This is a genomic window from Acinetobacter brisouioides (genome assembly GCF_004331075.1).
Classification (GTDB): domain Bacteria; phylum Pseudomonadota; class Gammaproteobacteria; order Pseudomonadales; family Moraxellaceae; genus Acinetobacter.
Genome location: NZ_SJNX01000008.1, coordinates 115,343 through 173,013, shown reverse-complemented (window position 1 = coordinate 173,013; position 57,671 = coordinate 115,343). Strand labels below are relative to the sequence as shown.

The 57,671-nt window shown below is 38.9% G+C and carries 52 protein-coding genes, 1 tRNA gene and 1 other RNA gene (2 of these 54 running past the window's edge); 29 read left to right on the top strand and 25 right to left on the bottom strand.

What is annotated here, in order from left to right:
• Positions 1–940, bottom strand: partial view of a coniferyl aldehyde dehydrogenase gene (locus tag E0H77_RS11950; protein ID WP_131378271.1) — the 5' portion only. Its footprint begins 464 nt before the window's first position; 940 of the gene's 1,404 nt are visible here — the first part of the coding sequence; it begins with the start codon at positions 938–940; its stop codon lies beyond the left edge, outside the window.
• Positions 941–1,384: 444 nt separating this feature from the next.
• Between E0H77_RS11950 and lldP the strand changes: the two genes are divergently transcribed.
• Genes lldP through dld form a run of 4 tightly spaced genes read left to right on the top strand, consistent with a single transcriptional unit; the run spans position 1,385 to position 6,704 of the window.
• Entirely contained in the window at positions 1,385–3,052 is a 1,668-nt protein-coding gene (gene lldP, locus E0H77_RS11945) for an L-lactate permease (protein ID WP_131378269.1), read from the top strand.
• Between the two features lie 34 nt (positions 3,053–3,086).
• Complete coding sequence (lldR, locus tag E0H77_RS11940; RefSeq protein WP_131378266.1) at positions 3,087–3,842, top strand: transcriptional regulator LldR; 756 nt, start codon at positions 3,087–3,089, stop codon at positions 3,840–3,842.
• Positions 3,839–4,990 carry an FMN-dependent L-lactate dehydrogenase LldD gene (lldD, locus tag E0H77_RS11935; protein WP_131378260.1) on the top strand — a complete coding sequence of 384 codons (1,152 nt, stop codon included), beginning with the start codon at positions 3,839–3,841 and terminating at the stop codon, positions 4,988–4,990. Before lldR ends, lldD begins: the two co-directional genes overlap by 4 nt.
• A gap of 16 nt (positions 4,991–5,006) precedes the next feature.
• Entirely contained in the window at positions 5,007–6,704 is a 1,698-nt protein-coding gene (gene dld / locus E0H77_RS11930) for a D-lactate dehydrogenase (RefSeq protein WP_131378258.1), read from the top strand.
• 40 nt (positions 6,705–6,744) lie between these two features.
• Here the strand turns inward: dld and E0H77_RS11925 are convergent, their stop codons facing one another.
• Positions 6,745–7,578, bottom strand: a complete 834-nt coding sequence (locus tag E0H77_RS11925) for a YbgF trimerization domain-containing protein (protein WP_131378256.1) — start codon at positions 7,576–7,578, stop codon at positions 6,745–6,747.
• 279 nt (positions 7,579–7,857) lie between these two features.
• Here E0H77_RS11925 and ffs point away from each other — a divergent pair.
• Positions 7,858–7,954, top strand: an RNA gene (gene ffs, locus E0H77_RS11920) — signal recognition particle sRNA small type.
• Positions 7,955–7,963: 9 nt separating this feature from the next.
• On the opposite strand, the gene E0H77_RS11915 is transcribed toward ffs, so the two are convergent.
• The 4 genes from E0H77_RS11915 to E0H77_RS11900 all read right to left on the bottom strand — a co-directional run bounded on the left by E0H77_RS11915 (position 7,964) and on the right by E0H77_RS11900 (position 10,809).
• Entirely contained in the window at positions 7,964–8,449 is a 486-nt protein-coding gene (locus E0H77_RS11915; protein WP_131378255.1) for a regulatory protein RecX, read from the bottom strand.
• Between the two features lie 56 nt (positions 8,450–8,505).
• Entirely contained in the window at positions 8,506–9,549 is a 1,044-nt protein-coding gene (recA, locus tag E0H77_RS11910) for a recombinase RecA (protein ID WP_131378253.1), read from the bottom strand.
• Between the two features lie 143 nt (positions 9,550–9,692).
• A complete protein-coding gene (locus E0H77_RS11905) occupies positions 9,693–10,136 on the bottom strand; it encodes an RNA-binding S4 domain-containing protein (RefSeq protein ID WP_131378251.1) in 444 nt (147 codons plus the stop codon).
• Positions 10,120–10,809 (bottom strand): HAD-IA family hydrolase, encoded by a 690-nt coding sequence (locus tag E0H77_RS11900; RefSeq protein ID WP_131378249.1) that lies wholly within the window; start codon positions 10,807–10,809, stop codon positions 10,120–10,122. The genes E0H77_RS11905 and E0H77_RS11900 overlap by 17 nt, the downstream gene beginning before the upstream one ends.
• A gap of 373 nt (positions 10,810–11,182) precedes the next feature.
• On the opposite strand from E0H77_RS11900, the gene E0H77_RS11895 reads away from it, so the two are divergent.
• The 12 genes from E0H77_RS11895 to E0H77_RS11840 all read left to right on the top strand — a co-directional run bounded on the left by E0H77_RS11895 (position 11,183) and on the right by E0H77_RS11840 (position 23,311).
• The gene (locus E0H77_RS11895; RefSeq protein ID WP_131378247.1) at positions 11,183–11,818 is read left to right on the top strand and encodes a hypothetical protein; all 636 of its coding nucleotides are present in this window, start codon (positions 11,183–11,185) and stop codon (positions 11,816–11,818) included.
• 162 nt (positions 11,819–11,980) lie between these two features.
• Positions 11,981–12,421 carry a hypothetical protein gene (locus tag E0H77_RS11890; RefSeq protein WP_131378245.1) on the top strand — a complete coding sequence of 147 codons (441 nt, stop codon included), beginning with the start codon at positions 11,981–11,983 and terminating at the stop codon, positions 12,419–12,421.
• An 802-nt stretch (positions 12,422–13,223) separates the two neighbouring features.
• Positions 13,224–13,300: transfer RNA gene (locus tag E0H77_RS11885), tRNA-Met, on the top strand.
• A 178-nt stretch (positions 13,301–13,478) separates the two neighbouring features.
• Entirely contained in the window at positions 13,479–13,700 is a 222-nt protein-coding gene (locus tag E0H77_RS13940; protein ID WP_413773079.1) for a transposase, read from the top strand.
• Positions 13,701–14,627: 927 nt separating this feature from the next.
• Positions 14,628–14,822, top strand: coding sequence for a hypothetical protein (locus E0H77_RS11875; protein WP_116726061.1), 195 nt, complete (start codon positions 14,628–14,630; stop codon positions 14,820–14,822).
• A gap of 249 nt (positions 14,823–15,071) precedes the next feature.
• A complete protein-coding gene (locus E0H77_RS11870) occupies positions 15,072–15,773 on the top strand; it encodes a GntR family transcriptional regulator (protein WP_131378243.1) in 702 nt (233 codons plus the stop codon).
• Positions 15,766–16,650, top strand: a complete 885-nt coding sequence (gene prpB / locus E0H77_RS11865) for a methylisocitrate lyase (RefSeq protein ID WP_131378241.1) — start codon at positions 15,766–15,768, stop codon at positions 16,648–16,650. The genes E0H77_RS11870 and prpB overlap by 8 nt, the downstream gene beginning before the upstream one ends.
• Before the next feature lie 66 nt (positions 16,651–16,716).
• The gene (gene prpC, locus E0H77_RS11860; protein ID WP_131378239.1) at positions 16,717–17,877 is read left to right on the top strand and encodes a bifunctional 2-methylcitrate synthase/citrate synthase; all 1,161 of its coding nucleotides are present in this window, start codon (positions 16,717–16,719) and stop codon (positions 17,875–17,877) included.
• Positions 17,874–20,474 (top strand): Fe/S-dependent 2-methylisocitrate dehydratase AcnD, encoded by a 2,601-nt coding sequence (gene acnD / locus E0H77_RS11855; protein ID WP_131378237.1) that lies wholly within the window; start codon positions 17,874–17,876, stop codon positions 20,472–20,474. Before prpC ends, acnD begins: the two co-directional genes overlap by 4 nt.
• Before the next feature lie 223 nt (positions 20,475–20,697).
• A complete protein-coding gene (locus E0H77_RS11850; protein WP_131378235.1) occupies positions 20,698–22,014 on the top strand; it encodes a DUF3696 domain-containing protein in 1,317 nt (438 codons plus the stop codon).
• Positions 22,007–22,762, top strand: a complete 756-nt coding sequence (locus tag E0H77_RS11845) for a hypothetical protein (protein ID WP_131378233.1) — start codon at positions 22,007–22,009, stop codon at positions 22,760–22,762. Before E0H77_RS11850 ends, E0H77_RS11845 begins: the two co-directional genes overlap by 8 nt.
• A 405-nt stretch (positions 22,763–23,167) precedes the next feature.
• Positions 23,168–23,311 (top strand): zinc ribbon-containing protein, encoded by a 144-nt coding sequence (locus E0H77_RS11840; protein WP_131378231.1) that lies wholly within the window; start codon positions 23,168–23,170, stop codon positions 23,309–23,311.
• Positions 23,312–23,457: 146 nt separating this feature from the next.
• Here E0H77_RS11840 and E0H77_RS11835 read toward each other — a convergent pair whose 3' ends face one another.
• Positions 23,458–24,837 carry an L-serine ammonia-lyase gene (locus E0H77_RS11835; RefSeq protein WP_131378229.1) on the bottom strand — a complete coding sequence of 460 codons (1,380 nt, stop codon included), beginning with the start codon at positions 24,835–24,837 and terminating at the stop codon, positions 23,458–23,460.
• A gap of 1,146 nt (positions 24,838–25,983) precedes the next feature.
• On the opposite strand from E0H77_RS11835, the gene E0H77_RS11830 reads away from it, so the two are divergent.
• From E0H77_RS11830 to prpF, 6 genes are all read left to right on the top strand, one after another.
• A complete protein-coding gene (locus E0H77_RS11830) occupies positions 25,984–26,847 on the top strand; it encodes a transporter (RefSeq protein ID WP_131378227.1) in 864 nt (287 codons plus the stop codon).
• A 213-nt stretch (positions 26,848–27,060) separates the two neighbouring features.
• Positions 27,061–27,309, top strand: coding sequence for a DUF6868 family protein (locus tag E0H77_RS11825; RefSeq protein WP_131378225.1), 249 nt, complete (start codon positions 27,061–27,063; stop codon positions 27,307–27,309).
• Between the two features lie 103 nt (positions 27,310–27,412).
• Positions 27,413–28,117, top strand: a complete 705-nt coding sequence (locus E0H77_RS11820; protein WP_131378223.1) for a DUF1003 domain-containing protein — start codon at positions 27,413–27,415, stop codon at positions 28,115–28,117.
• Positions 28,118–28,202: 85 nt separating this feature from the next.
• The gene (locus E0H77_RS11815) at positions 28,203–28,868 is read left to right on the top strand and encodes a pseudouridine synthase (protein ID WP_131378221.1); all 666 of its coding nucleotides are present in this window, start codon (positions 28,203–28,205) and stop codon (positions 28,866–28,868) included.
• A 127-nt stretch (positions 28,869–28,995) separates the two neighbouring features.
• The gene (locus tag E0H77_RS11810; protein ID WP_131314216.1) at positions 28,996–29,370 is read left to right on the top strand and encodes a ribonuclease E inhibitor RraB; all 375 of its coding nucleotides are present in this window, start codon (positions 28,996–28,998) and stop codon (positions 29,368–29,370) included.
• Positions 29,371–29,585: 215 nt separating this feature from the next.
• Entirely contained in the window at positions 29,586–30,770 is a 1,185-nt protein-coding gene (prpF, locus tag E0H77_RS11805; protein WP_131378219.1) for a 2-methylaconitate cis-trans isomerase PrpF, read from the top strand.
• An 80-nt stretch (positions 30,771–30,850) separates the two neighbouring features.
• Here the strand turns inward: prpF and E0H77_RS11800 are convergent, their stop codons facing one another.
• The 5 genes from E0H77_RS11800 to E0H77_RS11780 all read right to left on the bottom strand — a co-directional run bounded on the left by E0H77_RS11800 (position 30,851) and on the right by E0H77_RS11780 (position 36,153).
• Positions 30,851–32,890: an esterase/lipase family protein gene (locus E0H77_RS11800; RefSeq protein WP_171478346.1), complete on the bottom strand. Its 2,040-nt coding sequence runs from the start codon at positions 32,888–32,890 to the stop codon at positions 30,851–30,853.
• 136 nt (positions 32,891–33,026) lie between these two features.
• Entirely contained in the window at positions 33,027–33,905 is an 879-nt protein-coding gene (ubiA, locus tag E0H77_RS11795) for a 4-hydroxybenzoate octaprenyltransferase (protein WP_131378215.1), read from the bottom strand.
• A 9-nt stretch (positions 33,906–33,914) separates the two neighbouring features.
• Positions 33,915–34,394, bottom strand: a complete 480-nt coding sequence (locus E0H77_RS11790; protein WP_004901557.1) for a chorismate--pyruvate lyase family protein — start codon at positions 34,392–34,394, stop codon at positions 33,915–33,917.
• A gap of 514 nt (positions 34,395–34,908) precedes the next feature.
• Entirely contained in the window at positions 34,909–35,628 is a 720-nt protein-coding gene (locus E0H77_RS11785) for a UDP-2,3-diacylglucosamine diphosphatase (protein ID WP_131378213.1), read from the bottom strand.
• Between the two features lie 15 nt (positions 35,629–35,643).
• Positions 35,644–36,153, bottom strand: a complete 510-nt coding sequence (locus E0H77_RS11780) for a peptidylprolyl isomerase (protein ID WP_131378211.1) — start codon at positions 36,151–36,153, stop codon at positions 35,644–35,646.
• A gap of 167 nt (positions 36,154–36,320) precedes the next feature.
• Between E0H77_RS11780 and E0H77_RS11775 the strand changes: the two genes are divergently transcribed.
• Both E0H77_RS11775 and E0H77_RS11770 read left to right on the top strand, forming a co-directional pair.
• Positions 36,321–38,048 (top strand): glutamine--tRNA ligase/YqeY domain fusion protein, encoded by a 1,728-nt coding sequence (locus E0H77_RS11775; RefSeq protein WP_131378209.1) that lies wholly within the window; start codon positions 36,321–36,323, stop codon positions 38,046–38,048.
• 533 nt (positions 38,049–38,581) lie between these two features.
• Positions 38,582–39,052, top strand: a complete 471-nt coding sequence (locus tag E0H77_RS11770; RefSeq protein ID WP_004752070.1) for an Lrp/AsnC family transcriptional regulator — start codon at positions 38,582–38,584, stop codon at positions 39,050–39,052.
• 29 nt (positions 39,053–39,081) lie between these two features.
• On the opposite strand, the gene E0H77_RS11765 is transcribed toward E0H77_RS11770, so the two are convergent.
• A complete protein-coding gene (locus tag E0H77_RS11765; RefSeq protein ID WP_131378207.1) occupies positions 39,082–40,008 on the bottom strand; it encodes a ketopantoate reductase family protein in 927 nt (308 codons plus the stop codon).
• Positions 40,009–40,175: 167 nt separating this feature from the next.
• Positions 40,176–41,591: an aspartate ammonia-lyase gene (locus E0H77_RS11760; RefSeq protein WP_131378205.1), complete on the bottom strand. Its 1,416-nt coding sequence runs from the start codon at positions 41,589–41,591 to the stop codon at positions 40,176–40,178.
• Positions 41,592–41,773: 182 nt separating this feature from the next.
• On the opposite strand from E0H77_RS11760, the gene E0H77_RS11755 reads away from it, so the two are divergent.
• On the top strand, positions 41,774–42,664 hold the full coding sequence (locus E0H77_RS11755) for a LysR substrate-binding domain-containing protein (RefSeq protein WP_004901569.1): 891 nt from the start codon (positions 41,774–41,776) through the stop codon (positions 42,662–42,664).
• 76 nt (positions 42,665–42,740) lie between these two features.
• On the opposite strand, the gene dapC is transcribed toward E0H77_RS11755, so the two are convergent.
• From dapC to E0H77_RS11730, 5 genes are all read right to left on the bottom strand, one after another.
• Positions 42,741–43,910 (bottom strand): succinyldiaminopimelate transaminase, encoded by a 1,170-nt coding sequence (gene dapC, locus E0H77_RS11750; protein WP_131378203.1) that lies wholly within the window; start codon positions 43,908–43,910, stop codon positions 42,741–42,743.
• 17 nt (positions 43,911–43,927) lie between these two features.
• Entirely contained in the window at positions 43,928–46,594 is a 2,667-nt protein-coding gene (gene glnD / locus E0H77_RS11745; RefSeq protein WP_131378201.1) for a [protein-PII] uridylyltransferase, read from the bottom strand.
• 29 nt (positions 46,595–46,623) lie between these two features.
• Positions 46,624–47,832, bottom strand: a complete 1,209-nt coding sequence (gene purT / locus E0H77_RS11740; RefSeq protein ID WP_131378199.1) for a formate-dependent phosphoribosylglycinamide formyltransferase — start codon at positions 47,830–47,832, stop codon at positions 46,624–46,626.
• Between the two features lie 118 nt (positions 47,833–47,950).
• A complete protein-coding gene (gene ygaH / locus E0H77_RS11735; RefSeq protein ID WP_131378197.1) occupies positions 47,951–48,298 on the bottom strand; it encodes an L-valine transporter subunit YgaH in 348 nt (115 codons plus the stop codon).
• Positions 48,295–49,017, bottom strand: coding sequence for an AzlC family ABC transporter permease (locus E0H77_RS11730; RefSeq protein WP_045793940.1), 723 nt, complete (start codon positions 49,015–49,017; stop codon positions 48,295–48,297). The genes ygaH and E0H77_RS11730 overlap by 4 nt, the downstream gene beginning before the upstream one ends.
• Positions 49,018–49,127: 110 nt before the next feature.
• Between E0H77_RS11730 and E0H77_RS11725 the strand changes: the two genes are divergently transcribed.
• Positions 49,128–49,589, top strand: coding sequence for a hypothetical protein (locus tag E0H77_RS11725; RefSeq protein ID WP_131378195.1), 462 nt, complete (start codon positions 49,128–49,130; stop codon positions 49,587–49,589).
• A gap of 42 nt (positions 49,590–49,631) precedes the next feature.
• Here E0H77_RS11725 and E0H77_RS11720 read toward each other — a convergent pair whose 3' ends face one another.
• From E0H77_RS11720 to brnQ, 3 genes are all read right to left on the bottom strand, one after another.
• The gene (locus E0H77_RS11720) at positions 49,632–49,871 is read right to left on the bottom strand and encodes a hypothetical protein (protein WP_228127512.1); all 240 of its coding nucleotides are present in this window, start codon (positions 49,869–49,871) and stop codon (positions 49,632–49,634) included.
• Between the two features lie 190 nt (positions 49,872–50,061).
• Positions 50,062–50,271 carry a hypothetical protein gene (locus tag E0H77_RS11715; protein WP_416240516.1) on the bottom strand — a complete coding sequence of 70 codons (210 nt, stop codon included), beginning with the start codon at positions 50,269–50,271 and terminating at the stop codon, positions 50,062–50,064.
• A gap of 281 nt (positions 50,272–50,552) precedes the next feature.
• Entirely contained in the window at positions 50,553–51,854 is a 1,302-nt protein-coding gene (gene brnQ, locus E0H77_RS11710; protein ID WP_131378191.1) for a branched-chain amino acid transport system II carrier protein, read from the bottom strand.
• Between the two features lie 361 nt (positions 51,855–52,215).
• Here brnQ and map point away from each other — a divergent pair, with 361 nt between their 5' ends.
• Positions 52,216–53,010: a type I methionyl aminopeptidase gene (gene map / locus E0H77_RS11705; RefSeq protein WP_131378190.1), complete on the top strand. Its 795-nt coding sequence runs from the start codon at positions 52,216–52,218 to the stop codon at positions 53,008–53,010.
• Between the two features lie 15 nt (positions 53,011–53,025).
• The gene (locus tag E0H77_RS11700) at positions 53,026–53,916 is read left to right on the top strand and encodes an alpha/beta hydrolase (protein ID WP_131378188.1); all 891 of its coding nucleotides are present in this window, start codon (positions 53,026–53,028) and stop codon (positions 53,914–53,916) included.
• Positions 53,917–54,143: 227 nt separating this feature from the next.
• Here the strand turns inward: E0H77_RS11700 and gcvH are convergent, their stop codons facing one another.
• From gcvH to E0H77_RS11680, 3 genes are all read right to left on the bottom strand, one after another.
• Positions 54,144–54,518 (bottom strand): glycine cleavage system protein GcvH, encoded by a 375-nt coding sequence (gene gcvH / locus E0H77_RS11695; RefSeq protein ID WP_131378186.1) that lies wholly within the window; start codon positions 54,516–54,518, stop codon positions 54,144–54,146.
• A gap of 74 nt (positions 54,519–54,592) precedes the next feature.
• Complete coding sequence (locus tag E0H77_RS11690; protein WP_131378184.1) at positions 54,593–56,425, bottom strand: ABC transporter ATP-binding protein; 1,833 nt, start codon at positions 56,423–56,425, stop codon at positions 54,593–54,595.
• Between the two features lie 1,060 nt (positions 56,426–57,485).
• A protein-coding gene (locus tag E0H77_RS11680; RefSeq protein ID WP_131378182.1) for a DUF2058 domain-containing protein crosses the window boundary here: on the bottom strand, positions 57,486–57,671 show its final stretch. Its footprint extends 351 nt past the window's final position; only the last 186 of its 537 coding nucleotides appear in the window; its start codon lies beyond the right edge, outside the window — the gene reads right to left on this strand; its stop codon occupies positions 57,486–57,488.

The window sequence follows — 57,671 nt, the reverse complement described above, 5'->3', positions numbered from 1 at the left end:
AAATCACTCGTGCGCCTTTGGCTTGAGCATCATCTAAATACAACTTTAAGCGTTGTTTCTGGCGTTGATTGATAATTTGAGTGCAATCAGGATTATTGGATAACTCGGGGTAAAATTGACGAATGGTTTTGATATAAGTGTCAATAAATGGCTGTAATAAATCTTGCGGCACAAAAACATAGTCAGGTGCAACACAAGTTTGCCCAGCATTAATCGTTTTGCCAAAAACAATACGACGGACAGACTCCTCTAACGGTGCATCTTTGCCAATCACACTTGGAGATTTTCCACCAAGCTCAAGCGTTATAGGTGTTAAATGCTCTGATGCAGCACGCATCACTTGCCGACCAATTGATGTTGCCCCTGTAAAAAGTAAATGATCAAAGGGCAGTGCAGAGAACTGCTGTGCGACGTTATGATCGCCTGTTACGACGCTAACTAAATCTTCAGGAAAAACCTGTGCAATTATTTTTTGGAAAAGCGCAGAAAAATGCGGGGTAAATTCACTCATTTTCAGCATGACCCGATTGCCTGCGGCCAACGCTTGGCATAATGGACCAACGGCTAAAAATAATGGGTAATTCCACGGTACAATAATACCGACGATACCGAGTGGTTGATACATCACATAGGCTTGAGCAGGTTGAAAAAGAATGCTGACCTGACGGTGACTGGGTTTCATCCATTTTTTTAAGTGTTTGAGTGTATGTTGAATACCCATCACACTCGGTAAGATTTCAACTAAACGGGTTTCATCTGCACTACGATGCCCAAAATCTGTTGAAATGGCATCAGTAATATGTTGCTGATGTTCAATTAACACACTTTTTAATTGTTTAAGCCACGTACGGCGCTGTTGCAAACTTGGATATTGGGTGGTTAAAAAAGCCTGTTTTTGTTGTTGTAGCAGGTGATTTAAATACTCGGCAGAATCAGTCATTAGTTTCTGTATTGTTCCTTCAACGTTCAGACTTCATGTTAACTGAAAATTCTGAACTGCAAAATTTAAGTTGTGCATTTCACGGTCAATGATTTTTTTGTAGCAAAAAATGCAAGTCTTTGGTTTGTAAACATGATCTTAGACTAAAGTCGCAAAGCATTTGCGGTTTCATCACAACCTGTTCCGTTCATTTTATATGTTTCTGATATATCAGTGTTATTTAAACGATACAAGGCTGTATTGTTGTAGAGAATACAGGAAAATTAAAACAATATTGGTCAGACCATTATTAAAATATTCAGACCAATATTGATCTTTAAGTTGGCATTATTTACTATTTGGGGACAAATAGGTGTTTTTTGATTTAAATTGGTCGTACCAATTTGTAAAAAACATTCTGGAATTCACAAATAAGTATCGCCGAAGCATTTCAAGGAGAAGAGAATGCTACAACAATGGCAACAAATTTATGACCCTATTGGTAATATCTGGCTATCTAGTTTGGTCGCTCTGATCCCAATTATTTTCTTCTTTCTTGCACTCGCTGTATTTCGCCTAAAAGGTAGCGTTGCAGGAACGATTACTGTTGTCTTGGCATTATTGGTATCGCTGTTTGCCTACCATATGCCAACCAGTATGGCTTTTGCATCAATTGTTTATGGATTCTTTTATGGGCTTTGGCCAATTTCATGGATCATTATTGGTGCGGTATTCCTTTATAAAGTCTCTGTAAAAACAGGGCAGTTCGATGTGATTCGTTCTAGCATTCTGTCCATTACGGAAGACCAGCGCCTTCAAATGCTGTTGGTCGGCTTTGCTTTTGGTACCTTCCTTGAAGGTGCTGCAGGCTTTGGTGCACCAGTTGCAATTACTGCTGCGTTGCTTGTGGGTTTAGGCTTTAAACCGCTGTATGCGGCAGGCTTATGCTTGATTGTGAACACTGCACCAGTTGCGTTTGGTGCAATGGGTATTCCAATTATTGTGGCGGGTCAGGTTTCAGGTGTAGAAACGCATGAAATTAGCCAAATGGTTGGTCGTCAATTACCGTTTGTTGTGCCAATCGTATTGATCTGGATTATGGTAATCATGGATGGCTGGCGCGGTGTGAAGGAAACTTGGCCTGCAATTTTGGTCGGTGGTGGTGCATTTTCGTTGGCACAATACCTAACTTCAAACTTTGTTGGCCCTGAACTTCCAGATATTACTGCGGCAATTGCATCTTTGATCAGTTTAACTGTTTTACTTAAGTTCTGGAAACCAAAACATATTTTCCGTTTCTCAAATGAAGATGGTACGATTATTGATGCAGCAGTTCTAGAACAACAAAAGCAAAAACATACAGCGGGTCAAATCTTTAAGGCATGGTCTCCGTTTATGATTTTGACTGCAATGGTCACTATATGGAGTATCAAGCCGTTCAAGAGCTTGTTTGCCAAAGATGGTGCATTGCATGACTGGATCATCGCAATCAAAGTTCCATACTTGCATCAATTGGTACAAAAAATGCCGCCTGTGGTTGGAAAACCAGCAGATTACGATGCAATTTTTAAATTTGACTGGTTCTCTGCAACAGGCACAGCGATTATTTTTGCTGCAATTATTTCGATTATTGTATTGAAAATGCGTCCTTCAGCAGCTGTAGCAACCTTTGCTGAAACTGTAAAAGAGCTAAAAACACCAATTTACTCAATTGGTATGGTGTTGGCATTCGCATTTATTGCGAACTATTCGGGTATGTCGGCAACATTGGCGTTGGCATTGGCGCATACAGGTCATGCATTTACCTTCTTCTCGCCATTTTTGGGTTGGATGGGTGTGTTCCTTACTGGTTCAGATACCTCTGCTAACGCGTTGTTTAGTGCTTTGCAAGCCACTACAGCACATCAAATTGGTGTACCAGATGTGTTACTTGTTGCGGCCAATACTTCTGGTGGTGTGACAGGTAAAATGATTTCACCACAGTCGATTGCAATTGCGTGTGCTGCCGTTGGTCTGGTTGGTAAAGAGTCAGATTTATTCCGCTTCACAGTGAAGCACAGTATCGCATTTACTGTGATGATTGGTATTATCATTACCCTTCAAGCCTATGTTTTTCCATGGATGATTCCATGATTCCATGATTGCAGATTGACCGAAGGAAAATGAGATGAAAATAGCCGATCGTGTAGTAGAAAGTTTGTATGATTTGATTGAACAACAAAGCATGCAGGTGGGCGATCGGCTGCCTTCAGAGCGTCAACTGTGTGAACAATTGAGTGTTTCACGTTCATCGTTACGTGAAGCACTGCAAAAGCTCTCAAGTTTGGGGGTGGTTTTCAGTCGAGTCGGTGCAGGAACGTATCTAGCCAAACGCCCGCAAAGCGATTGGTCTGACCAATTTATTCTCCAACCATTAAGTGACTTGATTGATCAAGACCCTTTGTATCGTTTTGATGTTCAGGAAGCTCGCCTGATTTTAGAAGGTGGCACAGCATGGTACGCCGCTCAGCGTTCAACCGAAGAAGACCGTGCCAAGATTCATTATTTTTATGACCAAGTTTTGTATTTTCAGTCGATTGGTGATGCCGATAAAGCTTCAGCATCAGATGCCAATTTTCATTTGGCGATTGCAGAAGCCTCTCACAATATTGTACTGACTCAAATGATGCGCAGTCTATTTGATCTGCTGCAATACAATGTGGTGTTAGGTCGACGCAAAATTTATACCGACGTGCATCAGTTTGAGCAACTTCATTTGCAACATTTTCAGGTAATGGATGCGATTGATCGACAAGATCCAGAATTGGCGCGTTCATCGGTGTGTGACCATATCGAATTTATTATTCAACAGGTGCGCGTGATTGATGAAGCAGAAGCTCGTCTTAAACGTTCATCTCGCTTAAAAAGGATCGATTTAAAATGATCATTTCTTCTTCTAGTGACTATCGTGAAGCCGCACGACGTCGTTTGCCTCCATTTTTGTTTCACTATATCGATGGCGGCGCTTATGCAGAATACACTTTAAAGCGAAACGTAGAAGATTTATCGAAAATTGCGCTGCGTCAGCGTGTGTTAAATGATATGTCGCAGTTGAGTCTTGAAACCAAGATTTTTGATGAAACGCTGTCCATGCCTGTGGCACTGTCTCCTGTAGGTTTGACAGGGATGTATGCGCGTCGTGGTGAGGTGCAAGCTGCCGTTGCCGCAGACAAAAAAGGCATTCCATTTACCTTGTCTACCGTATCGGTATGCCCAATTGAAGAAGTGACGCCTGCCATTCAGCGCCCAATGTGGTTTCAGTTGTATGTGCTACGTGACCGTGGTTTTATGAAAAATGCTTTGGAACGTGCTAAGGCAGCAGGCTGTTCAACCTTGGTGTTTACTGTCGATATGCCTGTTCCAGGCGCGCGTTACCGTGATGCCCACTCAGGCCTGAGTGGTCCAAATGCTGCGATGCGCCGTTATTTACAGTCTTTTGCACATCCGCATTGGGCGTGGAATGTTGGTTTGCTGGGTCGCCCACATGACTTGGGTAATATTTCAAAATACTTAGGCAAGCCAACAGGTTTGGAAGATTATATTGGCTGGTTGGGTGCTAACTTTGACCCATCTATTTCATGGAAAGATCTGGAATGGATTCGTGATTTTTGGGATGGTCCAATGGTCATCAAGGGGATTTTAGACCCTGAAGATGCTAAAGATGCTGTACGTTTTGGTGCAGATGGCATTGTAGTGTCCAATCACGGTGGTCGTCAGCTCGATGGTGTGTTATCAACCACGCGTGCTTTGCCTGCAATTGCTGATGCGGTTAAAGGTGATCTGAAAATCTTAGTCGATTCAGGTATTCGTAATGGTCTAGATGTAGTGCGTATGCTGGCAATGGGCGCTGACCTATGTATGCTTGGACGTGCTTTTGTCTATGCGCTGGGCGCAGAAGGCGGGCAGGGCGTATCTAACTTACTGGAACTGATTGATAAGGAAATGCGAGTTGCCATGACGTTGACAGGTGCGAAAAGCATTCAGGATATTAACTCAGACTGTCTTGTTAATTTAGATCGTCTAGCCAAATAAAAGTAAGAGAGTTCCCATGTCACAGGCAAAGCATAACAATACAATTCAGCAGTTAAAAAACATTGTTGGTGAACAGCATGTGTTGACAGATGATCAGCATACCCGCATGTACCGTCAGGGACGCCGCTTTGGTGAAGGTAAGGTCTTGGCAGTGGTTGTGCCTGGGAACTTGCTAGAGCAGTGGCAAGTCCTGCAAGCTGCTGTGGATGCTGATTGTATTGTGATTATGCAAGCGGCCAACACAGGACTGACAGGTGGGTCAACGCCGTATGGTGCAGATTATGACCGTCCAGTGGTCTTGATTAGTACTCGACGTTTGGCAGGTGTTCAGGTGATCAATCAGGGTAAACAGGTGATTTGTTTACCAGGTGCAACACTTGATGCCTTGGAACGCGAGTTAGTGCAGTATAACCGTGAGCCGCATTCGGTGATTGGCTCATCATGTATTGGCGCTTCGGTTCTAGGCGGTGTGTGTAATAACTCAGGTGGAGCATTGGTGCGCCGTGGACCTGCTTATACCGAGTTGGCATTGTATGCACGGGTGAATGATCAGGGCAAACTGGAACTGGTTAATCACTTGGGGGTTAATCTTGGGCAAACTCCTGAAGAAATCTTGACACGCTTACAGCAAAACAATTATCAAGCGGCTGATGTTGAAAACTCGGAGCATCGCTGTGCTTCCGATCAGCATTATGTGCATGATGTGTGTCAGGTCGATGAAGAAACTCCAGCACGTTTCAATGCCGATCCAAGTCGTCTGTTTGAAGCTTCAGGTTCGGCAGGGAAAGTCTGTGTGTTTGCAGTGCGTTTAGACACCTTTGAAAAAATCAAAAGTCAGGTATTTTATATCGGTTCCAATTCAATCCATGACCTGACTGAAATTCGCCGTTATTTGTTACAAGATTTGCCGCGTATTCCAATTGCAGGTGAATATATTCACCGCGTTGCCTACGATATCGGGGCGAAATACGGTAAAGATACCTTTGTCTTTATTGAAAAATTTGGCACTGCTAAAGTGCCTCAAGCCTTTGCAATGAAAGACAAGGTTGATGGCTTTTTGGAAAAATTTGGTGTACGTGGTTTGACCGATAAAGCCTTGCAAATGATGACGCATTTTTTACCGAATCATTTACCAAAACGTATGAATCAATTTCGTGATTTGTATGAACATCATTTGATTTTACGCATTGAAGATCAGGATGTCGCTCTAGTTCAGCAATTTCTAGCTGATTACTTTAATCAAAATACTTCAGGCAACTATTTCTTGTGTGATGCCGATGAAGGTCGTAAGGCATTTTTACACCGCTTTGCGGTAGCGGGTGCAGCGATTCGCTATCGTGATACTCATCGTAGTGAAGTTGAAGATATTGTAGCGTTAGATATCGCCTTGCGCCGTAATGACCGTGAGTGGTTAGAAACCCTACCAGCTGAAATGGATCAGAAAATTATTCACAAGCTGTATTATGGGCATTTTTTGTGTCATGTGTTCCATCAGGACTATATTGTGAAAAAAGGCGTTGATCCTTTAGATATGGAACATCAGATGTGGAAATTGCTCGATCATCGTGGAGCAGAGTATCCTGCGGAGCACAATGTCGGGCATTTGTATGTGGCCAAACCTGCACTCAAGCAGCATTACCAGAAACTTGATCCAACCAATAGTTTTAATGTCGGGATCGGGCATACCTCTAAGTTGAAATATTGGAAATCTTAAAATTAAGCTATAAAAAACCGAGTCAAGACTCGGTTTTTTATTATGGTTTTTTGAGATAACCTGCTTCGGCGGATTTTGGATATTGTTTAAGTAGCTGCTGGCGATATAGATTGGCAGAAACACTATTATGATCGACGTTCTTGGCAATACTATAAAGCTGATACAACGCTCGCGATGCTTTGGCAGATTGTGGATATTGCTTATACACAACTTCGTAATTTTTCTTGGCTTCTGTGTAATTTGCAGGTTCAATCGCTAAATAAAATTCGGCAAGCCAAAAGTGTGCATTGCCAATATAGATGCTATTGGGATACTTTTTGATAAAATCCTGCATAGGCTTGATCGCCTGTTTAGCACCACCTTGTTTGTAAGCATCGAGTGCTAAGGTATAGGCATCCTTCTCATTTAACGGCTTTTTTGCCGGGGGTGCTCCTGTAGAGGTGCTGGTTGCGGTAGAAGGTGAGGGAGTAGTACTGGTTACTGTTTCCGAGTTACTTGAAGCAGCTTCGCTACTTGCTGTATCGGATGCTGCCGAGCCATCATCGCCATCAACTTTTTGTTGAAGCAATTGTAAGCGCTGATCTAGGTCATTGTAATGATTGTCTAAATCTTTGCGTTGCTGATCAATAGCGTGCTGCTGTTCTTCAATAATGCCACGTAAACTACGCACTTGATTTTCAAGTTGATCAACGCGTTGCATTAGTTCCCAGTTGACATTGGTTGGAATGTTGCTACTAGGCGAATTGGTTGTTGTATTGTTGCTTGGTCCACTGCTATTGTTTTGGCTCAGTGATACATTTTCAATGGGCGCAGCCAACACAGCATATGTTGTTGTGCATGCCAGCAATCCAAGCGCTAACTTTTTAAGCTTCATAATGAAGAACCTGAAGAAATCGAAATGAGAATGACAAGCCGAAGAGGTTTGTACAAGATTCTAGCGTTTATTTATCAACTTTACATTGTTGAAAGCAAGCAAGCTTTACAATATTTCAGCATTTCTTCTGTGAATTTTCAAAGAAATTTTCTTGTAAATGTCAGAAATTGATCAAAATGTTTCTTTAATAATCAAACGCATCGCTTTTTATGGAAATCTCTTATTTTCATATTGCATGTTAAACAAAAATCTCTATACTTGTCCTTGCAATGGTAGCCCTGCTGGTAGCCTCGCAATTGTACTCTGTGAACCCCGCCAGGACCGGAAGGTAGCAACGGTAGCAGATCTATGATGTGCCGAAGTTTTGCTAGCAGGGTTGCCACCATTATTCCTCTTGCGATTCCCTGCGCACTGCTTTTAAAATTACATCCATATCAAAACCCCGATACTGCAAAAAACGAATTTGTTTTGCCTGTAACTTTGGCTCTCTTGTTACTTCTATTCCATATTTTTTGACTTTTAACTGATAGGCTTGCTCTAGCCAGTCAACTTCCTGTACCTGTTCTTGGATATAATCCTGATCCACCTGTTTTTGTTGTAAGGTTTGATAAATTCGCCGTGGGCCTTTGCCTTTACGTATTTGGCTTACCAGAACAAGTTCAGCAACACGTTGATCACTCTGATATTGGTACTGGCTAAATTCTTCAAGTAACTTTTCTACTTCTTCAGGGTCTAAAGCATAGCGATTTAATTTTTCGCGTAGCTCAGCTTTCGAGTATTCACGTTTACAAAGTAAGGCATAAGCATAACTACGCAGACGTGCGCCTGTTAGTGTCTTTTTTATTTGCTGATTGGTATCGAAGTTTGGCATGAGGTATTCCCATAAAAATCAAAAACGCCCCGTAGGGCGTTTTGTTATCGGGTAGATTAGCTTTCTATCAGTTCTGCTGGTTCTTCATTGCCCTGACTTGCAGGTGCATTAGTAGTTGTAAGCAACTGTTCGCGAATTATACGTTCAACTTCTTGAGCAATTGCGGTATTTTCTTCTAAATAACGAATCACGTTATTTTTACCCTGACCAATTTTATTGCCCTGATAAGAATACCAAGCGCCTGCTTTTTGAATGATTTCTTGTTGCACGGCAAGGTCAATGAGTTCGCCAAGCTGGTTCACGCCTTTACCATATAAAATCTGGAACAATGCTTCTTTAAATGGAGGCGCCATTTTGTTTTTCACGACTTTGACTTTGGTTTCAGAACCAATAATCTCATCGCCTTCTTTGACCTGACCAATACGGCGAATGTCTAAACGTACAGAGGCGTAGAATTTCAGCGCATTACCACCTGTTGTGGTTTCTGGGCTGCCAAACATGACTCCAATCTTCATACGAATCTGGTTAATGAAAATTACCATGCAGTTTGAGCGTTTGGCGTTACCCGTAATTTTACGTAGGGCTTGGCTCATTAAACGCGCTTGTAAACCCATGTGAGAGTCACCCATTTCGCCTTCAATTTCAGCGCGTGGTGTAAGTGCAGCGACGGAGTCGACAACAATCAGGTCGATTGCGCCCGAACGAACCAACATATCTGCAATTTCAAGGGCCTGTTCACCGTTGTCAGGTTGAGAAACCAGAAGATTGTCAATATCTACCCCAAGTTTACGGGCATATTGAGGGTCAAGTGCATGCTCGGCATCAATAAAGGCACAAGTGCCACCTACACGTTGACATTGTGCAATCGCTTGCAAGGTCATGGTGGTTTTACCAGAAGATTCTGGTCCGTAAATCTCGACAATACGCCCTTTAGGTAAACCGCCGATGCCCAGTGCAATATCTAAAGTCAGTGAACCTGTTGAAATTGCTTCTACCGCTTGTACAGTGTTGTCACCAAGGCGCATCACAGTATTTTTACCGAACTGTTTTTCAATTTGGCTTAAAGCTGCATTGAGCGCTTTACTTTTATTCTCATCCATCTTACAACCTCAAAACGATGTAAATGTCACTATATACTTAAAGTGGATGTCTTTCATCAATCTCGTTTCCACAGGGTGCATAGTGACAGAATTAATCTGTATTTTCTATGTTAAATTACGATGATGCGACATAATATGTCGTGCTAGACACCATCCTGATATGACCAATATTCATCATAATGTTGATCATTTTCTTGTTTAAATTTACCAATTTGCCGCCGATCTTTTTTATTGGGACGATGATCTGGTCTTGCTAAGTTATTCATTTTTCGCTGGGTTGCAATCAGTTCTCGGCGAGCAACACTAACCACTGTTTCTTCATAAAGTTGTTGTGCAATCGGTGCAGAACCGCGTGTTCCCAAAAGTGCAAAAACGACAACAGTTTTTTTATCAAAGCCTTGTTGAATGGTCAATTCCATACCGACTCTGATTTCTTTGGAAACTTTGACCCGTTCGCCTTGATGATGGACTTTACCACCTTCGATGGCAGCTTTGGCTAAAGAACGGGTTTTAAAAAAACGTGTGACCCAAAGCCACTTGTCAACACGCATGCTATCAGCAGGAGCAGTTTCATGCTGTTTTGTCATGGATATCCTTGTATACATTTAATGAAAACAAATCCAGTAAATCGGGCAAGTGTTGAATGACTGGATAACCTAGTGTAGCACTCTCGCGCGCTGGCTCAAGGCTGGAGGGTTGGGCAATGCTGTACAGCTGCTGAATTCCAAAGCGTTTAGCGCTATCGAGTACGTGGACGGTATCATCAATAAATACGGTGTGCTCTGGCGTGAAAGGGTAGCGGTGTTGTAGAGTTGACCAAAATGCAGGATGTTCTTTGGGGAAACCGATACTTTCACTACTGATAATGTGTTGAAAATAGTCACTTAATCCAGTCATTTGCATTTTAAGGGCAAGGCTAGAACAATCGGCATTGGTCACAATCCAGCATTTTTGCTGATGCTGTTTTAAGGCGTTAAGTAGTTCATGACAACCAGATCGTGGTTGAATTTTATGGCGAAACTGATGTTGTAATTGCATGACATCACTGCCGACGACTTCAGACCAGAATTTGGATGAATACCAGTTAAGCGTATGCTGATGCTGCTCGTAAAATTCATATAGCCGTGTTTTACTTTCTATCAACGAACATTGGTGCTGTGTCGCGTAATGCTGTGGTAAATGCTCATTCCAGATAAACTGATCAAAAGCTAAATCCAGTAAAGTCCCGTCCATATCGAACATGAAGACTGTTTCAGTCATTGAGTGATCCTCAAAATCTTTCAAAATTCAGTAACTCTCCATAAAAATACCTTTAGTTTATTGAATAATAAGAGAATTATCTTTAATTTTAACACTCAAAATCCAACTAAGAATTTCGTATTCCAAAGGTTACGTGTGTATATTTAAGCAAATATATTCATGAATTGAAATTATATATCACTTCATTATGACAAAATTAATATGGCGATACTACAGAGTGGAGTGGTTGGGCTGGTTCGGAAGTTATCACGGAGGGTTGGGGATTTGGTGGGTAACGGAACTCAGGGTGGATGCTAAGTTAATACCATCCACATATTTATTTCAATTGTTAAAATGAAGTTGTAATAATTGTGAAAAAATAGGATATAAATTTATGTCATCAATAAGAAACTATTTGAGAAAAATAGATATTTCAACATTAGAAGGTATGGCTCAAAAAGAAACCTTGGATACACTTGTTCAGTTGGGGAATGCAAAAGCGGATCTTTTTCGATCTAATATTGAAGCTAAGTTACAGTACGCTCAAGATAAGAGTGATTCATTTCCTATTCAGAAGGTTCTTTATAATTTTAATTCTGTACGTTTCTTTTCAGCGAATGAATCTGCTGAGATGCGCAGTACTATCAATTCTGAAGTAAAAATGTTTCTTTCAGGTGTTCGTGAAGCTGCTCTATCGACTATAAGTTCTCTAGTCTATTTTGAGCTAGACATGTTACTTAATCGACCAGATGATACTTATGAGATTGAAGCTCGTTATGTTGCATTTGAGGGGCGGTCAGCGATTCGAATAGATATGGTAGCGTGGTATAAAAATATTATTATTCATAATCTCAAAGATAAACCAGAGAAAATTTTAACAGTTGTTGCTCTAGTATTTGCTATTGATACTAAAAAAATGAATCTTTCAGCTTTTCTAGACATGTATCAAGCACAACTATCTCAAGGTGGTGCTAGTCAAGAAGTTATTGCAAACGAAATTGCATTTGCAAAGGATGTATCTGCCCTCTAAGGCCTGATCAGTAGCGCATGCATGAAAATAATCTTGGTATATCTTAAGCTAACATCAATGATGTTGGCTTTTTAAATTTAACATCTTGAAATTTTTTAAAAATATCTGTATGTAATATAGACAACATATATTTTTAAAAAATTTTATTGAATAGGAAATAATATGAATCTTAATGATATAAAAGCATTGCTTGAGCAATCTGAATGGTATCAACCAAATGATGATGATTCATCTATCTATTTAGCTAAAGATGATATTTTTTTAAAGTTTAAAGTAGAAAAAGAAGAAGATGGTGATTTTAATGTTGGAAATCTTCCTCCAAATATACAATCTTTTTATAGAATTCTTGATCAAGATATTAAAATTTCAGAAGTTTCTTTAAATAAAGTGCATTTTTATTATCAAAAACAGGTAATTAGAGCTTTTGATATATACAAATTCGGGTCTTCACATAATAATGAAAAAATATTTTTCGCAAAGCCTACCAATCAATCTACTCATGTAAGCATTATAGATGACATATTCTATAAAGTTATAATTAAGAAGCTAAATACAGAATTTTCATTAGGAAAAATAATCTTTGCGAATGGAAATTTTGAATAGATCAGTATTGAATAAAAAGCGACCAACAGGTCGCTTTTTTATCTTCCCTGTAAGGCTAACGTTTCCTTCATCATTCCTTGGCAATTGGCAAAATTATAGGATGTTATTGCTGGTGAATGTCCGATGTGGGATGGGCTTCAGTTAAAGTCATATGGTGTTTCACTGGCACACCTACTGTCAGATATGCAATTCCATGATGACCATAATGGTCTCTTGAACGAGTTTGGATGGTTTAAAACGATTAGTTTAAATGGTGATCTTGCTTTGGCATTATCCAGAAATTACAAGATGGTTTGAGTGGATTAAGAGGTAAAACCAATTTAGCGTAGATAGTTATCACGTCAATACAGTCGCATAAGGTATCTTGAGGTCGATTTGATCTGCGAATAAACTTTAACGATATCAGAAATCAAATTCTAAAATGTTAAGTTGAATAAGCTTTTTTCACCATGGTTAACACACTCATTATTTTTTCTCATAGCATGAAATAAAATGAGCTTATAATAAACAGGCCTCATCAGCTAAAAATCTGAATTTTAAAAATTAAAAAAGAGCATTTATATTTGTAATTCTCATTTTTATTAGGCTTTTTTATTAAATTTTATGTGTTCATTATTTTTCTTTTCTTGAAAAAATTGAAATATATTTGAATAAGGATAAGAGAAATAAAATGAACTGATGAAAACTGTTATTAATCTGATTGAACGGTATAAAAATTTATGTCTTTTTAGACACATAAAAGTGCCTTGTTTTTTAAAGTTTGCTTTATTTAAATAAACAGCGTATAAATCCTACTCCTTGTTGCGGGGTGGAGCAGTCTGGTAGCTCGTCGGGCTCATAACCCGAAGGTCGTTGGTTCAAATCCAACCCCCGCATCCAATTTTTATGCTCTGTGAAATCAAAACTTTTCTGATATGAGAAAAGAAATTAGCTTCAATTAAATCGATAAAGCTGATTATTATCAAAACCTAGAATTATATTTTAAGCCTAGCCTAGAGATTCAATCAAAACTGTTAGTTAAATCGCATGAGCTCATTTTTAATGAGTTGATATCATTTTGAAAAAATTAAGTGAATGGCATATTGCCAAAGCAATCAATGGCCATGAAATTTTCGTGAAAGTTATTCCATTGAAACGTATACAAAATTCTATGGAAGGTCGCCAGAAATGGGTTGAAGTTGGTAAAATGATTCAACTTCAGTGTGGCCAGGAAATTGAGTTAAATTTAGATTGTAAAAGTTTTTATGTATCGCATAATCAATTGTATAGATTGTCTTGATAAAAAATATATTGTAAATACTTTTTAACCTTCTTATTGACTGAGTGAAATCAGAAAAATATTCATGTTTTAGTAAATTGATTTTCTTTGTTTTATAAAGATATTTATCATTTTTATTATTTATTTTTGATAAATAAGAGTTTTTGAGTGAGTAATATATTTCAAGGTGTGTTAAGATAGTAACATAGTTTAATAAAACGATTTTTTTCGTTTTATTACTTCAGATTTTGTTGAAAATGTTTTTTCACATTATAGTGAAATTTAAAACATAGGTTTCAAAACATTATTTGAAGATCAATATGTAGAGTTTACAGCCTCATTTCAATAGTTTATAGAAATGAGGTTTTTTATGCTTAAAAATTTAAATTATATATATGCTTCTTTGATTAGATGGTTTTCTTGCTCTTTATAGAGGAAATATAAAGAGGATGTAAATCATTATGAGAGAAGTCTAATTATCTAAGATACAATCCAAACATATTTGTGGGATTGATTGTTCTGATTGTTAGGCACTTTCTTTCCTTTAGTTCATTCTTATTCTATTAGTTCCTACATTACTTTGAATTATAGCTTTTATGGGTATTATTTTACTGGCTAGGTCTATAGATACTTTAAGCATCTTACATACAGATGAACCTATATTTCTGCAAAAATATTTTATGGCTTGGATTTGTATACATGCTTAAGGTGGGGAGAGTTGATTTTACTTTGTATTATATTTTTATATTAACTTATTGTTTTTTAAATTAAATCGTTAAAAATTTGTTTTTCTCAAATGTTTAAAACACCCTAAATGAGGTATTAAGTTGATTTAGGGAGTAAAATGTGATGAAAATATGAATTTTTTTACGCTAAATAACTAAATTTAATTTCAAAAAATGAATGATTTGTATACTATTATTTGAAGTTGCTTCCTAGGTTTTTAACATGAATAAGATACTAATTGAATTGATTCGGCCCATCAAACATGAAAAGCAAGGCTATGAACCAAAACTTTATAATGAAGGAACACTGTTAAAAGTGGTTCATGAGGCACACGACGCTTATCTGGTTCGAGCCGATGATGAATTTTCATTTTCTGTACGTAAAGCTGATGAAAATGTGACTTGGGTAAAAATTTAAAACAGCTCTGTATTGAATATTCCCGACCCTTTATCTTTAAGAAGTGAGATAAAGGGTTTTTTTGTGATGGCTGTTTCATCTATTTTTGAAAAATTGTCGACAATCTTGATTTTTAGATTGAATAAAATAAGAAAAAATTGGGTTTTATAGCACATTAGTCGTAGATAAAATTTATATTGTTGACAATAGTTTGATTTTTGCTAATAAATAGGCATTATTCAGTGATCTTCGATAAGAATTGTCAACACTATGCAGAATTTGCTTGAAAAGAATACAGCAAAAGTACACCAAACGCTGACAGATCAGATTTTTTATAAAATCCAGTCTGCGATTATCTGCGGTGATCTGCCCGCAGGGAGTAAGATTTCTGAACCTGAACTGGCGCGCATTTATGGTATTAGTCGTGGACCACTGCGTGAAGCTATACACCGCCTGGAAGGGCAAAAGCTGGTAGAGCGTACGGCGCATGTCGGGGCGCGTGTCGTGTCATTGTCTCATCAGCAACTTTATGAACTGTATCAAATTCGGGAAAGTCTTGAAGGTTTAGCTTGTCGTTTGGCAGCACAGCATATCGACAAAAAACAAATCTTGATTTTACGGGACATTTTAAAGCGCCACGCCGAAGATGACGCTTTTAAAGCAGGCAAGGGCTATTTTTTGCAAGAAGGTGAAGATGATTTTCACTATTGTATTATCAAAACCAGTTGCAATAAAACCTTAGAAAAAATGCTCTGCGATGAGTTATATCACCTGATTCGAATGTACCGCATTCAGTTTTCTAAAACCCCTAATCGTCCGCATCAGGCATTTAATGAACATATTCGCATTTTAGATGCGATAGCCGATGGCGATGCCGAACTTGCCGAATTACTGATGCGACGACATATCGCTGCATCTTATAAAAATATTGAATCCAACTGGATACAAGCACAAGGAGAACCACATGTCTAATTTATCTGCGGGTCAGCGTTTCCGTGATGCCGTTGCGGCTGAAAAACCGTTACAGGTTGTCGGGGCGATTAACGCTAATCACGCTTTACTGGCAAAACGAGCAGGCTATAAAGCCATCTATTTATCAGGAGGTGGGGTTGCCGCAGGCTCATTAGGTTTGCCCGATTTAGGTATTAGTAACCTCGATGATGTTTTAACTGATGTTCGTCGTATTACTGACGTGTGCGACTTGCCGTTATTGGTTGATGCTGATACAGGTTTTGGCGCATCTGCATTTAATATTGCACGTACCACCAAGTCTTTAATTAAGTTTGGTGCAGCAGCCATGCATATTGAAGATCAGGTTGGGGCAAAACGCTGTGGACATCGTCCAAACAAAGCCATTGTTTCACAACAAGAAATGGTAGATCGCATTAAAGCTGCAGTCGATGCCCGTGGTGATGACAAATTTGTGATTATGGCGCGTACTGATGCGTTGGCAGTGGAAGGTTTGCAAGCAGCCATTGACCGTGCAGGGGCGTATATTGAAGCGGGTGCAGACATGCTGTTTCCTGAAGCCATTACTGAATTGTCAATGTACAAACAGTTTGCCGATGCCGTACATGTGCCGATCTTAGCCAACATTACTGAATTCGGTTCTACACCGCTATTTACCACTGAAGAACTGGCTTCTGCCGATGTCAGCATTGCTTTGTATCCACTGTCAGCATTTCGTGCCATGAATAAAGCTGCGGAAAATGTCTACCAGACTTTGCGTAAAGAAGGCACACAAAAAAATGTGGTCGATACCATGCAGACGCGTCAAGAATTGTATGAGCGTATTAACTATCATCAGTTTGAACAGTATTTAGATGCTTCTTTCGAGAAAAATAAATAAGCATTTTACTGCTGAACTGGTTCAATAATTTTTACAACAATACGAAAGCGACAAAAGGAAACTGTCATGAATACACAAGTTGAAAAAACAGAATTCAAACCAAAAAAATCAGTAGCGCTCAGCGGTCAAGTCGCTGGGAGCACTGCGCTATGTACCGTTGGACGCAGTGGTAATGACCTGCATTATCGTGGGTACGACATTCTTGATTTGGCAGTACATTGTCAGTTTGAAGAAGTGGCGTATTTGCTGGTACATGGCAAATTACCCAATACAGCAGAGCTGAGTGCCTATAAAGCCAAGCTTAAATCACTGCGTGGTTTGCCAGCAAGCTTAAAGACAGCATTGGAGCAACTGCCACCGTCTGCTCACCCAATGGATGTAATGCGTACAGGTGTTTCGGTTCTGGGTTGTTTAACGCCAGAACATGATGACCATAACTACGCAGGTGCGCGTGATATTGCTGACAAACTTATGGCAAGTTTAGGTTCAATGTTGCTGTACTGGTACCATTTTAGTCATAACGGAAAACGCATAGAAGTTGAAACTGACGATGACTCGATTGGTGCACACTTCCTGCATTTGTTGCATGGTGAAAAACCGTGTGAGCAATGGATTCAAGCGATGCATACATCTTTGATTTTGTACGCTGAGCATGAATTTAACGCGTCAACATTTACCTCACGCGTGATTTCGGGTACAGGTTCTGACATGTATTCGAGCATTGCTGGGGCAATTGGTGCATTGCGTGGGCCAAAACACGGTGGCGCGAACGAAGTTGCATTTGTGATTCAGCAGCGTTACAACACTGCCGATGAAGCTGAAGCCGATATTCGTAAGCGCGTCGAAAACAAAGAAGTGGTGATTGGTTTTGGGCATCCAGTCTATACCATTGCTGACCCACGTAATGACGTGATCAAGAAAATCGCTTCTGAACTTGCCGATGTACAGCAGAACAAAAAAATGTATTTGATCGCTGAACGTCTAGAAGTCGTGATGAAAGAAGTTAAAAACATGTTCCCGAACCTAGACTGGTTTAGTGCGGTCAGCTATCACCTTATGGGTGTGCCAACAGCAATGTTTACCCCATTGTTTGTAATTGCACGTACAGCAGGCTGGTCGGCACATGTGATTGAACAACGCCAAGATGGCAAGATTATTCGACCAAGCGCACATTATACAGGTCCAGAGAACCTTAAATTTGTGCCACTTGCGGAGCGTGATGCATGAACACCCAGTACCGTAAAAAGTTGCCAAATAGCAACTTAGATTATTTTGATGTGGTACAGGCAGTTGAAGACCTGCAAGCAGGTGCTTGGGCAAAACTGCCGTATATTAGCCGTGTACATGCTGAAAATATTGTGCGCTGTGCTGAACCTGAAAAAATCAAAGATTATTTGCTCCAAATTATACAAGGTAAGCAGGAACTAGACTTTCCGTGGTTTCCTGCGCGCGTGGTCTGTCACGACATTTTAGGGCAAACTGCACTGGTTGACCTTGCTGGGCTGCGTGATGCAATTGCGGATAAAGGCGGTGATCCTGCCAAAGTCAATCCAGTTGTACCAACCCAGTTGATTGTCGATCACTCTTTGGCAGTGGAATATGGTGGTTTCGACCCCGATGCTTTTGCTAAAAACCGTGCAGTAGAAGATCGCCGTAACGAAGACCGTTTTCACTTTATTGAGTGGACAAAAACTGCCTTTAAAAATGTCGATGTGATTCCTGCGGGCAACGGCATTATGCACCAGATCAACCTGGAAAAAATGTCGCCTGTGATCCAAGTACGTGATGGTGTGGCATTTCCAGATACTTGTGTCGGCACAGATTCACATACCCCACATACTGATGCTTTGGGTGTAATTTCAGTCGGTGTGGGTGGTTTAGAAGCTGAAAATGTCATGCTTGGTCGCGCTTCTTGGATGCGCTTGCCTGACATTATTGGGGTAGAGTTTGTTGGTCAGCGTCAAGCGGGCATTACTGCAACCGATATCGTTTTGGCACTCACTGAGTTTTTGCGTAAAGAGCGTGTGGTTGGTGCATATCTGGAATTCTTTGGTGAAGGTGCAGACAGCATGTCGGTCGGTGATCGTGCCACCATTTCCAATATGACTCCTGAATATGGCGCAACTGCGGCAATGTTCTATATCGACCAAAACACGATTGATTATTTACGTTTAACAGGGCGTGAAGAGGCACAAGTCGAGTTGGTCGAAACCTATGCCAAACAGGTTGGCTTATGGTCAAGCAGCCTAAAACAAGCCGAATATCCACGGGTTTTACGTTTTGACTTGTCTAAAGTGACCCGTAATATTGCGGGGCCATCTAACCCGCATGCGCGTGTATCGACTGCTGAACTCAAAGAAAAAGGTATTGCAGGTGTGGTTGAGCATCGTACCGATGGTTTAATGCCAGATGGTGCAATTATCATTGCCGCGATTACCTCATGTACCAATACCTCGAATCCTCGAAATACAGTTGCCGCAGGTTTATTGGCGCGTAAAGCCAATGAATTGGGCTTAACTCGTAAACCGTGGGTGAAATCTTCTTTTGCTCCTGGTTCAAAAGCGGCTGCACTGTACTTGGAAGAAGCAGGCGTGTTGCATGACCTTGAGAAGTTGGGTTTCGGGATCGTGGCGTATGCGTGTACCACATGTAACGGGATGTCGGGTGCATTAGATCCTGTCATTCAGCGAGAAATTATTGACCGTGATTTGTACGCTACAGCAGTGCTTTCAGGTAACCGTAATTTCGATGGTCGTATTCATCCTTATGCAAAACAGGCGTTCTTGGCATCGCCACCGTTGGTTGTTGCATATGCGATTGCAGGAACGATTCGTTTTGATATTGAAAAAGATGCTTTAGGTACAGACAAAGACGGCAACCCGATTTACCTGAAAGACATTTGGCCAAGCGATGCTGAAATTGATGCTTTGGTTAAAGAAGCTGTGAAACCTGAACAGTTCCGTAAAGTCTATATTCCAATGTTTAACTTGGGTGAAATTGAACAGGCAAAAAGTCCATTGTATGACTGGCGTGCGCAAAGTACCTATATTCGCCGTCCACCGTATTGGGAAGGTGCTTTGGCTGCACCGCGCACTTTGACTCATATGCGTCCGTTGGCAATTTTGCCTGATAACATCACGACCGATCATTTATCTCCGTCTAATGCGATTGTGAAAAAATCGGCAGCAGGCGAGTACTTGGCAAAAATGGGTGTGCCAGAGGAAGATTTCAACTCTTATGCAACCCACCGTGGAGATCACCTCACTGCACAGCGCGCGACTTTAGCCAACCCGAAACTGTTTAATGAAATGGTGCTCAATGAAGATGGCTCGGTGAAACAAGGTTCTCTTGCCCGTGTTGAGCCTGATGGTAAAGTCATGCGCATGTGGGAAGCGATTGAAACTTATATGAATCGCAAACAGCCACTCATTATTATTGCGGGTGAGGATTATGGTCAGGGCTCAAGCCGTGACTGGGCAGCTAAAGGGGTGCGTCTGGCAGGTGTGGAAGCAATTGTTGCCGAAGGTTTTGAGCGTATTCACCGTACTAACTTGATTGGTATGGGTGTGTTGCCATTGCAGTTTAAGGCAGGCACAACTCGCAAGACTTTAGCGCTTGATGGTACTGAAATGTATAGCGTGATTGGTAATATTGCGCCGCGTGCGACTGTAACTTTGGTGATTGAGCGTATTAATGGTGAAATCGTTGAAGTGCCTGTGACGTGTCGTCTGGATACTGAAGAAGAAGTGCATGTGTATGAAGCGGGCGGTGTATTGCAGCGTTTTGCACAGGACTTTTTGGAAGGTGAAGGTCAGGCGGCGTGATTGCCCAGTTTTAGTTAAAGTTTATTGATATTGTTTAAAAAAATCCCTATCAAAAGATAGGGATTTTTTAATTGTAATAGATGCAGATGATAAACCTATATATTGGTTGGGTTAGGTGTTCAGGTATTATTTAAGATTTTTGTAAGGAAATTTATGGTAAGATATTGAAATTAATGAGGATGTGATCTAGTATTTGAGAGGGTTTTTTTAAGAATTAGTTTTAATGATTACAAGCTTATCTTTAGAGAATTTTAAATCTTTTAAAAAATTAGAAAATTTAAAAATTAAGCCACTAACAATTTTATTGGGGAGAAATAGTTGTGGTAAATCTTCAATTATTCAAAGTTTATTATTGTTGAAGCAAACACTCGATGAAGAAAATAATTCTGATTTAAATGTGGAGGGAAAGTACTTAAAATTTTCTAGCTTAAAGGACATTAGTTATGGTGTTCCAAAAATAAATGAAGCTAAGATTTCCTATGGGTTGGAATTTCAAAGAGATAAAAATAAATATAATATAAAAATTGAGTTTAAAAATAAAAAGTATGAAGAATCGTATATTCCAAAGTTGATTAAATTTATTTATGAAAGTGATGGTAAAGAAGTAAATTTTAATAATATTAATAATGAATTTTTATCAAAAAACATGAAATCAGTTTTGTCTGATATTAAAAAAAATAAAAAATTTAAAAATGTAATATCTACGGGGAAAGTTGAGACTGTTTTTAAAAACTTCATTCCAGTTAATATCAGATTAAAAGATCATACAGGTTTTGTTTTTCCTATATATTTTGTTTTTGATAACATGTATGTAGATGATTTTTCAAGAAACATTAGAAAGATTAAATATCTCAGTCCAATTAGAGCAAATCCTGAGCGTATCTATATCCATTATTCTAATAATGCTACAGATATAAGTGAAAGTGGGGCTAATATTGCTCATGTATTGTGGTCTAAAAAAAATGAAATTGTTAAATTTAATAATAAAGATTATAAACTGTTGGATGCTTTACATAAGAGTATTGAAATTTTAGGGTTGGGTCAGGAAATTTCATCTGAAAAAATCAGTGATATGATTTATCAAATTGATTTAAAAATTAGAAATTCCAATTCAGCTGTATCATTGGCAGATGTTGGTTTTGGCTACTCACAAGTATTGCCAGTAATTTTATTGGGATTGTTAAATAATGATGATAATCTATTGCTTATAGAGCAACCTGAAATACATTTGCATCCATCAAGTGCATCTAAATTAGCAGATTTGTTTTTGGCTTTTATCCAAGATAAGAAAAAATTTATTATTGAAACGCATAGCCAAGAATTGGTAAATAAGCTTCGCTTAAGGGTAATTCAAGATCCATCATTAAAAGAACTTATCAATATTGTTTTTATAGATCAAGATGAAAATGGCACTCAAATTAAGCAATTTGAGATAGATGAAACAGGTATGTTTCCAGAATGGCCTAAAGGGTTTCTGGATGAATCTGAAAATATTGCTAGAGAAATATTAAAAGCAAGAGTGAAATCAAGAAATGCCTGATATCACATTATGTCCACATTATTTAGTTGACTACCCTTATCAAAATGCTTCTGAAATTGAAGATAAAATAATAAATAGTTTAATTGGGATATTTGATATTATTAACAGTAATGAAAATATGAACTTAGTTCTCTCAGAAGAGATTTATAAAATTTATCAAAACACTTATCCTTGGAACTTATATGAAGATGAGAAATGGTCTGGTGTCTTAAATTTATGGTGTAGTGCAATATTGCCTGAATTGGGCAGAGTTAAAACTCTGAAGCATCCAAATTCTAAGAAAGAAATTTCAGAGAAACCTTGCAAAATTTTATCAGATTCAATTCAAATGATTTTTGAAGATTTCTTGGAGGTTTTTGGTAAGTATAGAATTGCTAAAATGAAACATGAGGAAGCAATATTTTCTCATGAAAATTGCGGTTATCCTGCTGATTATAAGGGTTATCTAATCTTAGATGAAAAATTACTTAATGTGGAAATACTGTTAAATCCTTGGTTAAGAGTTTATCCTAATAATATTAAATTACCTACTTCGGGTGAATATCAATTTATACCACCTAATACATGGAGTAATTCATTAACTCCTATCCGGCATCATAAAGCGCCTTATGGGTTTATTGATCATAATGGGCATATTTGGAAAATGGACCTATTGCATAAAGATCATTGGGATGTTCAGCTAAGTTCTGAAAGTTCAAGAGGGAATTATCTTAATATAACTCCAGAAGGAAGAATACTAGATAGATAGTAGTTTTCTGCTTAAATGTCTGAATATTGATTAAAAAATGCCTGTTCATTACCTATAAAATGCCTTAGTAATTAATTAAAAATAAGGTAAGCTTAGTTATGAAAAGCAAAAAGCTTTAACTCAAAGCCCCAACCTCACGGGGCTTATTTGTATCAAAATTTAAGACTTTCATCTTATAACAAAAACACAGCATCAAATTTCCATCGACCAAGAAAAATGGTTTTTGCGCATAAGTATCTTAAAAGTAATAAGAATTTCCTAAAACAGGTAGGCTTGGTTGTTCAAATTTATCAATTAAGCATTTTTTTAAATTATATAGTCATTTTAATTGGAAATAATGTGTAGACAAGCCTCTCATTTTGTCTATACTTTGAACACCATTTCTAAAATCTATGGAGAACAAAGATGGTAACTGCTGGCTCTCAACCTGGAACAGGCTTCTATTTTTGTGTCCAATGCGGACATCGCGTTTACTTAGAAATTGGTACAGATCGTTTACCTCCGTGTACCAAATGCCACAGCAATAAATTTAACGATAAAATTGCTTAAAGCTGCACATATAAAAACAGCTACTCTCTGTTTTTAAAAAAGCCCTATCACATGATAGGGCTTTTTACATTTGTGTATGTGCAATATGCAATAATCGTTAAGTTTTTGAAGCTTAAGTGTCAACTTACAGACTGTGCATGAAACTATTAACACTCAATCGAATTGACTGCTAAACCACCTTTTGAGGTTTCTTTATATTTATCTGACATATCTTTGCCTGTTTCCTTCATGGTCTGAATCACTTTATCAAGTGAAATAAAATGTTCACCATCATCATGCAGTGCCATCTGTGCAGCATTAATCGCTTTGACTGCTGCAATCGCATTACGTTCGATACACGGAATTTGCACTAATCCACCCACAGGGTCGCAAGTCAGCCCCAAATTATGTTCCAATCCAATTTCAGCCGCATGTTCAACCTGATCTGGTGTACCACCTAAAATTTCGGTCAATCCCGCAGATGCCATTGAACACGCTGAACCGACTTCACCCTGACAACCGACTTCTGCTCCTGAGATTGATGCTTTTAATTTACATAAAATACCCACTGCTGCCGCACTCAAGAAAAAACGGACGATTTTGTCTTCGGACAAATCTTGTGAGAAAGTGACGTAATAATATAAAACTGCAGGAATAATGCCTGCTGCGCCATTGGTTGGGGCAGTCACCACACGACCACCTGCAGCATTTTCTTCATTAACTGCCAGCGCAAATAAATTGACCCATTCCATGGCTGTAAATGTTGTATCAATTAAATTTGAGTTTTTCTTTTGCAATAACTGCTGATGAATCTTTTTAGCGCGACGTTTGACATTTAATCCACCAGGGAGAATGCCTTCATTTTGCAAGCCATTTTGAATGCACTCTTGCATGACTTGCCAAATGCCCATAATTTTTGTCTGAATTTCAGCTTCGCTGCGCCAGCTTTTTTCATTTTCCAACATCAGTTGACCAACACTCAAGTTGTGCTGCTTGCATAAGGCTAAAAGTTCTTTGGCACTACTAAACGGATACGGAATTTGGGTATCATCTGCGACCAATGAACCTTGCTGGATATGACTTTCATCGACAATAAACCCGCCACCGACTGAATAATAAGTGTTTTTGTAGAGTACATTGCCTTGACCATCGTCGGCGGTTAAGGTCATTGCGTTGGGATGGTAGGCTAAAGGTTCATCGGTAAACATCACATCGGTCGTATAGTCAAAAGCGATAGGGTGAGCCCCGTTTATAATCAAAGTTTTTTGTGCCAATGCTGTTTTTAATAAACCATCGCTTTGTTGGGTATCAATGCTTTCAGGGTCAAAACCCATTAAACCTAAAATTACAGCTTTGTCGGTGCTGTGACCAATCCCTGTCGATGACAAAGAACCATAAAGATGAATGCTGATTTTTGAAACCGATGTTAAAAGATGATGCTTTTCGAGGTATTGACTAAAGCTGTGTGCTGCCCGCATGGGGCCAACCGTATGTGAACTCGATGGCCCTACACCAATTTTAAATAAGTCAAATACACTAAGCGCCATATACTACGTCCTTGTTGGCTTAAATTTGGGGGAAATTAACTTGAAAAATAGATTGTTAGCATGATTGTGATATGAAATCTATAGAATAAATATGAATATTCTATTTATCTTAAGTAAAGATTTTGGAGCGTATAAACTTTGAACTTTGTAAAGAAAATATTCTTAATCTTTTAGAGTTAGGGGTGTTTTAGAGCTAGGTTATTGTGCTTATCTTCAAACTGAGCTTGTTTTGCTAAATGAGCATTACTCAGCAGCGTATGTTTTATTAAATATAAGTAACAGTATTGGTAAAAAAATGATAAATCAGGCTGAAATGTGCAATGAAATGAAGATTAATTTTTATAAAATAAGAATAATTTCTTAAAATGTTTTATTTTTCGGTAAAATTTTTCAAAAAATCCCTAAATGCGTTTATCTTAGAAAAACAATCCCATCATGATCTGACTAAACTATATTTCAAGGGTGTGATGGGGATCGAAAAGAGTAGCATGCACCGAAGCGTATAACGCAAGTGTGTACTCACCCAAAAGGTCTCGATTCGGCTTAGGACGCTATAAATCAAGAGTTTATAGGCATAAGGTCATCATTTACCAAGTCATGATTGTTGAAGTAAACCATAGAGTTTTCCCTTGACACCCTAAAAAATTCTCACATTCTAATAAATTTTCTATAGCTTATTTTCCTTCATAAAATTGCAATTCCTTAGATATTTCCTCTCTCGCATATCGATTTCTGTCATAGCTCTAAATATCTAAACACAGCTAAAATTCTGAATATTGAGCTTATCCATGCTCAGATCATCATGACAGTTGCAGATCTAAAACCATAAAACATTGGCTCAGTTACAAAAAAGTTTGGGCAAAAAGGCAAATTTTACCGTCTAAAGAAACGTTAATTTTTAGAAAAACTGTCTAGTTTGTAGCCAATCTAATAAATGCTTAAGAAATAGCTTTGTATTATGCTTTTTTCTAAATAATACCATCACGAAATTTTATACTTGGATCGTATAAAACCAATAAAGTCATTACGACCATCGCATGGCTTTTTTTTAATAATAAAAACAGTAGATTAGAAAACGGCAGAATTTTTTGTTTAAAAAAACGACAACGATCTGCTTTTTATTTTTGGTATTCAAAGGATTAGAATATGAAGTTTTTAACAAATAGCGCACTTGCTATTGCCGTTTATTTAAGTTTGAGTCATGCCTATGCCGTCGATTTAGACGCTGGGGATTATGACTATGCTCCAAGTGGTACGAATCTGGCAATTTTGTATTATCAGCACGCTACTCGAGATGCTTTATATAGTGGCAGTGACAAAGTTGTAGGGGACTATAGCCTGACTTCCGATGTCGGGATTGCCCGTTATGTGCATTACACCGACATTGCTGGGATTCATGTTGCACCACAAATTTTGATTCCTTTCGGGCGTTTAGATGCAGGTAAAGATATTTCAGATTTAGGCTCGAGCAGTGGCTTGGGCGATATTATTTTAGCCAATACATTCTTTTTATATAACAATGCCAGCACTCACAGCACTTTTGGTATTACGCCGTACTTGTTTTTGCCAACAGGTCAGTACTCAGCAACTAAGGCTCTGAATCTTGGAGAAAATCGCTACAAGTTGAATATACAGGCAGCCTATACCACACGTTTGACGCCAAAACTGGCGTGGGATGTGTCGGCGGATATGACCATTTATGGTAAAAACACCGATGCAATCGGTGGTGACAAGAAGCAGGATATTGGCTATCAGGTGCAGACCAATGCTCGTTATTTCCTGAATGATAAAGTCGATTTGCGTGCAGGTCTTTCTTATAGTGATGCAGGTGACACAAAACAGGCAGGTGTGACAAGCAATGGGACACAGCAAACCAAATTTTGGGTGGGGACAGGGATTAGCCCAACACCAACCACGCAAGTCATTGCGGCATATGGACGTGATCTAAAAGTTGAAAATGGTTTTAAAGAAGACAATCGTATTAATTTACGTTTCTTGAAGGCTTTTTAAGAAGCAATTTAGCCTAAGTAAAAAAAAGGCATTTCATATTTAGTAAAACTTCTCACTGAATATGGAATGCTAAAGAAATAATAGTTTTTTATATTTTATTTAAGATATTGTTTTTAAATATTTTATTTTAATTAAATTAAACTTGTATTTTTATCTTCTGCTGATTTTTTGCGCTATGATATTAAACGTAACCCACAAAAATAAGGCAACCTCATGAGTTATGAAGTCATACGACAAGTTTTACTTTATGCTACCTTGATTAACTATGCCATTTTAATGATTTGGTTTTTGCTGTTTGTTTTTGCACGCCAGTTCTTAAAACGTTTACAGGGCAGTTGGTTTAATTTGTCCGATAACACGTTTGATGTGATTCATTATTCGGGCATCGCCTTTTATAAAATTGCCATCATTATGTTTAATCTGGTGCCGTGGATTGCCATGACGCTTGCAAGAAATCCATGATTTGAACCAAAGAAGAAGGGTAAAGCAAACCATTCAACAGTTGCCATAAAATAGTCAAATCTTACTACCATCATGGAGATAAGATTAACAATATCGGGGAATTATGGACAATAATAGAAACTCAATGCATCAATGCATCGTATGCAAAAAAACTTTTCCCTTAAAAGTATTGATTCCTAGTGATGCGATTCGTGATGTAATTGCCGATGCGATTCTTAAAGACTATCCAGAATGGTCTGAGCAGAGCTTTATTTGTCGTTCTGATTTAGCGCACTATCGTATCCAATACGTACATTCTTTGCTCAAGTCAGAAAAAGGTGAACTGACCGATCTAGAGCAGGAAGTCGTTCTTAGCATGCAAAATCATGAGCTGATTACCAAAAATGTTGAGGTTGAACTTGATGAAAACTGGACATTTGGAGAAAGGTTAGCCGATAAAATTGCCAGTTTTGGTGGGAGCTGGACATTTCTGATTTTGTTTTTCATTTTTTTAGCAGCATGGATTGTTATAAATACCACGGTGGTGATGTTACATCCTATTGACCCGTATCCATTTATTTTTCTGAATTTAGTATTGTCCTGTATTGCAGCCGTTCAGGCACCCATTATTATGATGAGCCAGAACCGTCAGGAAGCCAAAGATCGGTTGCGTTCCCAACATGATTACCAGATTAATTTAAAGGCAGAGCTGGAAATTCGGCATTTACATGAAAAGATTGACCATTTACTGTCGCATCAGTGGGAACGTTTAGCACAAATTCAAGAAATTCAACTTGATTTGCTCAGTGAGATGAACAAAAGACGTTAGCTATATGTCAAGTTGACGATGCTAGATTGACAGCTGAAGGTGTCATTGTTATGTTGTCCGCATTGTTTTTTGTTTGAATTGTATTATGTCTGCCGATGTTGCGTTTGTGTATTGCCCACCACAAGAACCGTTACATACCATTTATGAAGATGATGATTTGCTCGTGATTAATAAGCCAGCAGGATTATTGTCGGTGATGGGGCGCTTACCAGAACATCAGGACAGCGCATATTTGCGGATTTTGCAGCAATATCCACAAGCCAAAGTCACACATCGGCTAGATATGGCAACTTCTGGGCTTTTGATGTTTGCTAAACACCGTGACGCTGAAGTTGCAGTGAGTAAAATGTTTCAGGCACGTCAGGTCACTAAACATTATGTGGCATTGCTTCAAGGGGAAATTACAGCAGAAGGTTGTGTTGAAGTTCCCCTCATTACTGATTGGCCAAATCGGCCTAAACAAAAAGTTGATTTTGAGCTAGGTAAAGCTGCCAAAACATTGTATCAACGTATAGAGTGTGATTTTGAGCTAGATATCAGTAGGGTAAAACTTACGCCAATTACAGGGCGGTCTCATCAGTTGCGCGTGCATATGGCACATATTGGGCATCCGATTATGGGTGACAAGCTGTATCATCCCGAACCGAAAAAATTTGCCTTGCCCCGTATGGCGCTACACGCTGCTTATCTGGCATTTCGGCAACCGTTAACTCAACATGAAATTGAGTTGGATTTACCTGCACCATTCTAGCCTGCCTATTCATGTTTAATAGTCATATTGTCGACAATATTTTTTGTTTGACATATCGCTAAACTGCAATAAAAATGAACTAAGCTAATTGTTATAACAATAGTTAGCACACAATAAGGACCTAACAATGACGCGTGATTATCAACAATTCCCTGATGATGAAAATGGCAACCTGCTTTGGCAAATGTTTGAAGATGGTAATGACCTTTGCGAGCCGCATGAAGTCGAATTTTCGATTGCGTTTGAGCAAAAGGAACAAGCAGAGAAATGTGCATTGCATTTATTGCATCAAGAGCAAAAGATCTCGTTATATCAAGAAGATCAGCACAGTGAACAAGAAAATTTGTGGATACTAAATGTTCACGTTAATATGATTTTGGAACATGAAGATTTAGTCGATTTGGAAGACTGGTTTGGTCGTATCGGCAAAGAATTCGGTGGTGAATATGATGGTTGGGGCTGCACCAGCTACCTGTTTGACTATGAAGAAGATGAAGAGTAATTCTTCTGATTTAAACATCTGAACAGATAAAAAAAGCCCAAGGTGAGTTAAAACTTGGGCTTTTTTATTGAAAAATTAAATCTCAAAGAGATCTTTTAAAAAACCGAATTCCCCCATAGTCGAATAGAATTGTCGACAATTTTGATTCATGATGCTATTTAGATTCATGCAAGGTGAGTCGTTTTTAAATATAGAGAAGATAGGAAAATAAGGAAATGGCTGCCCAAAAACAAATGACAATTCCAGCAACATATATGCGTGGTGGAACCAGTAAAGGCGTATTTTTTAACCTGAACGATTTGCCTGAGGCTGCACAGATCGCGGGCGAAGCACGTGACAAAATTTTACTGAGAGTAATTGGTAGCCCAGACCCGTATGGTAAGCAAATTGATGGCATGGGTGGGGCAACTTCAAGCACCAGTAAAACCGTGATTGTGGCAAAAAGCCAGCAGCCTGACCATGACGTTGATTATTTGTTTGGGCAGGTTTCAATCGATCAGGCTTTTGTTGATTGGAGTGGGAACTGTGGCAATTTATCTGCGGCAGTCGGCCCTTTTGCCATTCGTCACGGGTTGGTCGATGCCAACCGAATTCCTGAAAATGGAATTTGTACGGTACGCATTTGGCAGGCGAATATTCAGCAAACCATTATTGCCGAAGTGCCAATTGTTGAAGGTGAAGTGCAAGAACTGGGTGATTTTGAGCTCGATGGTGTCACTTTTCCTGCGGCTGAAATTTCGCTGGCGTTTTGTGAAGCAGTTGATCCTGAAGCAACAACAGGGATTTTCCCGACAGGCAAACTTAAGGAACAGCTTGATGTACCTGAGATTGGTTCATTTGAAGTGACTATGGTTCAAGCAGGAATTCCAACAGTGTTTTTACATGCTGAAGACTTGGGTTATCGTGGAACTGAGCTGCAAGATGATATTAACAATGATCCGAAAGCCTTGGCCAAACTTGAAAAAATCCGTGCTTATGCCGCGGTAAAAATGGGTTTAATTCAAGACATTACAGAAGCTGCAACGCGTCAGCATACACCTAAAATTGCATTTGCAGCTCAAGCTCAAAACTATGTCAGTTCAAGTGGTAAAGCCGTTGCTGCGACAGATATTGACCTGCTCGTTCGTGCTGTGTCGATGGGGAAATTGCATCACGCCATGATGGGAACAGCCGCCATTGCTATTGCAGCCGCAGCTTGCGTTCCAGGCACGATTTTATATGAAAAGCGTAGCTCAACAACAGGTAATAAAGTCTGTTTTGGTCATCCATCGGGGACTTTAACGGTTGGTGCTGAACTCATTGAAAAACAAGGAGTATGGCAAATGCAACAAGCGATTATGAGCCGTAGCGCACGTATTTTAATGAAAGGTGAAGTGTATTTGCCAGCCAATACATTTTAATCTGTTGAGCTAAGTTCAAGGCAAGCATCAGAAATGTGATCTCATGCTTGCCTATTAGATTATTTTGCAGTTGGGGCTTGCTACAAACCATGCTGAATTAAATGTAAACGTAAAATCCGTCGTAACTCTAACACCGCTTCAGGGGTTTCTTGAATAGAATGCCCACCGTGAATAATTTTCTCTGACGCAGCACCTTCTAAATGCGCGCTGCTATAAGGAACGATTCCATCCGTTATTTTTTGTTGATCATGGCTTTTGGTGTCATTTCCAATAATTGAATGAAAAATAAATCCTTTGGGTGGATTTACATTTTTGGTAAGCGCAATGAATTTGGATTTGTAACTGAGGTCGCTCGGGCCATTTTGAATAATACTTTGATTGAGCTGTTTGATGGTGCCTTTTACATTCAGATCACCTTCTAAAGTATCGTCAATCGCACCAATAAAAACACTTGGCACACGAATAATTCGACGTGCCATTTTCGTAAACCACAACTCAGCAAAAGCAGTGCCTTTGTTTGGAGAAGACAGGAAAATCGCCCGATTGAAATTGGGAATAGGTTGGATATTGAAGCGCTCAAGTATGACAGAGTCTGTTTTGTGTGCAAGCAAACTGCGGCTATTGTAAATTTTAAATGCAGGAGTGCTCAAGTTCTGATTGCTGACCAGTAAGCGTGCAATAATTCCACCCATAGAATGACCAATCAGCACGGCATCACTATACGCAGGTGCTTTAGGATCGACTAATGCAAAGGATTGTTTGAGTAAAGCATAAATTTGAAAACGACTTTCAATGATTGGCATATTGGTTGAGTAAAACACTTGCCAAACCTGATAATGCTCACGCAAAACAGGATCGCTCATAATATCATTCGTTAAGCGTACCCATGCTTCGGGGCTGCTTGCAAGACCGTGAATCAGCACAATAACTTTTTTGTTCGGGTTAAATGGTTCCAGCATATATAAATGTGGCATCACGATGTTTTTGTCGCGGTCAATCAGACTTAAATAAGCCGATTTGCCTAGATTATTTTGTGCTAGCCATAATCCATAGGGCACAGAGAAATTCGCAGCCAGTGGATAAGTGCTACGCTCAATACTGATTCGGTCATAATGATACGGGTCATGTATCTTGACGACCATAGGCGAATTGTCCAGTAAACTTTGTAAACTGGTGTTTTTTTCAGGTTCAATGGTAATGGTGCTTGCAAGGTAACGTGGAGCATGAATATTTGGATTACTTCCAGTGTTAAACTGGTAGCGTAGAGGATCTAAAATATACTTATTTTCTTCATTGCGTTGCTTTTTGGGCAAGACCACCACAAATTCTGAGCCAAAGCCATCCCGTCGGTTAATGGAACGTAGCCCTGAAAAATTCATATTGTAACTTGAAAGATAGCTCGCAATTGGTTGATGCGCTAAATCTGGATAGTCACTAAAGTCAATTTGATAAGTGCTATTGCCAATCTTGATGCTAGAAGATTGGTTCATGGTTTGTTTTTGTTGTTCTATAGATTGGGCGGGGTATGCGGAGGCAAGTTTGGCAATTGCCTGATTGTAAAAGTCGCGAACTTGAACTTGTCGGTTATCAAAAATGCGTTGCGTGGGTTCTCGAGTAGAGCGAAACAGATAGGCGTAACTATAACGAATACTTTTGTCGAGCATTTCACCTTCTTGTGCAATGCAGCTAGAAAATAGTTGCTGCTGTTGTTGATGTTTTTCTGAAAGATGTTGCTTGGGTTTAGGTTTTTTCTTACAGGCAGATGAGTTTTCTAATAATTTGGCTTTCGCTAGGTACAACTCGCTAGCAGTGGAAAATAATTGTTCTTGTGGAATTTGCTGCATATTTTTTAAACATGCTACGGGACTCTCAATACAGCTTTTGGCTTCACGCCCTGTCATGGATAAGACATTTAAACTGGCTTCGCTCAGTTGGTCGTGCGTAAGAATACTGTCACGCTCATTGGAAATAGTCACATTTAACGCTTGCCGTTTGACATTGACGACCTGACAGCCACTTAACATGATGCTGGATAGACCAATCAACAAAAATGTAGATTTCAACAGTTTTACATGCATAGTGCCTAAATCTGCAACAGAGAAAAGAGTTAAAAGAAGCATACGAAATTACGGGCATTTTTCAATGCGAAAAATATAAAAGGCGACCAAAACAGTCACCTTTTATATTTTTTAAGAGTATTCCGCCCTGAGGTATATTTATATTGGAGTTTTATTTCAAGACGAAGAAAATCTGTATTTAAAGTAGAGCTATAAAAATGCCTGCAAAAATCATCATACCCACCCAGCGATTATGCAAGAATGTTTTGAAACAACGCTGTGGTTCACGCTGACGAGTTTGCATCCATTGATAAACATAGTCCGCGATTACAGCACACAGTGCAATTGTACCGTAAGGATTCAGTAAGTCTTCCAGATACAACGCTGCACCAATCAATAACACACTGGCTGCCTGTAATAAATTAATAATCTGAATATCATAACGACCAAATAAAATTGCGGTGGATTTCACACCAATTTTTAGGTCATATTCACGGTCAGTAATTGCATATTGGGTGTCATAAGCCACTGTCCAAGCTAGATTGCCGAAATATAACAACCAACATGTTAAATCCAGTGGACGTCCCATGGCGGTAAATGCCATAGGGATTGCCCATGAAAATGCTGCACCTAAAAATACCTGTGGCAAATGGGTGTAGCGTTTCATAAATGGATAAATGAACGCCAAAATGAGTGCGCCAAAAGAACAATAAAAGGTTGCGATTGGTAAAAAGAACAGCAGACAGGCACTGGCAGCGACCAAAGCCAAAAATACCATTACCGCTTCAATCGGTTGAATGACGCCTGTTGCCAGTGGGCGTTGCTTGGTACGTGCAACATGACCATCGACTTTACGGTCAGCAAAGTCGTTAATCGCGCAGCCCGCGGCACGCATAAAAATCACACCGAGAAACATCACAATAAAGGTTTTTAAATCAGGGAAACCTTTTGCAGCAATCCACAGTGCCCACATGGTTGGCCAAAGCACCAGCTCTGTGCCAATCGGTTTGTCAAAACGGCACAGGTAATAATATGCTTGTAAGCGCTGTTGCCAGTTGGTATGTTGTACAGTTGCCATGCCAGTCCTTCATCGCAATGTTTGAATAAAGCGTTCAAATGCAGGTAAAAAAGTTTCTTGAACAATAAACTTGCAGCCGTGCCAAGTATAACAACTTTGCCGTGTCCAGCCCTCATTCAAATGCAGTATCCGCCGTTCACAGTGCGGCGTCGTACGTTGAAATAAGTAATGTCCAATTGGACGTTGACCCAAATGCCGAAAGCGTCTTGCTTTACCTTGCAGGCTTAAAATCGGAAAAATACTTTTGGCACGTACCCACGGCTCGGCTTCACAGCCGTATAAAAAGACTTCTCGTACCCATGCAGTATGTTGATGTGGCATATTCAGCCATAAACTGTCTTGGCGCTGCATGCGCTGAAAAGATTCTTGAAGTGGCTCTACCCGAAACTGCCCACCTGCAAGCTGAGTGAGTTGCTGAGTCAGTGAGCCTGAGGCATATAGCCAAGATTTTAAATGGGAATCAAGCCCTTGTGGATAATGCTGAGTCATATGCAGTGTCTTGTTGCGTGGTCAGTCGTACAATTTATTCGAAAGCCATTCACGTGGAGCAAACATTGTAATGTACCGATGCAAATTGATGAAGTCATAAATTTTAACTTGTTATAAATTATCATTATTTTATTTGAATTTTCCTGTAATTTGACTGCATTTTTTCACGCTAAGCATTGAATTTTCAAGTGTCGTTTTGCTCGAAATTAACCATATTAGAGTGAGATTAAAATTGAGTTACGAAAGCAGGGCAATAAACTTTATATAAACAAATGTTATTTGCTCGGTTTAAAAATCAGAATAATGAATGGCTTAAAGTAGTTTGATCTGTAGTATCCAATGATTGTACACGGCAATGTATAACCCTATAGCCAGAATAGAGGTATAAGAAAATTATACCGATTTTACAATGCTGACTAGAAACTGCTTTATTAGTAATTTTCGGGAGTGATCGTGTAGGAAAATTATAACTTCTTACATCCACAAATTATGAATGCTTAGTTAGCATGCCTTATTAAAATTTATAATTCTTAAACTGCTGCTGACCTTGAGCATCAATCTCTAAAATCATGGCTTCGCCTGTTTTTTCACACCAGTCACCGAGTACAATACGCTGTTTATGATTGATTTCTGTGTGAATCATGGGGCGGTGTGTATGCCCATGAATTAAAATATCAACATTTCTGAGTGCAGCATCAACAGCCTGTTGATTGACATCCATAATGTCATAATGTTTTTCTTGTTTGGATTCATTACTTTTTTGTCGAAAACCTTCAGCCAGTTTTTTGCGAAAACTTAAAGGTGTACGTCGCAAAATAAACAGTAAAACTGGATTACGAATAATTTTTTTAAAGCGCTGATAGGCAATATCATCGGTACACAGCGCATCACCGTGTTCAAGGCGATAAGACTGGTGATGAATCTTTACTGTTGCTATATCAGGGAGTAATTGACCTGAAAATTGATTGAGGAACTTTTGACTTAAGGCGAAATCACGGTTGCCAACTTGGAAATAAACCTGATTTCCCTGTGCAGTAAACTGTTGTAGCGCTTGCACAATTTCGTCAAGCCATGCTGAACGGTTATCATCACCAATCCATGCATTGAACCAGTCACCCAAAATATAAAGTTGGGTTTGCTTTTGCTGATAGTCTTGCAATAAAGCTAAAAACCCTCGAACGAGTCGAGGGTGATTAGGTGACAAATGTAAATCAGAGATAAACAGATAGGTCACAAAAGCATCCTAAAATTATTCAGCGATAATTTTAGCAGTTTCAATTACAACATTTTCAAGAGGAACGTCAGCGTGGTAACCACGGTTGCCTGTACGTACGCCTTTAATTTGTTCAACAACGTCTATACCTTCAACAACTTTACCAAATACAGCGTAGCCCCAACCTTGTGTGGTTTTGCCAGTGTGGTTTAGGAAAGAGTTGCTTTTTACATTGATAAAGAACTGTGCAGAAGCAGAGTGAGGCGCTTGAGTACGAGCCATCGCAATAGTGCCAGCATCGTTGCTTAAACCATTGTCAGCTTCGTTTTCAATTGCATCACGAGTTGCTTTTTCTTTAAAGTTTTCGTCGAAACCGCCACCTTGGATCATGAAACCATCGATTACACGGTGGAAAATTACACCATCATAGAAACCATCACGTACATATTCTAAAAAGTTTGCCACTGTTTTAGGCGCTTTTTCGCTGTTAAGCTCAAGAACAATACGACCTTTATTGGTGTTTAATTCGACTTGAGGAAAACTCATTACATAATCTCCTAGGCATGGCAAAAAAAGCCACGGGTTTTTTTGTTGAGAGAAGCATAAGCAAACTGTAAACTAGATAGCAAGTATAAACGTTATTTTGTTTGAGAAAAGAGCCTGATAGCGTTTAAATTATCCTAAATTTTTAACCAAGAAGTGATTTATCCATTATGAAGCCGAATGATGCTGTTTCAAATCTGCCAAATATACCGACACCGAATAGCCAAGCCACTGTCGATGCTGCGCAGCAAGAACAACAGCCCGGCTTAGACTTTATTCGTCAAGTCATTACCGATGATGTTGCAGCAGGACGTACCGCGACTGTTGTGACTCGTTTCCCGCCAGAGCCAAATGGTTATTTGCATATTGGTCACGTAAAAGCCATTTGCTTGAACTTTGGTGTTGCTCAAGAATTTGGTGGCTACTGCAACTTACGTTTTGATGATACAAACCCAGATGCAGAAGAACAAGAATATGTCGATGGTATTGCCAATGATGTGAAATGGCTCGGATTTAACTGGAAAGGTGAACCATGCTACGCTTCGAGTTATTTTGATCAATTATACGCATGGGCTGTACAACTGATCGAACAAGGCGATGCTTATGTTGATTTGCAAACACCTGAAGAAATTAAGTTAAACCGCGGTAACTTTGTTGAACCTGGTAAAAACTCACCTTATCGTGATGCAACTGTACAAGAAAATCTTGAACGTTTTGAAAAAATGAAAGATGGTACATTTGCTGAAGGTCAGGCAGTTCTGCGTGCCAAAATTGATATGGCTAGCCCAAATGTCCATATGCGCGATCCGATTTTGTATCGTATTTTGCATTCTGAACATCATCAAACAGGCGACAAATGGAAGATTTACCCAATGTATGACTATGCTCATCCATTGTCAGATGCCATTGAAGCCGTAACACATTCTCTTTGTACTTTAGAATTCCAAGATCACCGCGCGTTTTATGACTGGGTGATTGAGAAAGTTCATTCTGTTGCTGTACCGCGTCAGTACGAATCTTCACGTTTAAACATTGATTACACCATCACCTCAAAACGTAAATTACGCCGTTTGGTGGAAGGCAACTTTGTACAAGGTTGGGACGATCCACGTATGCCAACTGTAGTCGGTATGCGTCGCCGTGGTTTTACTGCTGAAGGCTTACGTGATTTCTGTAAACGTGTTGGCGTATCAAAAACTGACGGTGTGGTGGATGTTGCTATGCTGGAGTTCTGTATTCGCCAATCACTTGAAAATAGTGCAGCGCGTGGTATGGCAGTGCTTAATCCACTCAAAGTGACTTTAACTAATTTGCCTGAAGATATGGACTTGGCTCATGCACGTCATCCAAACGTAGACATGGGCGAGCGTATCATTCCACTGAGCAAAGAAATTTACATTGATCGTAAAGACTTTGAAGAAGTGCCACCAAAAGGCTTTAAACGCTTGATTCCTGAAGGTGAAGTGCGTTTACGTCATGCCTATGTTATTAAGTGTGATGAAGTGATTAAAGACGAAAATGGCGAAGTGGTTGAACTAAAATGCTCAATTGATCCTGCAACCTTAGGTAAAAACCCTGAAGGTCGTAAGGTGAAAGGTGTCATTCACTGGGTATCTGCAAATCAAGGTATTCCTGCTGAAGTGCGTATTTATGACCGTCTATTTAGTGTTGCAGACCCTGAGCAAGGCGAAGATTTCTTGGAAAATCTCAATCCAAACTCACTGACTGTACTACAAGCGGTGATTGAGCCTGCTTTGGCACAAGCCAATCCAGAAGATCGCTTCCAGTTTGAGCGTGAAGGCTACTTTGTTGCAGACCGTTATGATCACAGTGCAGAAAAACCAGTGTTTAACCGCATTTTGGATTTAAAAGATAGCTTTAAGCCTGAGAAAAAATAATTGATTTAAGATCAATACTTTTTGCAAGATATTTGCAAGATAGATGAGCTTATCAGCCAAGCCCTTAGAGAAATCTGAGGGCTTTTCTTTTGATAAAAGTTGTTATGGGTTTGTATGGAAATTTCTCCAAAAACCTAAAAACAAGATAATAAAATTGATTAAAAAAGCATTGGAAAGGAAAAAATAAGTTTTTATGGTTAAAATGTGAAAAAAAATTCCAAAAAGATGTTAAATTAGGATTATTCAGGAAAATAATTCGAAATGACCGTTGCTATAGTATGAATCAGGGTGTGATGGGGATCGAGAAGATTGGTTAGCCAATATTGGGAGATAACGTGCTAACCTCGCTCACAAAGTATCGACTCGGCTTTTAGACACAATCAACCACAAGTTGCTTGCCAAAGGCTTAATGTTAGCATCATTAAGTTGTCAAAAGTAAACATAAGTTTTCCCTTGACCCTTAAAAATTCTGGTCTGCAATTATAAAAATACATTTCTTATTATTTTTCCAAAATTAAATTATGGAAAAAATCATGCAATTAGACCGTTATGACAAACAAATTCTTGAAATTTTGACTCATGAAGATTTAAACCTTAATGAGCTATCCGAGCGTATTAACTTATCTGTTAGCTCGGTACATCGCCGTATCAAACATCTGATTGAATCTAAGATTATGACCAATTTGAAGCGGGAAATTAATTACGCCAAATTGGGTTTTACCTTGCATATTTTGCTGCAAGTCTCTCTGAATAAACACGACAGTGAAACATTTGACAGCTTTTTAGAGCAAATTGAAGCTATTCCTGAAGTGATTAATGCCTATCTGGTTACAGGGCAGAGCGCTGATTTTATTGTCGAGCTTGTGGCAAAAAATATGGAAGACTATAGCGAGATTTTACTACGCCGTATCGCTAAAATTGAAAATGTGGTCGCGTTACATTCGAGCTTTGTGATTAAAAAATATGATGTTTTTAATTGTTATAATATGTTGAGCCGCGTTTAAGGCTCAACACGATTGAATTCAAAATGCGGTTAAAAACTGGTTTCAATCGCATGTATCATATTGACCAAAACCTGATTTACAGGCGTTGCTACATGGTACTTTAAACCTAGTTGAATCACAGTTTCCCCAAAAATCGCTACTTCAGTTTTACGTTTGGCTAAAATGTCCTGACACATTGAGGTATATGCCTGATCATTGAGCTGAAGCATCGGCGTAAGAATCTCTTTGTGGTCTTGCTCGGTTAATGCAATACCTGCGACATGCGCAATATCAAGTACTTCTTGTGCAGCAGAAAACATGAGTTGCTGTACATAAGGATTTGTTTTGACTTCGCCATACGGAATTTTCAAAATCGCTGTGACCTGATTAGCAGCGACATTCAACATAAACTTTTTCCAAAGCGCATATTGCATATCGACAGGGGTTTGATGGGGAATCTGTGCCTGCTCAAATAAATGCTGTACCTGTTGCACATCGGAGCTTGGTGTTTGGTTGTTCTGTTCACCAAATACCAAGAAGCCTGCTTTAGAGTAGTTGACATGGGTGTCTTGGCGAGTTGCATCCATGGCCACGCCATAAGCATAAAAAGGATGTTGTGGTCCTAACTGCTCGGCAATCATATTTTCGCTGCTAATACCATTGAGCAAGGAAATAATGCGGGTTTTAGGCTGAAGGATTTCACGACATAATTCAATGGCTTCATGCAATTGTGCAGCTTTAACCCCGATAATAATCAGGTCAGCTTTGGGTGCATGTCTACTTTGTTCAGGAGTAACATAGTCAAAATCATATTTTTTATTGTTGACCCAGAAACCATCGTGTTCATAGCGCGTTTTACGCTGTTCATCTAAGATGACATGCACAAGTTCAGGGTTATAGTCATAAAGTTTAGATGCGTAAAGCGCACCCATTGCACCCAGTCCAATCACATAAATATGTTGAATTTGATCTAGCATGGCAATTCCATTTTTAAGTTCAATATTTTATGGAATAGTGTATAAAAAAAGCTAAATAAATGCCTGATAAAAATGCATTAAGGACGTGCTTTGCTCAATTATCAAGAGGGGTATTAAAAAAAGAGGCCAATCACATGACGTGATTGACCTTTAAAAGCGCGGGAGAGTTACGCAGAAGCTTTTGGTTGAATCATATTTTCAATTGCAAGGATTTCAGAAAGTTGCTCTTCAGATAACAACTTTTCTGCACGAATTAAATCCAGTACATTGCGGTTTTCAACATTTGCAGTTTTTGCAATACGTGTTGTGTTTTCATAACCAAGGTACGGGTTCAATGCAGTCACGATACCGATTGAATTTTCTACCAAGTTTTTGCAATGTTCAGGGTTTGCAGTCACGGTGTTGATACATTTATCTGTAAACATCAACATTGCTTTTGCAAGTAAATCAATTGATTCAAACAATTTGAAAGCAATTAATGGTTCCATTGCGTTAAGTTGAAGCTGACCTGCATCGGCTGCCAAAGTAACGGCCAAGTCGTTTGCAATCACTTGGAAAGACGCCAAGTTAACTGCTTCAGGAATCACAGGATTCACTTTACCTGGCATGATAGAGCTACCTGGTTGGCGTGGCTCAAGGTTAATTTCATTTAGACCTGTACGTGGGCCGCTTGAAAGTAAACGTAAGTCGTTGGCAATTTTTGACAATTTAGTCGCAGTACGTTTTAGCAAACCTGAGAATAAAACAAAGTCGCCCATGTCTGAAGTTGCTTCAACAAAATCAGGTGCAGCTTGGATGTTTTCTTTGGTGATTGCAGCTAATGCAGAAATTGCATACGGTGCATACGCCGCTTCAGTGTTAATCCCTGTACCGATTGCAGTACCACCAAGGTTTACATAGCCAAGCATGTCTGGTGAAATCGCATTGATTTTGTCGAGGTCTTTTTGCAAAGTGGTCGCAAAAGCTGCAAATTCCTGACCCAAAGTCATTGGTACAGCATCTTGTAACTGGGTACGACCCATTTTCAAGACATCTTTAAACTCAGCCGCTTTGTTTGAGAATGCTTGAATCAAAGTTGCAAACGCAGTTTGTAAGCCTTTCAAACTCAACAATAAACCGACACGAATCGCAGTTGGGTAAACGTCATTGGTTGATTGAGACATGTTCACGTCATTGTTTGGGTGTAGGTGTTTGTATTCACCTTTTGCAAAACCCATGTGCTCTAACGCCACGTTTGCAATCACTTCATTGGCATTCATGTTGGTTGAAGTACCCGCACCACCTTGAAGCATGTCGATAGGGAACTGGTCGTGATAATGACCATTGATTAACTGTTGGCAAGCAAACTCAATCGCTTGGTATTTTTCTTCGCTAAGTTTGCCAAGTTTGTGGTTGGCTTCTGCACAAGCCTGTTTAACCATTGCAAGTGCAATAATAAAATTTGGATGATTACTAATTTTGCTGTGTGTTAAGTTAAAGTTTTCAATAGCTCTAAGTGTCTGAACACCAAAGTAAAATTGGTTAGGAATATCACGATAGCCTAAAAGATCTTTTTCTGAGCGAACTGAAACATTAGTATTCATATTTGGTAACAATCAAGAGGAGATAGCCAAATCATAAAAACAAAAAAGCCAAATTGATAATGCATAAAATTCTTGAGATATGTATTTTTTGCATAGTATTCATCAAAAAATGGATATGTATTTTCCGCATCATGTGTGCGTATAATTCAGCGCTTTAACCAAGCCACCAATCAAAGTGATCTATGAATCTTGAAATTCGTTGGGCTCTTGATCTGATTACCCTCGATCAGGAACGTTCAATTTCAAAAGCTGCACAAAAAAGATATATTTCACAATCTGCGTTTAGTCGAAGATTACAACATCTCGAAGAAACTGTAGGTTTTTCGATTATTGATCGAAACAGCAAGGAAGTAAGTTTTACAGAATTAGGACAGGTTTTATTATCCACAGCAAATACGTTACAAGCGCAATTAAATGAAAGTATGCAGCTCATTTATGAGATTAAAAACACCAAAGATAATACTCTAAGATTTGCAGTTGTTCATTCTTTGGTAAATAGTTTCTTTGCCGATTATTTAAGATTTGTTCCGATTGAGGAACAAGCCATAAAATTTGAAATTATGGCAATTAATACTGGTGAAGGATTAAAACTTTTAAAAGAAGGAAAAATCGATTTTCTGGTTTCTTATGCTTCTAAACATGAAATGAATCAGGGTAAGTTCGATGCATTATCTTCTGTTCGGGTTGGAGAGACTGAGATTATTCCAGTTTATGCAAAAACAACCAATAAAACATATGATTTAAATCAACATTTTCCATTGCTGACCTATAGTAAAAATGCGTATTTGAGAAATTTGGTTGATCATGTGATTCAAACCAATAATTTAGATTGTCATATTTTGTATGAGACTGATAATGCTGAAAATTTAAAGCAATTGGTGTTACAGGGTGTTGGCGTTGCATGGTTGCCAAGAATTACCATTATGGATGAATTGGCAGAAAACAAACTGATTGAATTATCAACGTCGCAATATGTGGTGAATCAAAGTATTTATATTTATAAAAGTAAATTAAATAATAATCCATTAACTCAATTTGTTTTTGAGCATTTTAAAGAGCTTAAAAATAAATAAAATAAAAACGATGCTGATATTTAAATATCAGCATCGTAATTTGATTTAAACCAATCTAAGTTAATATACAACAAAATTAAAGAATACGCTTTAAACGTTCAATAACTTGTTCACACTGAGCAATATCAGCAACGAGAGCCATACGCACATGATTTTCACCTGGGTTACCTTGTTTTGTATCGCGAGATAAATAGCGCCCTGGTAAAACTTTAATATGCGATTTTTCCATCAGCATGCGTGCGAATTGCTCGTCATTATCGACTTTTAACCAGTAATAAAACCCTGCATCTGGTTTTTGTAATGGCAATAAATGCCTAAGCTCAGACTGAAATAAATCAAATTTAGCACGGTAGAGTCTACGGTTTTCTTCAACGTGCTGCTCATCATTCCATGCAGAGATAGAGGCAATTTGATGCTGTACTGGCATTGCCGCACCATGATAAGTACGGTATTGCAAATACGGTTTGAGCAAACTTGCATCACCTGCAACAAAACCTGAACGCATGCCAGGCAGGTTTGAACGCTTAGACAATGAGTGGAAGACCACACAATTTTTGTAATCGTGACGACCGATTTCTGCACAAACTTCCAATAAACCCGTGGGTGCTTCATCAAACCAAAGCTCCGAATAACATTCATCTGAAGCGATTACAAAGCCATATTGATCAGAAAGTTTGATTAATTTTTTAAATTGCTCTTTAGAAAGTACAGCACCTGTTGGGTTACCTGGCGTACACACAAATAATAATGCAGTTTTTTCCCAAACTTCAGCAGGAACAGCATCGAAGTCACCCAAATAACCATTTTCTTCAGTACAGTTAATGAAGTACGGTTTTGCTCCAGCCAAGATTGCTGCACCTTCATAAATTTGGTAGAACGGGTTTGGCATGACCACATATGGTGCATCTTCACGGCGCACCAACGCTTGTACAAATGAAAATAAAGCTTCGCGCGTTCCTGAAACAGGTAAAACTTCATGTTCTGCACTAAGTTGCTGAAGTTTGAAACGCTGAGTTAACCAGTGAGCGATACTTTGGCGTAACTCGGGCACACCTTTACTGTTCGGGTAGGTCGACAAATGTGTAAAGTTATCAATAATGGCTTGCTTGACAAATGCTGGCGCTGGATGCTTCGGCTCACCAATTGAAAGTGGAATGAGTGGTAAATCAGCAGGCTGAATGTCTTGAAAAAGACGGTTCAGCTTTTCAAAAGGGTAAGGATGTAAAAGAGATAAACTCGAATTCATTGGATTAACTACCAAAATTAATGTTGCACAATGACTTGACTAGAGGCTTCATCTAAAGCCGCTTTAAGTTGTTGTGCTAAGGTTGAAGCTTCTGTATCCGACATCGGGATATTATTTTTCTTTGTCACAAAGAAAATATCTTCAGCGCGTTCGCCCAAAGTGGCAATTTTTGCAGAGTGAATGTCCAAGCCCTGCATCATAAATAAACCACCCACTCGCGCCAGTAGACCAGGTTGGTCAAGGGTTGAGATTTCCACCATATTTTGATTGAGTACGGGGTTGAGGCTAATAGCAACGGTGTTTTCAATATCAAAGTGACGTAACTGGCGTGGAATGCGACGTTGCATCAGTCCTGGATATTTGTCGGAATGGCTCAGTGCCTGTACCAATGCTTCCTTCACGGTGGTTTCACGTTCAGGATCAGTCAGGAGTGTGCCAAAACGATCAAGTACAATATAAGTGTCCAAGCTAAAGGCTTTGATGGCAGTAATAATCCGCGCATCTTGTACATCCAGATTCATACGATCAAGAATTGCCACGGTCGCTGCAAACAGGTTGGGCTTATCTTGTGTGTAAATGAAGATTTGTACAGCATCAGGCGCAGATTTGCGGTGCGCACGTAACTTGACCAATGGCGCAGGGTTATCGCCATGTTCCAAAATTGCACGAGTATGCCATGCGATATCTTCAGCAGATTCTTTCAGGAAGTAATCATCCCCAAGTTCTTGCCAAACCTGTTCAACATTTGCCAAAGAAAACTCACGCACTAACAGCTCACTTGCCGCAAACTTGGTGTCTTCAATCAGCATTTGATAGTCAACAGGGCGATCAAGCCCTAAACGAATGACATCACGCGCCTGAGTATAAAGCTGACGCATCAGTGATGAACGCCATGTATTCCACAGATTCGGGTTGGTCGCGTTAATATCTGCAACGGTCAAGGTATATAAATAATCCAGATGCTCCATGTCACCCAATTTTTCAGCAAAATCTTTAATGACTGTTGGATCTGAAATATCTTTTTTCTGTGCAGTCAGTGACATCAGCAAGTGGTTTTGGATTAACCAGGCAATTAATTTTCCTTCGCGCTCGGTAAAACCATGCATACGACAGAACTCAATTGCATCTTCAGCACCCAGTTCACTGTGGTCGCCACCACGACCTTTGGCAATGTCATGGAATAACGCAGCAATCATAACAATGTCGCGGCGCTGCAAACGTTGATACACTGAACTGACCACAGGGAACTGTTTGGCAAATTCAGGTTCTTTAAAGCGACTTAGATTACGCAGTAACAGTAAAGTATGCTGGTCAACAGTATAAATATGAAACAGATCATATTGCATCAGCCCCATAATTTGCCCAAACGCAGGTAAATAGTTACCTAAAATGCCATAGCGTTTCATTGCAGACAGTGTTTCGTACAAACGTCCTGACGTACGAATAATTTCCATAAACAGTGCCTGATGTTCAGGTCTATTACGGAAAGTCTGATCAATACCTTTAGCAGCAAGCGTGAGCAAACGTAAGGTGCGGGCACGAATACCCTCAATTTCAGGGCGGGTTGCCAATAAATAGAAAATTTCTAAAATGGCACTTGGATTTTCAGCAAAAACCTTATGGTGCTGTACCGCAATTTTATGGTCGACGAGTTTAAAATGCGCATTGATTTGTTCGATTTCACGTTCATAATGCGACAGTCTTGGGGTAATGACTGATTCATTGAAATATGCCAATAAGATTTCATTCAGTGTTGAAACCTGCTGAGCAGTACGATAATAACGCTTCATGAACTGTTCGATTGGGTAGTTCGGCGATTTACCTTCTTCACGTTCATAGCCAAACTTAGCGGCAATTTCACGCTGATAGTCAAACAATAAACGATTTTCATCGCGCTTGGTCAAACGATGCAGATGATGGCGAATTTCCCAGTAAAAACTTTCTGCTTCTTCTAAAACCTGCAGCTCAAATTCGGAAATAAAACCTAAATGTACCAAATCATACACTCGATTGACCCGAAAATGCCGTTTGGCAATCCAGCCAATTTGGTTCATATCACGAATGCCACCTGGAGCATTTTTAATATCTGGCTCTAAATTACTTTCAGTATTGTTGTGTTGAGCATAACGTTTACTTTGTTCCTGCATTTTTGCATCGAAAAAAGTCTGATCTGTCCATGTTTCGGAAACAATACGGCGCGGCCATTTACTGAGCTGTACGTTGCCAATCAATATACGCGCTTCGATCAGCGTGGTAGCGATCGTCAAGTCATGACGAGCCTGATCAATACAACTGGCAATCGAACGAACACTTACCCCTGGTTTAAAATTACCAACATCCCAAAGTGACGCGATAAAACTAGACACCTGTTTTTCCTGTTCCTCCGTCAACTCATGTTCTGACAAAATCATGATATCAACATCAGAATATGGCAGCATTTCACGGCGACCGTAGCCACCGACAGCAAACAGACCCAATTCGCTCTGTTCTAGACTCGCGTGCTTCCATAAAAAAGTCAGCGCTTCATCAATCATGTTAGAGCGTGCAAGCACGATTTGACGAATGCTATAACCTTCTTCAAAAAACTGTTCGAGTTGCTGTTCAACGTCATTGCGCCATTGGTTAATAGCACGAATGTCTTGGTTATCTTTCACATAATCCAACAGGGGCAAGGTTTCAATCATGGTTTTTTGGCCTATGTGTCAAGTTTACTTTAATGGCTTTGTTGCACAGTTACGCTTTGCGCTGCCTGTTGTGCAATATCGCGTGCCTGATCAGTGGTTTCTGCACGCGCAGTGACAACACCCATGCGGCGGCGCTTAAAACCTTCTGGTTTCCCAAAGAGACGAAGGTCGGTATTTGGCTGAGCCAATACATTTTGCAAGTTACCAAAAGACAAGTTGCTATCGTCAACCCCTGCGTAAATGACTGCACTTGCAGCAATGCTATGGCGAGTTGTGTTGACAGGCAAGCCTAAAATCGCGCGGGCATGTAGTTCAAATTCGCTTTGGAATTGTGATGCCAAGGTCACTAGACCTGTGTCATGTGGGCGAGGTGAAACTTCACTAAACCACACTTGATCACCTTTGACAAATAACTCAACACCGAAAATGCCACAACCACCCAAGGCTGTTGTTACTTTATCGGCAATTTGCTGAGAGGTTGCTAAGGCAACAGTAGACATTGGTTGAGGCTGCCAGCTTTCAACATAGTCACCCGAGTCTTGGCGGTGTCCAATTGGATCACAGAAATGCGTTTCAATAATGCCAGTTTCAGGATTTTTGGCACGGACAGTCAGTAGTGTAATTTCAAAATCAAAATCGATTTGTGATTCTACAATTACTTTACCCTGATTGACACGACCTGCCTGCATTGCATATTCCCATGCAGCATCGACTTCAGCAAAGCTTTTCACGCGTGACTGACCTTTACCTGATGATGACATGACAGGTTTTACAAAGTTTGGATAACCAATATCGTCACATGCGGCACGGAAACTTTCTAAAGAATCGGCAAAACGATAAGTTGAGGTTGGTAGACCTAACTCTTCAGCCGCTAAACGACGAATACCTTCACGGTTCATTGTCAGGTTTACGGCTTTCGCTGAAGGAATAATCGTGGTTTGTTGTTTTTGTTCAATCGCAACCAAGACTTCAGTTGCAATCGCTTCAATTTCAGGAACAATTAAATGTGGTTGAACTTGATCAATGAGTTGTTGTAACTCTTGGGCATTTGCCATATTGAGTGTGTATGAAAAGTGAGCAACTTGCATGGCTGGTGCGTGGTCATATCGGTCTGCGGCATGTACTTCTACACCAAGGCGTTGCAAAGAGATCACGACTTCTTTACCAAGCTCACCAGAGCCTAAAAGCAACACTTTAAATGCTGAAGATTGAAGTGGAGTACCGATAGAGACGTGCATGCAATTCATCCTTATTTCAGGTGGACTTTTAGCATAACAGAACTCGAAGAGCTGTTATGCTGATCAGAGAATAAAAATTAAATTTTATTTAAAAATAAGTAAATGGACATGATTTATTTTATAGCACAGCAGGCAAATAAGTGTAACTGATGCCATAAAACAGTGCAGCAAACAGGGTTGCCAGTACCATACGCCGAGTTTTTACATAGAGCACAGTCAAGGTAATAAAGCCTAAACTCATGGCAATGATTTTGTCGGGCGTGGCAATTAAGGGTGGTAAGGTCGCAACCATGAGCATGGCACTAATCGCTGAAATTCCAATACAACTCAAAGCAATTCTCAGCCAGATTGCACCACGTCTTTGTTTGTGTTGCTGGTATTTTTGAATAAACCACAGCGGCATAAAGCGTGAGCTAAAGTTGGCAATTCCGACAATAATTCCAATCAGGATAATGGATAAATTCATAAATGATGCTCATCCTGCTGCTTCAAAATATAATGTTTAAACAGTCCTGCACCAATCCCTGCCAATATTCCCAAGAAAATTGCCGCAGAAAGATTGATCAGGTAACAAGCCAAACCCGCCACAACGAGCGTTACTGCAACCACTAGCGTATGGCGTTTTTCAAAAGCCGCCAGTAAAAAACTTAAAAATAGGGCAGGTAATAAGAAATCGAGAGAAGCCTGTAGAAATTTGGGAAGAAGATGCATTTGGTTAGCAAATAAGCCACCTAAAAAGCTGCCCAGCGCCCAAGAAAACCAGCTCGACAGGCTTACGCCTAGCATCCATGATTCGCTCCAGTCCTGACGGCGCTGTGACAGTTGAATCATAGCGCGGGCAAATACTTCGTCAGTGAGTCCCCAACCCCAAATTGCAGTCTTTTTAAGATTCAGTTTTTGTTGAATAAGATGCTGTAAAGCAGGGCCATACAATACATGGCGAATATCTAAAGCAATCACGGTAATGGCTGCTAGCCAAATCGAAGAACCACTCGCAAGTAATGCGACCACCAAAAACTGGCTGGCTCCTGCATACATGGTGCAAGACAAAAATAAGGCTTCAAAGGCAGAAAACCCAAATTTGGCAGCAGAGACACCAAAAGCAAAAGAAACAGGCAAATAAGTCAGCATAATGGCTTGACTGTCTTTAAAACCTTGCCAAAAACTTGCATGAGATTGAGACATATTTTTCAGTTTGGGTGCATTGCACCAAAATATCTACTAAAATTCTAAAAATGTTATTGTAAATGAAATCATGCAGCTCAGCGCTGAAATATTTTGAATGAGGCAACCTTATGCTGTTAAAAAAACATCAAGTCGCTTATCTAATGACGGCATGCTTATGTTTAGGCTTGCAAGGTTGTGACCGATCTTCTTCGGAGAAGAAAGTAGAAATTAAACCCGCACCAAAACTCACCAATGATGCAACTACCTATGCACATAAAGCATGGGCACTGATCAATCAAGTTGAACCGATTGTTGAACAAAAGCAACTCACCAAAATTGAAACAGATGTTCGTAAACCTTTACGCGAGCTAGGTGTTGCGTGGCGGATCAATGTAAAAATGACGGACTCTGTGACTGAAGGTAAATATGCATTATGTCGTAAAGCCATGACTAGCCTAGATTCATGGGCAAGGGCAACAGCAAATCAGGATTCAGATACTGCACAAACTTATGCCGACTACACACGCGATAAAGCCTTGTGTAAAGATGCGATTGACCATCCAAATTTAGGCAATACGCCAGCCAATTAAAATAAAAAAAGCGGTATAAACCGCTTTTTTTATGTCTAAAGATTATGCTTTAGGTTTGTTTGTTGGTGCTGGAGTATTTGTCATTTTTTTCTCTGGTGCTTTAGCTGGTGCAGCTTTAGCAGGAGTTTTCTTGTCAACTTTGTGTACTAGCACACATTTACCACCTTTATGTTTTGGGCCTGTACCACCTTGTAAAGTTGTACCTTTAGGGCAAGCCATAGCATTGGCACTTAAAACTGCAAAAGTTAAAGCAACAGCAGAAGTTAGAATTTTTTTCATCATGAACCTTTATCATTAATCTAGGTAAAATTACCTATACATCATCATACTGAATTTAATTGGTTAAATAATGTAGTGAATTTGAATCTTTTTTTTATTATTTTGATATACGTTTTTTTGATTAAGTTTTTAGTCAGAATATTGAGATTAAGTGGATATAAAAAAACTGGATTGAGATCCAGTTTTTTTAAAATTATTGCTTGCGGAACTTATGGTCAATGACTGCCCACAGCGCGAAGGCGAGTGACACAACAAATGCATATAAAAAGTATGCAGGTTTGAGATTTCCTGTAATAACGCCTTCAAATGTTAGCGTTAACATGAGTGCTAGCGTAGTAAAACAATACATCAATGCTTGTTGATTATGTTTTACTGCATTGTTAATGAAGATTAGTTTGTTCATTGAAATCATCCTCACTTCTCCTGTCTATCACGACAAACACACTGTTTCAGTCAATTCTTACCGTTTTACTTTGAATTTTGGCTAAATTCAAGAGCTATTAACATTTTTTTGTTAAGGTAATATGACAAAAACAACTAAAAGTTATAGCCTAGTCTCATTTTGTGAGTTCACAATATCATTCTGTAAACTACAGTAAAAATATAAGCAAAAAAAATGCCTGAATGAATCAGGCATTTTTAGAAAGTAATTAAATATTTGAAATTTAATTACCTTTAATTTTACTATCGAGAAATTGCAAGGAATTTATCGATGACAAAGAACAACACAAAAACCGCAACTGATGGAATTAACCATGCTAGATTCTGTGCATCAAGTGGTAATTGTGACAAAAAGCTAGGTACAAGTTTACTCAGGCTAGATGCTTTTAAGCCTTCAAAAACACCAAAAACTAGCGCAACAATCGTCACAGGCGTCACAATTAACGATGGACGACTAAAGAACTTCCATAAGAAGCTAAGAAGAATCACGACAATTGCTGGTGGATAAATTGCAGTGAGTACAGGAACCGAGAAAGCAATCAGTTTGGTTAAACCCAAATTAGAAATTAACAGTGCAAATAGTACCAACACTAACACCAGTAATTTATACGAAATTTTAGTCAGCTCATGGAAATATTCGGCACATGAACAGGTTAAACCAATTGCAGTTACTGTACAGGCGAGGAAAATTAAGATGGTTAAGAACAATGAACCAATATCACCAAACGTATGCTGTACATAGGCATGTAGGATTTCCGCGCCATTGGTTGCCGTAGTGATAAATGCATAGCTTTGTAAACCAAGGCGGAATAAGCATAAATACAAAATTGTTAAACCAACGCCAGCCATAATACTTGCAATAATTGCGTAGCGCATGATCAGTTTTTTGTCAGATACACCACGAGACTGAATCGCTTGTACAATAACGATCCCGAACACCAGAGCACCAAGCGTATCCATGGTTAAGTAACCGTTCACTAAACCTTCAGACATCGGTTGCTGAATATAGTTATGTACTGCAGGTGGCGCGACTAAAATTGGGAAGACCAGCGTTGCAATACATAAAATTGCCAAAGCAACAATTTTTAGTGGTGCGAGCACATGCCCAATCGTATCGAGCAATTTGTTTGGGTACAGTGAAATAATGCCAACAATGGTGAAATAAATGCAGCTATAAATAAATAGATGCATTGGAGAATTACCAAAGTAAGACGAGAAACCGATTTCATAAGAAACGGTTGCAGTACGAGGGGTTGCAAATAAAGGGCCCACAGCTAAATAACAGACTATGGTCAGCAATAAACTTGAAAAACGACCTAAAGGAGCACTAAGCGTTTCAATAGATCCTTCTACACGAGAAAGCGCCATAATTGTTAAAACAGGTAACCCAACCGCAGTAATCAAAAAGCCTGCTGCTGCAAGCCAGACATGCTCACCAGCTTGCTGAGCAACAATGGGAGGAAAGATAATATTGCCTGCACCAATAAATAGCGCAAAGGTCATAAAACCTAAAGCAATAATATCTCGTATATTCAGCTTATTCATAAAAACAGGGAGGATGTTGAAACAAAGCGATAGATTCTAGTGCAAAAAAAAACTTTTTAAAATCCTTATGCTCTTAAATAAAGCATGATTATTTTTTATAAATTCAAATTTTAGAGATTTAAACTTTCTAAGTTGATTTATTTACGTATTTTTTAATTTTATTAAAATATATATTTTATGTTTATTTATTAAAATAAATATTATTTATCAATTATTTAAAAATAACAAAAAGTAAATTTTTTATTTAAGTACTTGCAGTTCTATACGATGAGGATTATTTTTGAAATATTTACAATGTAAAATAGCCTAAGTATTTCAATCTATTCGTTTCAGATTTGAAATGAAATAAAGGATCCATTCTATGCGTGCCACAAAAGTTGTCATTAAAACCGAACAAGAAATTGAGAAATTAAGAATTTCTGGGCGGCTCGCTGCAGAAGTTTTGGCAATGATTGGTGAGCATGTTAAACCTGGAGTAACAACTGAATATCTAGATGATTTATGCCATGATTTTATTGTGAATACACTCAAAGTGATTCCTGCCAATATTGGGTATTATGGCTATACTAAAACGACCTGTATTTCACCCAATGAAGTTGTTTGCCATGGCATTCCATCAAAAAAAGTCGTGTTGAAAGAAGGAGACATCATTAATATTGATGTTGCGATTATTAAAGATGGTTTTTATGGTGACACTAGCCGTATGTATTATGTAGGGCAGGTTTCACCACAGGCAAAAAAATTGGTTGAAACGACCTACGCGGCAATGGTTGCAGGAATTCACGCCGTTAAACCTGATGCGACTTTAGGTGATATTGGTCATGCGATTCAAACATTGGCTGAAAAAAACGGTTATAGCATAGTACGTGAATACTGTGGTCATGGTATTGGAAGGGTCTATCATGAACAGCCAAATGTATTGCATTTTGGGCAAAAAGGTCAGGGCTTAAAGCTTAAAAAGGGGATGGTATTTACTATTGAACCAATGGTAAATATGGGTAAACCTCAGGTACAAGAACTTACTGATGGTTGGACCGTCATTACCAAAGATCATTCACTTTCAGCACAATGGGAACATATGGTTGCTGTCACTGATGATGGTTTTGAGTTATTAACGCCGTGGCCAGAAGGTACAGGAATTTATCCTGCAATCTAATTTTGAGGTGAAGCAATGCAATATCAGGTTGAAAATATTTATTTTACGAGTTGTGGTGAGCAACTTGCAGCAGATGTTTATTTTCCTTACGACATTGCATTGCCGCCCGTTATTATTATGGCAAATGGCTTTGCTTGTGAACGCAAATTCAGCTTACCTGACGTCGCTGAACGTTTTGCTGAACAGGGTTTTGCTGTCGTTTTATTCGATTACCGAGGCTTTGGTGAAAGTACAGGGCAGCCACGCGAGTTGGTTTCACCCAAGCATCATTTGCACGACTGGAAAAATGTGGTTGAACAAGTTAAATCTTGGTCGGCTGTTGATCAAAAGCAGCTTTTTTTATGGGGAGTTTCGTTTAGCGGCGGTCATGTTATGACTCTCGCAGCAGAAATTCCAAATATTAAAGCGATTATTGCACTTGTTCCACATGTCGATGGTTTAGCAAGTGCTAGGTTGTACCCGAAAAAGTTATTTCCTCAGGCTCTAAAATTTGCTTTACAAGACCTCTGGGCCGCACGCTCTGACCATGCAGTATGTATTCCAGTAGTGTCTAAAGAGGGTGTTTGTTGTTTAGCTGGAGAGGGCAGTTATGATGCCTTTATGGAGAGTGTGCCAGAAAACTCAACATGGACAAACTGTGTTCCTGCAAGAATTTTATTAGAAATCAATACGTATCGCCCAACACACATTGCAAAAAAAATTAAGTGCCCAACTCTAATGATTGCCGCGCAGGATGATCGACTTATTCCCATTACTGCAACACGAAAAGCTGCTCATAAAATTCAAAATGTTCAATTTATTGAATGGCCAATGACACATTTTGATATTGTCCATAAACAAAGTGCCATTTTTGAGCAGTCTATTCAGACCCAGCTACAATTTTTAAAGCATCAGCTTCAAACCTAAATGTTTAAAGTGCTTAAATAGCCTAAACAAATTTAAAAATCTCAGCCAAATCATGCAAATTTAAAACGAATAAGTTGATGTATTTATTGACTGCTATTTTTATAAATGAATAAAAATAGCCTAAGTAATACTAATAAAAAATAGAACAATCAAAAAAGTCTCAAAAATAAAAAAACGCAGAAAAATCTGCGTCTTTTAAAATTTAATAAAGCTAAAACAAGTTTAAATTATAAACCCGCTTCATAATCCTGAGCAGAAAGTAATTTTTCTACATCAGCCATATTGTCAGGTTTGATTTTATACATCCAACCTGCAGCGTATGGATCATTATTGACTAATTCTGGTTCATCTTCTAAAGAAGTATTTACTTCAACGACTGTTCCAGCGATAGGGGAATAGATATCTGAAGCAGTTTTTACAGACTCTACAACGCCAGCTTGTTCACCAGCATCTAAGTGACGATCAACTTCTGGAACTTCAATGTAAACTAAGTCACCTAAAGCATCTTGTGCATGGTCAGTGATGCCTGTAACAACTAAATCACCTTCAATTTTTGCCCACTCATGCGTTGCTACATATTTTAAATCATTCGGGTGGTTCATAATGACTCCATCATTAAAATCAACTATTGCAGTGAGTTATACCTGTTTTTTTAAAAAAACAAAAGTAAAAATGCTTAGTCTACTAAGAAGCCGCCAGTTTGTCTTTGCCAAAGCTGAGCATAAATTCCATGAAGCTCCAATAATTCATTATGTGAGCCTTGTTCAACAATTTTTCCTTGATCCAATACGACAATGCGATCCATTTTAGCGATAGTTGATAAGCGGTGAGCAATTGCAATCACTGTTTTTCCAGCCATAAGGTCATTTAAACTCGACTGAATAGCGGCTTCAACTTCAGAGTCGAGAGCACTGGTTGCTTCATCTAAAATTAAAATAGGCGCATCTTTTAAAAATACTCGCGCTATTGCGATACGTTGGCGCTGTCCACCTGAAAGTTTTACACCACGTTCACCGACATAAGCATTTAAACCTTTTTGCCCACGAACATCGGATAAAGTGTCAATAAACTCTTTAACTTTCGCTTTTTCAATTGCGTAATTAAATTGTTCATCAGAAGCATCATTACGTCCATAACGGATATTTTCCGCGACCGTACGATGTAACAACGATGTATCCTGTGTCACAAGCGCAATATGTTGGCGTAAGCTGTCTTGTGTCACGTGTGCAATGTTTTGCCCATCAATTTCAATCGAACCTTGCTGAATATCATAAAAATGCAGTAAAAGTTGGATTAATGTTGATTTTCCTGCACCCGAACGTCCAACAATACCAATTTTCTCACCAGGTTTGATGCTCAAATTAAAATGATCAATGACATTACGATGTTGATTATAGGCAAAGCAAACATCTTTAAATTCAATTTTCCCACCCTGATTGAGTTGTAATGGTTGGGCATCTGGCTGATCTACAATTGAAACGGCTTGAGCAAGGGTATTTTTACCATCTTGAATCGTACCAATGTTTTCAAACAGCATGGAAATTTGCCACATGACAAATTCACTTAGACTATTGAGTTTTAAAATCATGGCTGTTGTAGCCGCAATAATTCCCAGTTCAACTTGTCCAAGTGTCCATAAATAAAGGGCTGTACCGAGCACACTAATAAACAGCACAGCACTTAATAATTTCAAACTCAATTCAAATAAAGTTGCAAGTCGCATTTGCGTATACACCGTCACCATGAATTCCTGCATGGATGTTTTTGCGTACTGGCTTTCACGCTGTGTATGTGCAAATAGTTTGACTGTTTGAATGTTGGTGTAGGCATCTGTGATACGTCCCGTCATGACGGCACGAGCATCAGCCTGTTTTTTAGAAATCTGAATCATACGCGGTACAAAAAAAGCCGCAGCCAAAACAAATAAAGCTAACCAGACAAATAATGGAATTAATAAACGTGGTGCAACACTACCAAGCATCAGGCTGATTGAAATAAAATAAATCAGTACATAGGCGATAATGTCACCTAAAATCACCCAAAATTCACGTACTGCAAGTGCCGTTTGCATAATTTTAGCAGCCAACCGCCCAGAAAATTCATTAGAGAAAAAGTCTAAGCTTTGCTGCATCATCAAATTATGAAAACGCCATCTGAGGCGCATGGGGAATGAACTAAATAGAATTTGATGGCGGATAATGGATTGCATAGTTGCAAAGATAATATTGGCCACCAGAATAGCGACCAGCATGAGCAATTGCTGGGCATGTTGGCTTAGAAATGTGTTGGGATGGCTTTGGTTCAGCCAATCAACCAAATGTCCAATTTGTGAAAAAAATAATGCTTCAAAGCTGGCGGTGGCAGCAGTCAGTAGCACCAAAATAATTAAATAATGTTTTAACCCTTCGGCACATTGCCAAACAAACGGGAAAAAATCTCGAGGTAATGGTTTGTTTAGATTTTTGGAAGGATAGGGGTCTACACGATTCTCAAACCATTTTAATAACATTACATATCTCCAAAGCTATGCGTGTATTAAACCGAAAATTCGCTTTGAAGAAAATGTAATGTGCAGATTTAATGTTTGAAATTATTTAGTCGCAATGCTCTGTTGTCGTTCAACTTGTGATACAGGCTGATAAATGTGCAAACCAAACTCAGGTAAAATCGAAATTACACGATCAAAAAATTCAGCTTAAATATTTTCATATTCAATCCAGACCATTGTATTGATCAAAGCATAAGCTTCGATGGGTAATCTCCCATACTAGTCGATTTAATTGACACATAATTAACGTCTGATTTGAGCAATATCTTCAACTGAACATAAGCTCAAGATGTTCCAAGATTGGTTAAACGGCGCTGATTATATTGAGATTGATTGGAAAGTTTATTATTGAACCAATTTAGTTCATTTTTAGAACTTAAGTCATTATTTAATAACAAAAAGCCTTTTAATTTTTGATGCTATTCAATTTGATATACAGTTATGAATTGTAATTACATATTAATGACGTCGTAATTTGTATGCAGTGGTGATATTTCAATCCAGTCATCAATTTGGATCATGCCGTATGAGGAAAGTTAAATGCTTTCGACCAATAACTTTTAAGCTGTAAATAGCCCTTAATCAGGTTATTACATGAATTTGAGTTGTGCTGATATAGTGTATTAAACACATTTAGAATTTCACTGGTCGTGAATGCAATGCTTAGAAAAATAAATGCTGGGACAATATTGGAACCCGTTGAATAACACTATGTTCTGCAAGTATAGCATTAGCTGCAAACGGCATTTTGAGTAAAATTTTTTGAATACGGCGAACAATAATTTATTGAGTAATAAAATTGGCAATAGAAGTAGAAAAAATCAGAATATTTAAGCCTAAGTCATTGAACATTTCTCAGCATGCAAACTGGTTTACCAAAATTTATAAATTCAGCAAGAACTAAGAGAAATTAAACACATCTAAGCCTTATCTCTAAAAGAATACCTATTGTACTTTTTTTATCGCTATGGCTTAGGTGTGTTCAAAGAAAATTAACGTTTTATAATGATTAGGTTACGACTTACCACATTAAATCATCTGGAATGACATATGCTGCATAAGGATCTTCTTCATTTGTCGTTTCTTGGTTTTCGTCAGATTTTTTCCACAAAATAAAGCCCGACATTTTTTGTTCAATACGGTCTGCCAACGCTTTAGGCAAATACGCATATTGCTCATTTTCTTTGGCAATCACCAAACTACCTGC

Coding starts and splice junctions, on each gene's coding strand:
- lldP (WP_131378269.1), top strand. CDS start 1,385: ATGCTACAACAATGGCAACAAATTTATGACCCTATTGGTAATATCTGG.
- lldR (WP_131378266.1), top strand. CDS start 3,087: ATGAAAATAGCCGATCGTGTAGTAGAAAGTTTGTATGATTTGATTGAA.
- lldD (WP_131378260.1), top strand. CDS start 3,839: ATGATCATTTCTTCTTCTAGTGACTATCGTGAAGCCGCACGACGTCGT.
- dld (WP_131378258.1), top strand. CDS start 5,007: ATGTCACAGGCAAAGCATAACAATACAATTCAGCAGTTAAAAAACATT.
- E0H77_RS11925 (WP_131378256.1), bottom strand. CDS start 7,578: ATGAAGCTTAAAAAGTTAGCGCTTGGATTGCTGGCATGCACAACAACA.
- E0H77_RS11915 (WP_131378255.1), bottom strand. CDS start 8,449: ATGCCAAACTTCGATACCAATCAGCAAATAAAAAAGACACTAACAGGC.
- recA (WP_131378253.1), bottom strand. CDS start 9,549: ATGGATGAGAATAAAAGTAAAGCGCTCAATGCAGCTTTAAGCCAAATT.
- E0H77_RS11905 (WP_131378251.1), bottom strand. CDS start 10,136: ATGACAAAACAGCATGAAACTGCTCCTGCTGATAGCATGCGTGTTGAC.
- E0H77_RS11900 (WP_131378249.1), bottom strand. CDS start 10,809: ATGACTGAAACAGTCTTCATGTTCGATATGGACGGGACTTTACTGGAT.
- E0H77_RS11895 (WP_131378247.1), top strand. CDS start 11,183: ATGTCATCAATAAGAAACTATTTGAGAAAAATAGATATTTCAACATTA.
- E0H77_RS11890 (WP_131378245.1), top strand. CDS start 11,981: ATGAATCTTAATGATATAAAAGCATTGCTTGAGCAATCTGAATGGTAT.
- E0H77_RS11875 (WP_116726061.1), top strand. CDS start 14,628: ATGAATAAGATACTAATTGAATTGATTCGGCCCATCAAACATGAAAAG.
- E0H77_RS11870 (WP_131378243.1), top strand. CDS start 15,072: ATGCAGAATTTGCTTGAAAAGAATACAGCAAAAGTACACCAAACGCTG.
- prpB (WP_131378241.1), top strand. CDS start 15,766: ATGTCTAATTTATCTGCGGGTCAGCGTTTCCGTGATGCCGTTGCGGCT.
- prpC (WP_131378239.1), top strand. CDS start 16,717: ATGAATACACAAGTTGAAAAAACAGAATTCAAACCAAAAAAATCAGTA.
- acnD (WP_131378237.1), top strand. CDS start 17,874: ATGAACACCCAGTACCGTAAAAAGTTGCCAAATAGCAACTTAGATTAT.
- E0H77_RS11850 (WP_131378235.1), top strand. CDS start 20,698: ATGATTACAAGCTTATCTTTAGAGAATTTTAAATCTTTTAAAAAATTA.
- E0H77_RS11845 (WP_131378233.1), top strand. CDS start 22,007: ATGCCTGATATCACATTATGTCCACATTATTTAGTTGACTACCCTTAT.
- E0H77_RS11840 (WP_131378231.1), top strand. CDS start 23,168: ATGGTAACTGCTGGCTCTCAACCTGGAACAGGCTTCTATTTTTGTGTC.
- E0H77_RS11835 (WP_131378229.1), bottom strand. CDS start 24,837: ATGGCGCTTAGTGTATTTGACTTATTTAAAATTGGTGTAGGGCCATCG.
- E0H77_RS11830 (WP_131378227.1), top strand. CDS start 25,984: ATGAAGTTTTTAACAAATAGCGCACTTGCTATTGCCGTTTATTTAAGT.
- E0H77_RS11825 (WP_131378225.1), top strand. CDS start 27,061: ATGAGTTATGAAGTCATACGACAAGTTTTACTTTATGCTACCTTGATT.
- E0H77_RS11820 (WP_131378223.1), top strand. CDS start 27,413: ATGGACAATAATAGAAACTCAATGCATCAATGCATCGTATGCAAAAAA.
- E0H77_RS11815 (WP_131378221.1), top strand. CDS start 28,203: ATGTCTGCCGATGTTGCGTTTGTGTATTGCCCACCACAAGAACCGTTA.
- E0H77_RS11810 (WP_131314216.1), top strand. CDS start 28,996: ATGACGCGTGATTATCAACAATTCCCTGATGATGAAAATGGCAACCTG.
- prpF (WP_131378219.1), top strand. CDS start 29,586: ATGGCTGCCCAAAAACAAATGACAATTCCAGCAACATATATGCGTGGT.
- E0H77_RS11800 (WP_171478346.1), bottom strand. CDS start 32,890: ATGCTTCTTTTAACTCTTTTCTCTGTTGCAGATTTAGGCACTATGCAT.
- ubiA (WP_131378215.1), bottom strand. CDS start 33,905: ATGGCAACTGTACAACATACCAACTGGCAACAGCGCTTACAAGCATAT.
- E0H77_RS11790 (WP_004901557.1), bottom strand. CDS start 34,394: ATGACTCAGCATTATCCACAAGGGCTTGATTCCCATTTAAAATCTTGG.
- E0H77_RS11780 (WP_131378211.1), bottom strand. CDS start 36,153: ATGAGTTTTCCTCAAGTCGAATTAAACACCAATAAAGGTCGTATTGTT.
- E0H77_RS11775 (WP_131378209.1), top strand. CDS start 36,321: ATGAAGCCGAATGATGCTGTTTCAAATCTGCCAAATATACCGACACCG.
- E0H77_RS11770 (WP_004752070.1), top strand. CDS start 38,582: ATGCAATTAGACCGTTATGACAAACAAATTCTTGAAATTTTGACTCAT.
- E0H77_RS11765 (WP_131378207.1), bottom strand. CDS start 40,008: ATGCTAGATCAAATTCAACATATTTATGTGATTGGACTGGGTGCAATG.
- E0H77_RS11760 (WP_131378205.1), bottom strand. CDS start 41,591: ATGAATACTAATGTTTCAGTTCGCTCAGAAAAAGATCTTTTAGGCTAT.
- E0H77_RS11755 (WP_004901569.1), top strand. CDS start 41,774: ATGAATCTTGAAATTCGTTGGGCTCTTGATCTGATTACCCTCGATCAG.
- dapC (WP_131378203.1), bottom strand. CDS start 43,910: ATGAATTCGAGTTTATCTCTTTTACATCCTTACCCTTTTGAAAAGCTG.
- glnD (WP_131378201.1), bottom strand. CDS start 46,594: ATGATTGAAACCTTGCCCCTGTTGGATTATGTGAAAGATAACCAAGAC.
- purT (WP_131378199.1), bottom strand. CDS start 47,832: ATGCACGTCTCTATCGGTACTCCACTTCAATCTTCAGCATTTAAAGTG.
- ygaH (WP_131378197.1), bottom strand. CDS start 48,298: ATGAATTTATCCATTATCCTGATTGGAATTATTGTCGGAATTGCCAAC.
- E0H77_RS11730 (WP_045793940.1), bottom strand. CDS start 49,017: ATGTCTCAATCTCATGCAAGTTTTTGGCAAGGTTTTAAAGACAGTCAA.
- E0H77_RS11725 (WP_131378195.1), top strand. CDS start 49,128: ATGCTGTTAAAAAAACATCAAGTCGCTTATCTAATGACGGCATGCTTA.
- E0H77_RS11720 (WP_228127512.1), bottom strand. CDS start 49,871: ATGATGAAAAAAATTCTAACTTCTGCTGTTGCTTTAACTTTTGCAGTT.
- E0H77_RS11715 (WP_416240516.1), bottom strand. CDS start 50,271: ATGAACAAACTAATCTTCATTAACAATGCAGTAAAACATAATCAACAA.
- brnQ (WP_131378191.1), bottom strand. CDS start 51,854: ATGAATAAGCTGAATATACGAGATATTATTGCTTTAGGTTTTATGACC.
- map (WP_131378190.1), top strand. CDS start 52,216: ATGCGTGCCACAAAAGTTGTCATTAAAACCGAACAAGAAATTGAGAAA.
- E0H77_RS11700 (WP_131378188.1), top strand. CDS start 53,026: ATGCAATATCAGGTTGAAAATATTTATTTTACGAGTTGTGGTGAGCAA.
- gcvH (WP_131378186.1), bottom strand. CDS start 54,518: ATGAACCACCCGAATGATTTAAAATATGTAGCAACGCATGAGTGGGCA.
- E0H77_RS11690 (WP_131378184.1), bottom strand. CDS start 56,425: ATGTTATTAAAATGGTTTGAGAATCGTGTAGACCCCTATCCTTCCAAA.